The organism is Streptomyces sp. 4N509B, assembly GCF_052245655.1.
GTDB lineage: Bacteria > Actinomycetota > Actinomycetes > Streptomycetales > Streptomycetaceae > Streptomyces.
In genome coordinates, this window is the sequence record NZ_JBQQBZ010000009.1 from 56,486 (window position 1) to 112,960 (window position 56,475).

Annotated in this window: 47 protein-coding genes, 1 tRNA gene and 1 pseudogene (1 of these 49 running past the window's edge); 24 read left to right on the forward strand and 25 right to left on the reverse strand. The window is 73.1% G+C overall.

Annotated elements, in window-relative coordinates:
* The 4 genes from ACTWP5_RS11795 to ACTWP5_RS11810 all read left to right on the forward strand — a co-directional run.
* A protein-coding gene (locus tag ACTWP5_RS11795; protein ID WP_443220809.1) for an ABC transporter permease crosses the window boundary here: on the forward strand, positions 1-689 show its 3' portion. The gene continues 268 nt to the left of window position 1, outside the view; 689 of the gene's 957 nt are visible here — the last part of the coding sequence; its start codon lies off the left edge, out of view; the stop codon is at positions 687-689.
* The gene (locus ACTWP5_RS11800) at positions 686-1,687 is read left to right on the forward strand and encodes an ABC transporter ATP-binding protein (protein WP_443220810.1); all 1,002 of its coding nucleotides are present in this window, start codon (positions 686-688) and stop codon (positions 1,685-1,687) included. The genes ACTWP5_RS11795 and ACTWP5_RS11800 overlap by 4 nt, the downstream gene beginning before the upstream one ends.
* Entirely contained in the window at positions 1,680-2,675 is a 996-nt protein-coding gene (locus tag ACTWP5_RS11805) for an ABC transporter ATP-binding protein (protein ID WP_443220811.1), read from the forward strand. The genes ACTWP5_RS11800 and ACTWP5_RS11805 overlap by 8 nt, the downstream gene beginning before the upstream one ends.
* A 247-nt stretch (positions 2,676-2,922) precedes the next feature.
* Positions 2,923-4,938: a glycoside hydrolase family 9 protein gene (locus ACTWP5_RS11810; protein WP_443220812.1), complete on the forward strand. Its 2,016-nt coding sequence runs from the start codon at positions 2,923-2,925 to the stop codon at positions 4,936-4,938.
* 128 nt (positions 4,939-5,066) lie between these two features.
* Here ACTWP5_RS11810 and ACTWP5_RS11815 read toward each other — a convergent pair whose 3' ends face one another.
* The gene (locus ACTWP5_RS11815) at positions 5,067-6,050 is read right to left on the reverse strand and encodes an EamA family transporter (protein ID WP_443220813.1); all 984 of its coding nucleotides are present in this window, start codon (positions 6,048-6,050) and stop codon (positions 5,067-5,069) included.
* Between the two features lie 135 nt (positions 6,051-6,185).
* On the opposite strand from ACTWP5_RS11815, the gene ACTWP5_RS11820 reads away from it, so the two are divergent.
* Positions 6,186-7,088 (forward strand): LysR family transcriptional regulator, encoded by a 903-nt coding sequence (locus ACTWP5_RS11820; RefSeq protein WP_443220814.1) that lies wholly within the window; start codon positions 6,186-6,188, stop codon positions 7,086-7,088.
* A 52-nt stretch (positions 7,089-7,140) separates the two neighbouring features.
* Here the strand turns inward: ACTWP5_RS11820 and ACTWP5_RS11825 are convergent, their stop codons facing one another.
* Together ACTWP5_RS11825 and ACTWP5_RS11830 are read right to left on the reverse strand one after the other, a co-directional pair.
* Entirely contained in the window at positions 7,141-8,157 is a 1,017-nt protein-coding gene (locus ACTWP5_RS11825; RefSeq protein ID WP_443220815.1) for a zinc-binding dehydrogenase, read from the reverse strand.
* Between the two features lie 36 nt (positions 8,158-8,193).
* Positions 8,194-8,571 carry a MerR family transcriptional regulator gene (locus tag ACTWP5_RS11830; protein ID WP_443220816.1) on the reverse strand — a complete coding sequence of 126 codons (378 nt, stop codon included), beginning with the start codon at positions 8,569-8,571 and terminating at the stop codon, positions 8,194-8,196.
* A gap of 180 nt (positions 8,572-8,751) precedes the next feature.
* On the opposite strand from ACTWP5_RS11830, the gene ACTWP5_RS11835 reads away from it, so the two are divergent.
* The 4 genes from ACTWP5_RS11835 (at position 8,752) to ACTWP5_RS11850 (ending at position 13,043) form a co-directional block, all read left to right on the forward strand.
* Positions 8,752-9,042, forward strand: coding sequence for a hypothetical protein (locus ACTWP5_RS11835; protein ID WP_443220817.1), 291 nt, complete (start codon positions 8,752-8,754; stop codon positions 9,040-9,042).
* A 302-nt stretch (positions 9,043-9,344) separates the two neighbouring features.
* Positions 9,345-11,021, forward strand: coding sequence for an extracellular solute-binding protein (locus ACTWP5_RS11840; RefSeq protein ID WP_443220818.1), 1,677 nt, complete (start codon positions 9,345-9,347; stop codon positions 11,019-11,021).
* Between the two features lie 127 nt (positions 11,022-11,148).
* Positions 11,149-12,015: a helix-turn-helix transcriptional regulator gene (locus ACTWP5_RS11845; protein WP_443220819.1), complete on the forward strand. Its 867-nt coding sequence runs from the start codon at positions 11,149-11,151 to the stop codon at positions 12,013-12,015.
* Positions 12,016-12,059: 44 nt separating this feature from the next.
* Entirely contained in the window at positions 12,060-13,043 is a 984-nt protein-coding gene (locus ACTWP5_RS11850; RefSeq protein ID WP_443220820.1) for a quinone oxidoreductase family protein, read from the forward strand.
* An 84-nt stretch (positions 13,044-13,127) separates the two neighbouring features.
* Here the strand turns inward: ACTWP5_RS11850 and ACTWP5_RS11855 are convergent, their stop codons facing one another.
* The gene (locus ACTWP5_RS11855) at positions 13,128-14,525 is read right to left on the reverse strand and encodes an SGNH/GDSL hydrolase family protein (RefSeq protein WP_443220821.1); all 1,398 of its coding nucleotides are present in this window, start codon (positions 14,523-14,525) and stop codon (positions 13,128-13,130) included.
* Between the two features lie 69 nt (positions 14,526-14,594).
* Here ACTWP5_RS11855 and ACTWP5_RS11860 point away from each other — a divergent pair, with 69 nt between their 5' ends.
* A complete protein-coding gene (locus tag ACTWP5_RS11860; protein WP_443220822.1) occupies positions 14,595-17,501 on the forward strand; it encodes a BTAD domain-containing putative transcriptional regulator in 2,907 nt (968 codons plus the stop codon).
* A 91-nt stretch (positions 17,502-17,592) separates the two neighbouring features.
* Here ACTWP5_RS11860 and ACTWP5_RS11865 read toward each other — a convergent pair whose 3' ends face one another.
* Positions 17,593-18,171 (reverse strand): M23 family metallopeptidase, encoded by a 579-nt coding sequence (locus ACTWP5_RS11865; RefSeq protein WP_443220823.1) that lies wholly within the window; start codon positions 18,169-18,171, stop codon positions 17,593-17,595.
* A 572-nt stretch (positions 18,172-18,743) separates the two neighbouring features.
* Here ACTWP5_RS11865 and ACTWP5_RS11870 point away from each other — a divergent pair.
* Complete coding sequence (locus ACTWP5_RS11870) at positions 18,744-19,856, forward strand: hypothetical protein (protein ID WP_443220912.1); 1,113 nt, start codon at positions 18,744-18,746, stop codon at positions 19,854-19,856.
* Positions 19,857-19,887: 31 nt separating this feature from the next.
* Entirely contained in the window at positions 19,888-20,352 is a 465-nt protein-coding gene (locus ACTWP5_RS11875) for a PPC domain-containing DNA-binding protein (RefSeq protein ID WP_443220824.1), read from the forward strand.
* 185 nt (positions 20,353-20,537) lie between these two features.
* On the opposite strand, the gene ACTWP5_RS11880 is transcribed toward ACTWP5_RS11875, so the two are convergent.
* Positions 20,538-21,416 (reverse strand): alpha/beta fold hydrolase, encoded by an 879-nt coding sequence (locus ACTWP5_RS11880; protein ID WP_443220825.1) that lies wholly within the window; start codon positions 21,414-21,416, stop codon positions 20,538-20,540.
* Between the two features lie 92 nt (positions 21,417-21,508).
* On the opposite strand from ACTWP5_RS11880, the gene ACTWP5_RS11885 reads away from it, so the two are divergent.
* The 3 genes and pseudogenes from ACTWP5_RS11885 to ACTWP5_RS11895 form a co-directional block, all read left to right on the forward strand.
* Positions 21,509-23,506, forward strand: a complete 1,998-nt coding sequence (locus tag ACTWP5_RS11885; protein WP_443220826.1) for a BTAD domain-containing putative transcriptional regulator — start codon at positions 21,509-21,511, stop codon at positions 23,504-23,506.
* Positions 23,507-24,354: 848 nt separating this feature from the next.
* Positions 24,355-24,960: a lytic polysaccharide monooxygenase auxiliary activity family 9 protein gene (locus ACTWP5_RS11890; RefSeq protein WP_443220827.1), complete on the forward strand. Its 606-nt coding sequence runs from the start codon at positions 24,355-24,357 to the stop codon at positions 24,958-24,960.
* Between the two features lie 253 nt (positions 24,961-25,213).
* Positions 25,214-25,849, forward strand: a pseudogene (locus ACTWP5_RS11895) (Tn3 family transposase); the annotation flags it as partial.
* A gap of 78 nt (positions 25,850-25,927) precedes the next feature.
* Here ACTWP5_RS11895 and ACTWP5_RS11900 read toward each other — a convergent pair.
* Genes ACTWP5_RS11900 through ACTWP5_RS11910 form a run of 3 tightly spaced genes read right to left on the reverse strand, consistent with a single transcriptional unit; the run spans position 25,928 to position 28,841 of the window.
* Entirely contained in the window at positions 25,928-26,665 is a 738-nt protein-coding gene (locus tag ACTWP5_RS11900; RefSeq protein WP_443220913.1) for an SDR family NAD(P)-dependent oxidoreductase, read from the reverse strand.
* 44 nt (positions 26,666-26,709) lie between these two features.
* On the reverse strand, positions 26,710-27,351 hold the full coding sequence (locus ACTWP5_RS11905) for a class I SAM-dependent methyltransferase (protein WP_443220828.1): 642 nt from the start codon (positions 27,349-27,351) through the stop codon (positions 26,710-26,712).
* Between the two features lie 38 nt (positions 27,352-27,389).
* On the reverse strand, positions 27,390-28,841 hold the full coding sequence (locus ACTWP5_RS11910) for an MFS transporter (protein WP_443220829.1): 1,452 nt from the start codon (positions 28,839-28,841) through the stop codon (positions 27,390-27,392).
* A gap of 104 nt (positions 28,842-28,945) precedes the next feature.
* Here ACTWP5_RS11910 and ACTWP5_RS11915 point away from each other — a divergent pair, with 104 nt between their 5' ends.
* Positions 28,946-29,530, forward strand: coding sequence for a helix-turn-helix domain-containing protein (locus ACTWP5_RS11915; RefSeq protein ID WP_443220830.1), 585 nt, complete (start codon positions 28,946-28,948; stop codon positions 29,528-29,530).
* Between the two features lie 198 nt (positions 29,531-29,728).
* Here the strand turns inward: ACTWP5_RS11915 and ACTWP5_RS11920 are convergent, their stop codons facing one another.
* Together ACTWP5_RS11920 and ACTWP5_RS11925 are read right to left on the reverse strand one after the other, a co-directional pair.
* A complete protein-coding gene (locus ACTWP5_RS11920; RefSeq protein ID WP_443220831.1) occupies positions 29,729-29,863 on the reverse strand; it encodes a hypothetical protein in 135 nt (44 codons plus the stop codon).
* Between the two features lie 145 nt (positions 29,864-30,008).
* Positions 30,009-30,084: transfer RNA gene (locus ACTWP5_RS11925), tRNA-Arg, on the reverse strand.
* Positions 30,085-30,373: 289 nt separating this feature from the next.
* Between ACTWP5_RS11925 and ACTWP5_RS11930 the strand changes: the two genes are divergently transcribed.
* The 7 genes from ACTWP5_RS11930 to solA all read left to right on the forward strand — a co-directional run bounded on the left by ACTWP5_RS11930 (position 30,374) and on the right by solA (position 40,130).
* Positions 30,374-32,281 (forward strand): dynamin family protein, encoded by a 1,908-nt coding sequence (locus tag ACTWP5_RS11930; RefSeq protein ID WP_443220832.1) that lies wholly within the window; start codon positions 30,374-30,376, stop codon positions 32,279-32,281.
* Positions 32,278-34,065, forward strand: a complete 1,788-nt coding sequence (locus ACTWP5_RS11935; protein WP_443220833.1) for a GTPase — start codon at positions 32,278-32,280, stop codon at positions 34,063-34,065. The genes ACTWP5_RS11930 and ACTWP5_RS11935 overlap by 4 nt, the downstream gene beginning before the upstream one ends.
* Positions 34,066-34,319: 254 nt before the next feature.
* Complete coding sequence (locus ACTWP5_RS11940; protein WP_443220834.1) at positions 34,320-35,720, forward strand: Cys-Gln thioester bond-forming surface protein; 1,401 nt, start codon at positions 34,320-34,322, stop codon at positions 35,718-35,720.
* A gap of 271 nt (positions 35,721-35,991) precedes the next feature.
* Complete coding sequence (ettA, locus tag ACTWP5_RS11945; RefSeq protein WP_443220835.1) at positions 35,992-37,656, forward strand: energy-dependent translational throttle protein EttA; 1,665 nt, start codon at positions 35,992-35,994, stop codon at positions 37,654-37,656.
* A 30-nt stretch (positions 37,657-37,686) separates the two neighbouring features.
* On the forward strand, positions 37,687-38,175 hold the full coding sequence (locus ACTWP5_RS11950) for an acyl-CoA thioesterase (protein WP_443220836.1): 489 nt from the start codon (positions 37,687-37,689) through the stop codon (positions 38,173-38,175).
* Positions 38,176-38,185: 10 nt separating this feature from the next.
* A complete protein-coding gene (locus ACTWP5_RS11955; RefSeq protein ID WP_443220837.1) occupies positions 38,186-38,893 on the forward strand; it encodes a hypothetical protein in 708 nt (235 codons plus the stop codon).
* A 79-nt stretch (positions 38,894-38,972) separates the two neighbouring features.
* The gene (gene solA / locus ACTWP5_RS11960; protein WP_443220838.1) at positions 38,973-40,130 is read left to right on the forward strand and encodes an N-methyl-L-tryptophan oxidase; all 1,158 of its coding nucleotides are present in this window, start codon (positions 38,973-38,975) and stop codon (positions 40,128-40,130) included.
* Positions 40,131-40,177: 47 nt separating this feature from the next.
* Here the strand turns inward: solA and ACTWP5_RS11965 are convergent, their stop codons facing one another.
* The 3 genes from ACTWP5_RS11965 to ACTWP5_RS11975 form a co-directional block, all read right to left on the reverse strand.
* Complete coding sequence (locus tag ACTWP5_RS11965; protein ID WP_443220839.1) at positions 40,178-40,312, reverse strand: hypothetical protein; 135 nt, start codon at positions 40,310-40,312, stop codon at positions 40,178-40,180.
* A 269-nt stretch (positions 40,313-40,581) separates the two neighbouring features.
* A complete protein-coding gene (locus tag ACTWP5_RS11970) occupies positions 40,582-40,788 on the reverse strand; it encodes a DUF397 domain-containing protein (protein WP_443220840.1) in 207 nt (68 codons plus the stop codon).
* A gap of 7 nt (positions 40,789-40,795) precedes the next feature.
* Positions 40,796-41,713: a Scr1 family TA system antitoxin-like transcriptional regulator gene (locus tag ACTWP5_RS11975; protein WP_443220841.1), complete on the reverse strand. Its 918-nt coding sequence runs from the start codon at positions 41,711-41,713 to the stop codon at positions 40,796-40,798.
* Between the two features lie 132 nt (positions 41,714-41,845).
* Here ACTWP5_RS11975 and ACTWP5_RS11980 point away from each other — a divergent pair, with 132 nt between their 5' ends.
* Complete coding sequence (locus ACTWP5_RS11980) at positions 41,846-42,232, forward strand: globin (protein WP_443220914.1); 387 nt, start codon at positions 41,846-41,848, stop codon at positions 42,230-42,232.
* Between the two features lie 35 nt (positions 42,233-42,267).
* Here the strand turns inward: ACTWP5_RS11980 and ACTWP5_RS11985 are convergent, their stop codons facing one another.
* From ACTWP5_RS11985 to ACTWP5_RS12035, 11 genes are all read right to left on the reverse strand, one after another.
* A complete protein-coding gene (locus ACTWP5_RS11985; protein WP_443220842.1) occupies positions 42,268-43,527 on the reverse strand; it encodes an acyltransferase family protein in 1,260 nt (419 codons plus the stop codon).
* A 243-nt stretch (positions 43,528-43,770) separates the two neighbouring features.
* A complete protein-coding gene (locus ACTWP5_RS11990) occupies positions 43,771-44,766 on the reverse strand; it encodes an FHA domain-containing protein (protein ID WP_443220843.1) in 996 nt (331 codons plus the stop codon).
* A 74-nt stretch (positions 44,767-44,840) separates the two neighbouring features.
* Positions 44,841-46,214 carry a vWA domain-containing protein gene (locus ACTWP5_RS11995; protein WP_443220844.1) on the reverse strand — a complete coding sequence of 458 codons (1,374 nt, stop codon included), beginning with the start codon at positions 46,212-46,214 and terminating at the stop codon, positions 44,841-44,843.
* A 71-nt stretch (positions 46,215-46,285) separates the two neighbouring features.
* Positions 46,286-47,785: a PP2C family serine/threonine-protein phosphatase gene (locus tag ACTWP5_RS12000; protein ID WP_443220845.1), complete on the reverse strand. Its 1,500-nt coding sequence runs from the start codon at positions 47,783-47,785 to the stop codon at positions 46,286-46,288.
* Between the two features lie 2 nt (positions 47,786-47,787).
* Positions 47,788-50,475: a tetratricopeptide repeat protein gene (locus ACTWP5_RS12005; protein WP_443220846.1), complete on the reverse strand. Its 2,688-nt coding sequence runs from the start codon at positions 50,473-50,475 to the stop codon at positions 47,788-47,790.
* Positions 50,472-51,761, reverse strand: coding sequence for a hypothetical protein (locus ACTWP5_RS12010; protein ID WP_443220847.1), 1,290 nt, complete (start codon positions 51,759-51,761; stop codon positions 50,472-50,474). Before ACTWP5_RS12010 ends, ACTWP5_RS12005 begins: the two co-directional genes overlap by 4 nt.
* 66 nt (positions 51,762-51,827) lie before the next feature.
* Entirely contained in the window at positions 51,828-52,937 is a 1,110-nt protein-coding gene (locus ACTWP5_RS12015; protein ID WP_443220848.1) for a glutamate ABC transporter substrate-binding protein, read from the reverse strand.
* Positions 52,938-53,037: 100 nt separating this feature from the next.
* On the reverse strand, positions 53,038-54,510 hold the full coding sequence (locus tag ACTWP5_RS12020) for a hypothetical protein (protein WP_443220849.1): 1,473 nt from the start codon (positions 54,508-54,510) through the stop codon (positions 53,038-53,040).
* Between the two features lie 205 nt (positions 54,511-54,715).
* Positions 54,716-55,333 carry a GNAT family N-acetyltransferase gene (locus ACTWP5_RS12025; protein ID WP_443220850.1) on the reverse strand — a complete coding sequence of 206 codons (618 nt, stop codon included), beginning with the start codon at positions 55,331-55,333 and terminating at the stop codon, positions 54,716-54,718.
* Positions 55,334-55,420: 87 nt separating this feature from the next.
* Entirely contained in the window at positions 55,421-55,795 is a 375-nt protein-coding gene (locus tag ACTWP5_RS12030; protein ID WP_443220851.1) for a hypothetical protein, read from the reverse strand.
* Positions 55,796-55,814: 19 nt separating this feature from the next.
* Positions 55,815-56,351, reverse strand: coding sequence for an HNH endonuclease (locus ACTWP5_RS12035; protein ID WP_443220852.1), 537 nt, complete (start codon positions 56,349-56,351; stop codon positions 55,815-55,817).
* Positions 56,352-56,475: the final 124 nt, after the last annotated feature.

Below are 56,475 nucleotides of genomic sequence, written 5' to 3' on the forward strand. Positions count from 1 at the left end.
TCGCCGCCGGCACCACCCTGTCGGTCGCCGTCCCCGCCGTCCTCGTCTCCCTGGTCGTCGGCTCCGTCTGGGGCATGTGGGCCGGGTTCCACCGGGGCTGGCGGGAGAACGTCTCGATGCGCGTCGCCGACGTCATCCTGAGCTTCCCCTCCCTGCTGCTGGCCGTGGTGGTGCTCTACGTCTTCGACCCCAGCGCCGCCAACATCGTGGCCGTCCTCGCCATCGCCCGCATCCCCGTCTACCTGCGCACCGCGCGGGCGGAGTCGGCCGAGCTGCGCAGCCGGCTCTTCGTCGACGCGGCCCGCACGTTCGGCACCGGGCACTGGGCCACCATCCGCCGGCACGTCGCGCCGATCGTGCTGCCCACCCTGCTCACCGTCGCCGCCACCGACTTCTGCTTCGTCATGCTCACCGAGTCCTCGCTGAGCTTCCTCGGCATCGGCATCCAGCCGCCGGACATGTCCTGGGGCCTGATGGTGGCGCAGGGCCGGCAGGAGTTGCAGACCGCCTGGTGGACGGCTGTCTTCCCCGGCCTCGCGATCATCGCCACCACCGTCTCCGCCACCATCCTCGCCGGCTGGGTCAGGCTCGCCGGGGACCCCGCCCAGCGCTGGCGGCTCACCGTTCCCCGGCGCCGCCGCGAGCGGGCGCGCACCAGCGGCACGGTCGCCGCGAAGGAGCTGTCATGAGCAACGAGCAAGCGCCCAAGCCCCCGCAGGCCCTGCGGGTCGACGGCCTGTCGGTGGCGATCCACACGCCCACCGGGACCGTGCCCGTCGTCCGCGAGGTCGGCTTCTCCGTCCGCTCCGGCCAGACGCTCGCCCTTCTCGGCGAGTCCGGCTGCGGCAAGTCCATGACGGCCCAGGCCGTCGCGGGCCTGCTCGACCCCGTCGCCGAGGTCACCGGTGGCGAGGTGCTCCTCGAAGGCCGCGACCTGCTGCGGTTGCCGCCGCGCGAGCGCCGCAGGCTCGCGGGTCCCGGCCTCGGCGTCGTCTTCCAGGACGCGCTGACCGCCCTCAACCCCGTCCACTCCGTGGGAGCCCAGCTCGCGGAGCCGTTCCGCATCCACGAACGACTCTCCCGGCGGGCCGCCCGCGAGAAGGCCGTCGAGCTGATGGAACGCGTCGGCATACCCGAGCCCCGCGCCCGAGCCCGCGCCTATCCCCACCAGTTCTCCGGTGGCCTGCGGCAGCGCCTGCTCATCGCCATGGCCGTCGCCCTGCGCCCCACCGTGCTCCTCGCCGACGAGCCGACCACCGCCCTCGACGTCACCGTGCAGGCCCAGATCATGGAACTGCTCGCCGAACTGCGGCGCGAGACCCGCATGGCCGTCGTCCTCATCACCCACGACCTCGCCGTCGTCGCCGAACACGCCGACGAGGTCGCGGTGATGTACGCGGGCTCGATCGTCGAGTCCGGCACCGTCGAGGAGGTCTTCGCCGCGCCCCGCCACCCCTACACCCGCGGCCTGCTGCGCTCCGTGCCCGCCGACCGGCCCCGCGGCACCCGCCTCACCTCCATCGAGGGCAGCCCTCCCCGCCCCGCGGACCTGGGCTCCGGCTGCGCCTTCCTGCCCCGCTGCCCGCTCGCCGGCGACCGCTGCGCCACCGAGGCGCCGCCGCTCAACCCCACAGGCCCGGGACGCGCCTCGGCCTGCCACCACTGGAAGGAGCTGACCCGTGCCTGAGGAAGCCGAGCAGCCGCTGCTCCGGGCGAGCGGCCTCACCAAGACCTTCCGGGTCCCCCGCACCGCCTCGGGCAGCACGCGGCTGCGCGCGCTCGCCGGGGTCGACCTCACCCTCCGGCGGGGCGAGACCCTCGGCCTGGTGGGGGAGTCCGGCTGTGGCAAGTCCACCCTCGCCCGGGTGCTGCTCGCACTGGAACGCCCCGACGCGGGCAGCGTCCGCTTCGACGGCCTGGACCCGTTCGCCCTGCGCGGCAGGGAACTCCTCGCCTGGCGGCGCCGCATCCAGATGGTCTTCCAGGACCCGTTCGCCTCCCTCAACCCGAGGCTGAACGCGGCGCGGATCGTCGGGGAACCATGGCTCTCCCACCCCGACCTGGTGCCCAGGTCCAAGCGGCGCGAGCGGATCCACGAACTGCTGGAGATGGTGGGGCTGCGGGCGAGCGACGCCGGGCGCCACCCGCAGGAGTTCTCGGGCGGGCAGCGCCAACGCCTCGGCATCGCCCGCGCCCTGGCCCTCAACCCCGACGTCATCGTGTGCGACGAGCCCGTCTCTGCGCTCGACCTCTCCGTCCAGGCGCAGGTCCTGAACGTCCTCACCGACCTCCAGGCCGAGCTGGGCGTGGCGTACGTGTTCATCTCGCACGACCTGTCGGTGGTCCGTCACGTCGCCGACCGGGTCGCGGTGATGTACCTGGGGCGCGTGGTGGAGTCGGGCACGGCCGAGGAGGTCTTCACCGCCCCCCGCCACCCCTACACCTCCTCGCTGCTGTCCGCCGCACCGAGCCTCGGCGGGGAGCGCCGGGAGCGGATCGTGCTCTCCGGCGAGGTGCCCTCGCCGGCCGACCCGCCCTCGGGGTGTGGCTTCCGGACCCGGTGCTGGAAGGCGGAGGCGGTCTGCGCCGAGATCGTCCCGCCCGCCGAGCCCGACCCACGGGCGGCGACCCACCTGGCGGCCTGCCACCTGCCGCTCGGGATGGCGACGGCCTGAGCACCGGCCGGGCCGGGCGGGCGGCGGTGGTCGCCCGGCCCGGCCGGCCTGCCCGTTCGTGCCCTCCTCGCCGTCTCGGGGGCGCCGGGTGGGGGCGCGCCTTCGGTCTCCTCGGTGCGGTTTCCCGGTCGTACGCATTGACGGCGCCGGAAAACTTTCGGAGCATGGCCATGCCAACAATGGGAGCGCTCCCACCCGTTCTCCGCCACCCACCAGCCCACGCCCGCCCCCTCCGGAAGGTGTGACCATGCCCCCGTCCTCCACCCCCCGACGCCGCAGACGCCGGCTCGGTCTGCTCGCCGCCGGCCTCGCCGCGCTGCTCGGCGCCGGGCTGCTCGCGCCGGGCCTGCCCGGCAGCGCCCACGCCGAGCCCGGTGCAGGCGCCCCCGCCGGGCCCGACGTCGAGCCCGCGCAGGCCCCGTTCAACTACGCCGAGGCGCTCCAGAAGTCGATGTTCTTCTACGAGGCGCAGCGCTCCGGCGAGCTGCCCGATGACAACCGCGTCTCCTGGCGCGGCGACTCCGGCCTCGACGACGGCTCGGACGTCGGCCTGGACCTGACGGGCGGCTGGTACGACGCCGGGGACCACGTCAAGTTCGGCTTCCCGATGGCCTTCACCGCCACGATGCTCGCCTGGGGCGGCCTGGCGGCCGGGGAGGGCTACGAGGACTCCGGCCAGATGCCGTACCTGAAGGACAACCTCCGCTGGGTCAACGACTACTTCATCAGGGCCCACCCCGAGCCGAACGTGCTCTACGCCCAGGTCGGCGACGGCGACGCCGACCACAAGTGGTGGGGGCCGGCCGAGGTGATGCACATGGCGCGGCCCGCGTACCGGGTCGACGCGAGCTGCCCCGGCTCGGACGTCGCCGCCGAGACCGCCGCCGCGATGGCGGCCTCCTCGATGCTGTTCGCCGAGGACGACCCGACGTACGCGGCGACGTTGGTGCGGCACGCCGAGGAGCTCTACGACTTCGCCGACACCCACCGTGGCGCCTACTCCGACTGCGTCCCTGCGGGCAACTTCTACCGCTCCTGGTCGGGGTACCAGGACGAGCTGGTCTGGGGCGCGTACTGGCTGTACAAGGCGACGGGCGACGCGTCGTACCTCGCCAAGGCCGAGACCGAGTACGACGAGCTCGGCACCGAGCAGCAGACCAACACCCGCAGCTACCGCTGGACGATCGCCTGGGACAACAAGCAGTTCGGCACCTACGCGCTGCTGGCGATGGAGACCGGCGACGCGCGGTACGTGGAGGACGCCAACCGCTGGCTGGACTTCTGGACGACCGGCCTGCCCAACGGCGAGCGCGTCCGGTACTCGCCCGGCGGCCAGGCCGTCCTCGACACGTGGGGCTCGCTGCGCTACGCCGCGAACACCGCGTTCGTCGGCCTGATCTACGCCGACTGGCTGGAGTCCACCGGCACGGACGAGGGCCGCGCCGCGACGTACCGGGCCTTCGGCGAGCGGCAGATCAACTATGCCCTCGGCGACAACCCGCGCGACTCCAGCTACGTCGTCGGCTTCGGCGAGAACCCGCCGCAGAACCCGCACCACCGCACGGCGCACGGCTCGTGGACCGACCAGCTCACCGCGCCCGCCGAGACCCGGCACGTGCTCTACGGCGCGCTCGTCGGCGGCCCGGACGGACCCGACGACGCCTACACCGACAGCCGCCAGGACTACGTCTCCAACGAGGTGGCCACGGACTACAACGCCGGCTTCTCCAGCGCGCTCGCCTATCTGACGGCCCGCTACGGCGGCGAGCCGCTGGCGGACTTCCCGCAGCCGGAGGAGCCCGACGGCCCGCAGATGTACGTCGAGGCCGCCGTCAACGCCAGCGGCACCGGCTTCACCGAGGTCAAGGCGATCATCCGCAACCGCTCCGGCTTCCCCGCCGAGACGCTGTCCGACGCCGCGTTCCGGTACTGGTTCACGCTCGACGAGGGCGTGGACCCGGCCGGCGTCACGGTGACGTCCAACTACAGCGAGTGCGCCACGCCGCCCGGCGGAGCGGTGCACGCCGGAGGCGACGTGTACTACGTGGAGCTGAGCTGCGCCGACCGGGACATCTATCCGGGCGGGCAGTCGCAGCACCGCGCGGAGGTCCAGTTCCGGGTGACCGGGGGCGCCGGCTGGGACGCGAGCAACGACTGGTCGTTCGAGGGCCTGTCGCCGAACACGCAGGCGCCGGCCACGACGGAGCGCATCACGCTGTACGAGGGCGACGCGCTGCGGTGGGGCGAGGAACCGACCCTCTGAGGGCGGGGCCCGCGCCGACGACACGGTGGAACGCCGCGCCGTCCCGGCTCCTGGGCGCGTAGCGCCCTGGGCCGGGACGGCCGTGTCGCGTCGCGGGTCGGCGGCCGGCGTGCGGCGGCGGGGCGTGGTCAGCGCCGCCCGCGCGCGGCGGCCACCCGGTCCTCGGCCGGCGGGGCCCCCGAACGTCCGCCCGACGCCGGGCCCGCGTCGCGCGCCGGGAGCGCGTCGCGTTCCGGTCGCGCGCCGCGCCGCGCGGCCGGCCGTGGCTGGGCGAGCAGCGCCGCGCCGACGATCAGCACGATCCCGAGCACCTGCGGAAGCGACAGCGTCTCGTCCGCGAGGAGGAGCCCGAGGAGGGTCGCCACGACCGGGCTGCCGAGCGCGAGGAAGGAGACCGCCAGCGCCGGCAGCCGCTCCACCCCACGGAACCAGAGCGCGTAGCTCACGGCGGCGCCCAGCGAGGTGAGGTAGGCGAAGCCGAGGAGGTTCTCCCCCGTGACGGTGGCCGGCAGCCCTTCGAGCACCAGCGTGAAGGGCAGCGACACGAGCCCGCCCGCCAGGAGCTGCCAGCCGGTGAAGGGCAGCAGCCCCACGCCGTCGGGGCGCCCCCACCGCTTCGTCAGCGTGATGCCGACCGCCATGCAGCCCGCCGCGCCCAGCGCCGCCGCCACCCCGACGCCGTCCAGGGCCGCCGTCCCCTGGAGCACGAGCAGCCCGACCCCCGTCGCGCCGAGGACGCAGGCCACCACGTGTCCGGCCCGCACCCGGTCCCCGATGAGGAGGGCCGCGAGGACCAGGACGACCATCGGCTGCACGGCCATGACCATCGCCGCGACACCGCCCGGCAGGCGGTAGGCGGCGACGAACAGCAGGAAGTTGAACACGCCGATGTTGAGCGTGCCGAGCACCGGGACGCGCCACCACCAGCGGCCGCTCGGCAGCACGCGGGCGACGGCCAGCAGCGCCAGGCCGGCGGGCAGCGCCCGCGCGGTGCCGGCCAGCAGCGGCCGGTCGGGCGGCAGCCAGGCGGTCGTCACCAGGTAGGTGCTTCCCCAGATCGCGGGGGCCAGGGCCGTCACGCCCGTGGTGAGCAGGGGCGAACCGTTCCTCATGGCGTGTCGCCTCCGTGGGGCCTTCTCCGCGCTCCGCGCGCCGTCGAACTCGTCACCCTCGCAGTCTCACCCCGCGCCCATCCATGAGTCCAACACATGCTTGTCAGGCCATCGATCTGGATTCACGATGGATACATGGAGCTCCAGCAGATGCGGTACGTCCTCGCCGTCGCCGAGACGAACAGCTTCACCCGGGCCGCCGAGCGGTGCCTGGTCGTCCAGTCCGCCCTCAGCCACCAGGTGGCGCGCCTCGAGCGGGAGCTGGGCGCGAGGCTTTTTGAGCGCACCAGCCGCCGGGTGCGGCTGACGCCGGCCGGCGCCGCGTTCCTGCCCGCCGCCCGGCAGTGTCTGGACGCCGCCGAGCGCGCCGTCGCGGAGGTCGCGGCGGCGGTCGGCGAGGTGCGCGGGCGGCTGGCGGTGGGCCTGATCCCCTCGGTCGCGGCCGTCGACATCCCGCGTGCCCTGCGGGACTTCCGCGAGCGGTACCCGCACGTGCGCGTCAGCCTGCGCGTCGGCGCGAGCGAGGAGCTCGTCCAGCAGGTCAGGCAGGGCTCCATCGAGGTGGCCTTCCTCGGGCTGCCGACCACGGCGCGGCTGACGGGCGTCGCCTTCCGCGAGCTCGCCCACGACCGGCTCGTCGCCGTGGTGGCGCCGGACCACGCCCTCGCCGGCGAGCCCTCGGTCGACCTCCGCCGGCTGTCCTCGGAGGTCTTCGTCGACCTGCCGGCCGGGACGGCCGGGCGCGCCCAGTCCGACCTGGCCTTCACCGCCGCCGGTCTCGACCGGGACGTCGCCTTCGAGGTGACCAACGCCGACTTCCTGGCCCGGCTCGTCGGCCAGGGCCTCGGGATCGCGCTGCTCCCCTCCGCCTACGTGCCGCAGCTGACCGGCGTCGCCACCATCGAGGTCACGGACGCGCCCACCCGCGTCGAGACGGTCGTCTGGAGCCGCGAGGGCCGCACGCCGGCGGCGACCGCGTTCCTCGACGTGCTCGACCTCCCGGCGCTCGACCTCCCCGGCGGTGGCCGCGCCCCGTGACCCCCGTCCCCGCCGACGGACTCCCGAGGGACTCCCGAGGGACCCCTGGCGGCTAGCGCCAGGGATCGAGGGCGTGCTTGCCGTGGGTCCGGCCCGCCTGGAGCCTCCGCAGCACGACCGGCCCCTCGGCCAGGGGGTGGAGGCGCGGGGTGCCCGGCGGGTACACGCCCTGGGCGATGAGCGCCTCGAGCTCGGTGAGCAGGGACCGGTAGACGGCCGGGGCCGCGACCGCCAGCGCGCCGATGTGCAGGCCCCTGACCTGGACCTGGTGGGTGAAGATCAGGTCGTGCGTCGTCACGCCGGCGTCGCCGGACGCGGCGCCGAACACCACGACCCGTCCGGTGAAGGGCCTGGCGACGGACAGGCTGACCTCGAAGGTGGCGCGCCCCACGGATTCGAGGACCAGGTCGACGCCCCCGGTCAGGCGGACGATCTCCGCCGCGAGGTCGGGGCGCGCGCGGTCCAGGACGTCGTCGACGCCGAGCGCCCTGACGATGTCGTGCTTGGCCGGCGACGCCGTGGCGACGACGTGCGCGCCGTGGTGACGGGCGAGGCGGACGGCGGCCTGCCCCACGCCTCCGGCCGCGGCGTGGACGAGCACCACCTCGCCTCGCGCGAGCTGGCCCAACGGCCTCAGCGCCGCGAGCGCGGTGGCCCAGTTCAGCACCAGGCCGAGGGCCTCGGCGTCGCTCCAGCCGGACGGCACGGGCAGCGCCCCCGCCGCTGGCATCGTCATGTACTGCGCGAAGGCGCCGGGGCCGGTGCCGACGACGCGGGTGCCGAGGGGGAGGGGGTCCTCGACGTCCGGGCCGAGGGCCTCGATCGTGCCGGCGGCCTCGAAGCCCGCGACGTAGGGCGGCTGTGGGCCTCCGCCGTAGGTACCGAGGGTCTGCATGACGTCCGCGAAGTTGACGCCGGCGGCGCCGACGCGGACCAGGTACTCGCCCGGTCCCGGCGTGGGGCGGCGGTGGTCGCTCGTGAGGACCAGGTCCCGCGGGCCCCGGTGCGACCGCTGGACGAGGGCGCGGACCGTCGGTTCCGCGGCGGGGTCCTGCTCGGTTCTCTCCATGCGCCGGACCGTAGGAGCCTCACACAGGTGTCAGGGTCAAGCGGCGTTCACCGGTCCGTCGGGGGAGTGCGCGAGCAGGTAGGCGTCCAGCGCCGCCCTCCGCTCGCTGAGGACGGCGATGTGTGCGGCGAGGCGGTCGCGATAGCTCCGCACCTCGTGCAGGAACTCCGCGCACACCGCGCCGCCGGTGGCCCCGGGCGCGGCCGTGAGGTGGGGCAGGACGTCCCTGATCAGCCGCACGGGCAGGCCGGCCTCCAGCAGTGAGCGGATCACGAGCACCCGGTCGACGGTGGCGGGGCAGTAGTCGCGGTACCCGTTGCCGCGACGACCCGGGACGATCAGGCCCTCCGCCTCGTAGTGCCGCAACGACCTCGCGCTCACGCCGCTGATCCGGGACGCCTCACCGATCCTCATGCTGCGAGGCAACGCCCCGGCCCTCCGCGTTCTTCCGGCGGTCTCCCCGCGCGCCCGGGCGTGTGCTGTTCGATTCTCGTACGGGTGAACTCCGTCGCGTTCCGTGATCGTCCGGGCGCTCGTCGGCGTTGAGAGAGCGAACCCTCCCGTTCCCGTTCGAGCTCCAGAAAGGCGCCTCTCATGCGACGTTCCGCGACGACCTGCGCGACCCTGACCGCGGCGGCCGCGCTGGCCCTGTCCCTGCCCGGCTCCGCGTCCGCCGCCGACGGCAAGCTGATCATCAACGGTCAGTCACACAAGAACCCGCGCGGCTGCTACGCCTCGGACGCCTCGCCCCTGACGGTCGAGAACGGCACGAACGAGCGCGTCCTCGTCTTCGCCGGAGAGAAGTGCGACGGCGGCTTCGTCGAGGCGGTCTATCCGGACGAGAGCACGGTGTCGGTGTACGGGAAGAGCCTCTACGTGGGCTGACGGCCGGGCTCGCGGGCGCGGGCCCGGGGGTGGCGGGAGGCCGGTCGGCCGCGTCCCGCGCCAGGCCGCTCCCGGGCCGCGCACCAGCGAGCAAGAACGATCACAAAGCCAAGAGTTGGCTCTGATGCCAAGCGAAGTCGCGGCAAAAAGTCCTCGAACAAACCTGCTGTCAGGGCCTATGTGCCAGCTCCTCGCCCGTATAGGCTCTGAGCCAAAGCCAAGTCGCAGGGTCTGCCAGCCTCTCATGCTCGGTCACCGATCTGACGTTCCTGCGTCCGCATGCACGAAGGGTGGAGGATGCCATGTTGAACTCACGTCCCGGGCCGAGCCGGAGAAGGTTCCTCGCCGCGACGGGGGCGGCCGCCGCCGCCGCCGTCGGGGGAGTGCCGCTGCTGTCCGCCTGCGGCGGCGAGGGCAGCGGCCAGGGGGAGGGGCGGGTCTCCGAGCGGGAGCTCAGGTCCATACTGCCCACGTACCAGGCCTCGGAGAGCGCCGTGGAGCCGGACATCCCGGCGCCTGACGGCGCCAGCCCCGGCTTCACCCGGTGGATCCCCGACGAGGAGCTGGGCGTCACGGTGCCGGAGCCGCGCAGCAGCGGCGAGTTCACCGCGATGACCCCGCTGTGGGGCACCGCCCCCCGGCCGGGCAACGCGTTCTGGACGGTGATGGACGAGGCCATCGGTGCCCGGATGGAGTGGCGCACCCAGGACGGCGAGACCTACGGCGAGAAGCTCGGCGCCACGCTGGCGAGCAGCGACATCCCCGACCTGGTGTGCATCCCCGCCTGGGAGATGCACGGCCAGATACCCCAGGCCATCGCCAACCGCTTCGCCGACCTCGGCCCCTACCTCTCCGGTGACCGGGTCCTCGACTACCCCAACCTCGCCGCCATCCCCACGGTGGCCTGGCAGTCGTCGGTCTTCGGCGGGGCGCTCCGCGGCCTGCCGATGCCGCAGCCCACCCCCGGCGACATCGTCCCCTACTACCGGCAGGACATCTTCGACGCCAACGGCTGGACGCCGCCCACCAGCGCCCAGGAGTTCTACGACTTCTGTGTGGACGTCACCTCCCCCCGCAACCGCGTCTGGGCCAGCGAGAACATGAAGTGGCTCGCCACGAAGATGTTCGGGGTGCTGCCCGACAAGCCCTCCTACTGGAAGCAGGAGAACGGCCGGCTGGTCCACAAGCTGGAGACCGAGGAGTACGTGGAGGCCATGGAGTGGGCCCGCACCCTCTACGCGGCCGGCGTGATCCACCCCGACGCGGTCGCCGGCGCCGGCGACGCCGGGACGCGCTTCGCCGCCGGTGAGTCGCTGATGTACTTCACCGGAGACGGGTCGTGGTACGACGACAGCGCCGCGCAGCGGGCCACCAACCCCGACTTCCACATGAACGGCTTCGACTACTTCGCCCACGACGGCGGCGAGCCGACGCTGTGGGCCCGCATGGGCGCCAGCATCTGGACGTTCGTGAACAAGAACCTCTCCGAGGACCGCATCCGCGCGGCGCTCCACCTCGCCGACTTCACCGCCGCCCCGTACGGCACCGTCGAGCAGCGGCTGCACCAGTACGGCGTCAGGGGCACGCACTACACCCTGGAGGACGGGCTGCCCCTCCGCACCGAGCAGGGCACCAGGGAGGTCGTCCCGGGGACCTACACCTTCATCTGCTCGGCCGCGGACGTCATCGCCTATCCCGACATGCCGCAGGTCGTCGAGGACTACACCTCCTGGCAGCAGCGGAACCTGCCCTTCTTCCAGGAGCCGATGTTCTTCGGCCTCCAGATCCAGGAGCCGGCCCGCCTCGCCAACCTCAACGACCCGTTCGAGGACATGGAGGACGACATCATCCGCGGTCGCCAGTCGCTCCGCGACTTCCGCAACGCCGTCGACGAGTGGCGGCGCAACGGGGGCGACGAGCTGCGCGACTTCTACCAGCAGCTGCTCGACGAGGGCAGGGCGGGAGGCGGGAACGCCTGAGCCGCCGCCGGTCCCCGGCCCCGGCCCGCGCCGGCGCCCGCGTCGACGTCGGCGCCCGCGTCGGCGTCGGCGTCGGCGTCGCGATGACGCCACCCGGAGAGGGCAGCGACCACCTTAGGGTGGTCCCATGGCCAGTGCCCAGTCGTCCCCAGCACGCGATCGCCGCCGGGCCGAGCTGCGGGAGTTCCTGCGCAGCCGCAGGGAGAGGGTCTCGCCGGCCGACGTCGGCATGCCGGCGGGCGGCCGACGGCGCACCCCGGGGCTGCGGCGCGAGGAGGTCGCGGTGCTCTCCGGGGTCGGCGTGTCCTGGTACACGTGGTTGGAGCAGGGGCGGGACATCACAGTGTCCGCGGACGTCGTGGACGCGATCGCCCGCGCGTTGCTGCTGAGCGCCGTCGAACGGGCGCACCTGTACCGGCTGGCCGGGCTGCACCCGCCACGGGACGCGCCCGCGTCCTCCCCGCCCGCCTCCCCGGAGCTGCGACGGCTGCTGGACTCCTGGCTGCCACGGCCCGGGTACGTCCGCGACCGCCACTGGAACTTCACCACCATCAACGACATGGCCCGGGAGGTGTTCGGGTACGGCGAGAGTGACCACAACTGCCTGGTCTCCTTCTTCACCAACGCCCGCCACCGTGCCCTGCACCGGCAGTGGGCCGCGACCGCACCCGAGGTGGCCGCCGGCTTCCGGGCCGACGCGGCGCGATACCCGGACGATCCCGAGTTCGACCGCATCGCCGGCGAGCTGGCCGCTTCCAGCCCGGAGTTCGCGCGGCTGTGGGCACGCCACGACGTGGCCGAGCACACCAGCGCGGTGAAGGCGGTCGACCACGCCGAGGTCGGGACGCTCGTCTTCGAGGCCACGCTGCTGCCGCTGCCCGAGCACCCCGGACACCACCTGGTCCTGCACAACCCCCAGCCGGGCACCGACACCGGGCGGCGGCTGGAGGAGCTGGCGCGCCGGCGCAGCCTGGTGGTGGCACACCCAGGATGAACGGGCACTGCCGGGGCCGCTGACGGGGCGACAGGATCGCTGCCATGAACAGCGACGACACGCGCATGAAGGCAGTGACCATCCCCGCGTTCGGCGACGCCGAGGTGCTCCGCGTCGACGCCGTGCCGATCCCCGCCCCGGGCCCCGGCCAGGTCGCCATCGACGTGGCCTACGCGGGGGCGAACTTCGCCGAGATCCTCTACCGGCGCGGCGTGGTCGACGTGCCGCTGCCCTTCGTGCCGGGCATCGAGGTCGCCGGGCACGTCCGTGCCGTCGGCGAGGGCGTGGAGGACCTGCGGCCCGGCCAGCCGGTGGCCGCCCTGACGATCGTCGACTCCGGCGGCTACGCCGAGGTGGCGGTCACCTCGGCCGAGCTGGTCGCCCCGTTGGACGGCCTCGACATCGGGATGGGAACGGCCGCGGCCCTGCCGTCCAACAGCACCACCGCCTTCCTGGTGCTCGACCGGGTGGCCCGCATCGCGCCCGGCGAGAGCGTCCTGGTGCACGCCGCCGCGGGCGGCGTCGGCAGCCAACTCGGCCAGGCGGCGCGCCTGCTGGGCGCGGGCCGCGTGGTCGGCACGGTCGGCAGCGCCGCCAAGGTCGACATCGCCAGGGGCTTCGGCTACGACGAGGTGATCCCGCGCGACCGGCTGGCCGAGGCCGGCGAGTTCGACATCGTGGTCGACATGGTCGGCGGCCCCACCCGCCGAGCGAGTCTGGACCGCCTCGCCCCCCTGGGCCGCCTGGTGGTCATGGGCAACGCCTCGGGCGCGGAGGACGTCGGCGTCCCGGCCAACGAGCTGTGGTTCACCAACAGGACGGTCGCCGGCTTCAACCTGGCCGCGTTCGCCGCCACCCACCCTGACGAGGCGGGCCGCGCCCTGCGCCGCGCGGTGGCGGCCGCGGCCAGGGGGGAGCTGCGGGTCCAGGTCGCCTCGCTCCCGCTGGAACGGGCCGCCGAGGCGCACCGCCGGATCGAGGCGGGAGTGACCACGGGCAAGCTGGTCCTCGACGTCGCGGCGCTGTGAGCGACGCCCACCGGGCGGGAGGGAGCCGGGACCGGACCCGAGCCCCGTCCCGGGCCCGGACCCGACGCGGTGCGCCGCCGCCGGCTACCAGCCCAGCGGGAGCGTCGCGAGGTGGTCGGTGAGGAGGCCGGCGAGGACACGGTGGTCGGCGGCGGAGGGGTGCCAGTCGCAGCCGAGGAGGTCCAGCGGCGCGTCGCCGTAGTACCAGTACCCGACCCGCTCGTCGCCCCGGGAGACACGCTCCTCGACGACGCGTTCGGCGGTGTCGGGGAACGCCGTGGTGGCGCCGGAGGCCGTGGCGACCACGAGGAGGAACGTCTCGGGTCCGTAGCGCCCGCGCAGCGTGTCGAGGAAGCCGTGGTACGCGCTCGCGTAGTCGGCGACCAGCTCCGCCTGGGTGGCCCAGCGCTCGCCCGCGGCGAGGGGGGTGGAGAAGTCGTTGATGCCCAGGCCGATCACGACGAGCTGCGGTTGCCAGGTGGCCGGTTTCTCCCAGACGTCGCCGTCCGCGTGGAGCAGGGCCCGCTCGTAGTAGGTGCGGTAGGTGGTGTCGGGCGCGCCGCCGTTGTAGTTGCGGACCATGCCGAGGCCGGAGTAGGCGTTGAGCTGGAAGTCGGCGTCCAGGCCCTGGGCGGTGAGGGCGCCGAAGCTGAGGCCGGCGTGGGTGTTGCGGTGGACGCCGCCGTCGCCGGAGCAGTCGCGGCCGGCGGAGACGTTGCCGTAGCCGACCGTGTGGGAGTCGCCGACGAACTCGATCTGCCGGCTCCGGGCCGGCGGCCTGGCGAGGATCTCGCCCCCGGCGGCGGCCGTGAAGCCGCCGAACCGTCCCGCCGCCCAGGTGCTCTCGGTGCGTTTGACGAGCCGCACGCTGTGCTCGCCGGGCGCGAGGCCGTCGACGGCGTGGGTGGTCTTGCCGGGGGTCACCAGGGTGGCGACGGTGGCTCCGTCGATCTGGACGTCGTAGTCGTTGTGCGCGTCGTCGAGGACGACGCCGACGCCCGTGCCACGGAACCGGGCCTCGAAGGAGACGCCGGGCCAGGCGTACTGCCAGAAGCCGTCGGCGGCCTCCCTGACACGGCCGACGGTGTGGACCTGGCTCGGCGCGGCGGCGGACGCGCGCGGGGTGGACACGAGAGCGGTGACGGAGCCCGCGGCGGCGGTGGCGACGAACGCCCGCCGGGACAGGCGACGATCTGTCTGCATGTCGGGTGGCCTTTCCTCTTCCTCCTCGACGGAGGGGTCGCTGGGAGAAGTTCGCACGGCTCGTCGTCCCCCCGCGCGGCGCCGCTCCACCACGGGCGCCACGCCCGTGCGGACGGCCCGGCGACCGCCGACCACGACATCCTCCAGGCCGGGGAAGCCGTCGTCGAGACCGCCTCGGCGCACCAGCGGGCGCACGGGGAGGCGTTGCTCCCGTGCCGACGACCGCCCCGCGTGCGTGATCCACCCCACGTCGAGGCCCGGGTTGACAGAATGGGGCATGTCCATGACCGTCACTGGGATCAGGCAACGCCGTCGCCGAGAGACCGCCGCCGAGACGGAGGTGCACGGGTGGGGGAGCCGACGTTCGGAGTCCTGGGGCCGCTGCGCGTGCGCGCGGGCGGTGTCCCGATCCGCATCGGCGGACCGAAGCCGAGGGCGATCCTCGCCACGCTGCTGCTGCAACCCGGCCGTTTCGTCTCCGTCGACGTGTTGACGGAGGTCCTGTGGCCGGAGGGCTCACCCAGGTCCGCCGTCGCCAACGTCCGCACCTACGTGCGCACCCTGCGGCGGGCGCTGTCGGACGCCGGGATCGCCGCGGGGCTGCGGACGGAGCCGTCCGGCTACGCGCTCGACACCGCTCCGGACGACGTCGACACGCTGCTCTTCGAGCGGCGGCTGGACCGGGCCCGCGCGGAGCGCGACCGCGGCGACGACACCGACGCGCTGCGCAGCTACGAGTCCGCCCTCGGACTCTGGCGCGGCGGCGTGCTGCAGGACGTGCCGTCCAGCGTGGTGTGGGATCCGGTGATCACCAGACTGGAGGAGCTGCGAGCGGCCGCGATCGACCAGTGCCTCGCGGTCCGGCTGCGGTTACGGGACTACGCCCTGCTCCTCGCCGAGCTGCGTTCCCGCCTGACCGAGGACCCGCTGCGCGAGGACCTGTGGCGGATGCTCGTGCGGGCCCTGCACGACTCCGGCCGCACCACGGAGGCGCGGTCCGCGTACGCCGAGGCCGAGCGGATCCTGGCGGCCGAGCTCGGCATCGAGCCGAGCACGCCGCTGCGCGCCGTCGGCGAGGAGGTCAACGGGTACGCCGGCCGCCGCCGCCAGGTGGCGTTCACCCCGGTGTGCCAGCTGCCCATGGACGTCCCGGACTTCACCGGCCGCGCCGAGGAGATCGCCGCGCTGGAGACGCTGCTGTCGTCGGCCGACCGGAGGCCCGTCGTCGTGGCGATGTCGGGCCCGCCGGGCTCGGGGAAGTCCGCGTTGATGGTGCACGTGGCGCACCGGGTGCGCGCCGCCTTTCCCGACGGTCAGCTCTTCGTCGACCTGGGAGGGCTGAGGGACCAGCCGCGCACGCCGGCCGACGTCCTGGCCGAGATGTTGCGGGGCCTCGGCGTCGTCGACAGCACGGTTCCCGGCGAGGTGAGCGAGCGTGCCGCGCTCTTCCGCTCACGCCTGGCGCAACGGCGGTTGCTCATCCTCCTCGACGACGCGGCCGGCGCGGCCCAGGTGGGCCCCCTGCTGCCCGGCACCGGAGGCTCGGTGGTGCTCGTCAGCTCCCGCCAGCGGATGCCCGAGCTGCCGGCACACCACCTCACGCTGGGGGTGATGAGGCGAGAGGAGGCCCGGGCCCTGCTCGCCGCGATCGCCGGCCCTGACCGGCTGGACGCGGACGCGGCGAGCGCCGACCGGGTGCTCGCCGGCTGCGGGTCGTTGCCTCTCGCCGTCCGCATCGCCGGGTCGCGGCTCGCGCACCGGCCGGGCTGGTCCGTCGCCACGCTGGCGGACCGCCTACAGGACGAGCGCGGTCGGCTGGACCCGTTGCGGGCGGGCGAGATGGAGGTCAGGGCGCGGGCGGAGCTCAGCTATCGGCACCTGCCCGAGTCGGCGGCCGCGGCCTTCCGCGCCTTCGGCCAGCTGCCCGCCGAGCCGGTGGGGGCCTGGCTCGTCGCCGCCGGCACGGGCCGTGCCGACGTCGCCGGGGAGCTGGACACCCTGCTCGACCGGCATCTGATCGAGGTCGTGGGGACCGACGCCCTGGGGCAGCCCCGCTACCGCATGCACGACCTGCTGCGCTGGTACGCGCGGGAGGTGGCCGACGCCGACTCCTCCACGGTGCGCCGGGAGCGTCAACTCCAGGTCATCGACGTCCTGACCGCGGTCGCCCACGTCGCGAACACGGCGATGCCCACACGCTTCTTCGGGGTGCTCGGCATGCTCGGCGAGCTCGGCGATCCCGGACCGTCCGCCGAACCGGGCGCCGCCCTCACGGATGCCGTGCGGGCCCGGCCCGTGGAGTGGTTCGAGACCGAGCGACGGATCCTCATCGCCGCGGTGGAGGCCGCGCTGCGGCTCGGCCGCGTCGAACGGGCCGCCGATCTCGCACTGGAACTGGCGGGCTTCTTCGACCTGCGCGGCTACTACGGCGACTGGCTGCGCACGCACCAGCTGGTGCTCGACGCGATGCCGACCCTGTCGGACGCGCGGGCCGCGGCGCTGCTGCGCAACATCGGACAGCTGCACCTCTACCGCGACCGGTACGCCGACGCGCTCGCGTCGTTCGAGCGGTCACGCGCTCTCTTCGACGCCGTCGGCCACCTGGCCGGCGAGGCGGTGGCGGCGGCCGGCGCGGGGTCCGTGCACCGGATCCAGGGCGACCTCGACGCCGCGCTCGCGGCGTTCACCGACGCGCTGGGAGGGTTCAGGACGGTCGGAGACCCCCACGGCGAGGCGGTCGCGCACAACGCGATCGCCTCGGTGTGGCTGGAGCGGCGGGACCCACAGGCGGCCTCGTCGTGGCTGGAGGGCGCGCTGGACCTGGCCCGGCAGATCGGCGACCGCCACCGGGAGGCACAGGTGCGCCGCCGGATCGCCGTGCTGCACGAGCTGCGTGGCGAACCGGACCTGGCGCAGGCGGAGCTGGAGGGCGCGCTGGACATCCTCGCCGAGCTCGCCGACACGCACTGCGTGGCCTACGTGCAGGAGAGCATCGGCGAGCTGTGCCTGCGCCGAGGGAACGCCCGGCAGGCGTCGGCCCTGCTGGCCGACGCGCTCGCCGTGCAGCGGCACCTCGGCGACCGGCGCGCCGAGGCGAGCGTCGCGGGCCTGCTCGGCGAGCTGCACCACGCCACCGGGCGGGTGCAGACGGCGCGGCACTACTTCCAGCGCTCGCTGTCCGCCTGGCGCCGCCTGGAGGCGCCCGACCGGGCCGAGCGGGTGCACGCCAAGCTGCGGTCGCTGCGTTCCAGGTGAGGCCAACGCGCGTAGAGCGGGTGCGGCCGGGGGTGGCCGCGCCCCGCTCCGCGGCCGCATCAGTAGCTCAGTAGCTCAGTAGCTCAGCAGCTCAGCAGCCGTTCGTGCTGGTCAGTCTTCGGTCCAGGAAGTCGGACCACACGACGCCCTGCACGACCGAGACGACGACGGAGCCGTTGTGGATCTGCTCGTAGTGCAGGTGCGGGGGGAACTCGTAGATCGCCGACGAGGCGCCGACCCGCCCGATCACCTGGCCCCGCGTCACCTGCGTGCCGACCGCGACGGTGCGTTCGCTCAGGTGCGCGTACCGCGTCCGCCAGCCGTTGCCGTGGCCGATGACGATGGTGTGGCCGTAGCCGTTGCTGGTGGAGTAGTGGGAGGTGAGGACCTCTCCGCCCGCGCTGGCCAGCACCCGGCGGCCGAAGTCGTCGGGGTTGCCGGCCGCGTCGTAGTGGTTCCAGTCGATCGAGTGGGCCGGGCTGTGCCCGTTCCAGTTGTTGCCGCGCCAGACCTGGCCACAGAGGAAGGGCATCCTGAACGCGGGGCGGGTGCGCTGCGCCTCCGTCTGTGACGCGGTGGCCTGCGGAGCCGCGACCGCGACCGGTGTCGCGAGCGCGAGAGCGGCGGCGGCACTCACGGCGGCGAGCAGCCGGCGGGCAGATATGTACATGACACTCCCTTGGTCGAAGGTGACCCGGCGATTCAAGGGGGCCCGGATACAAAGCGGATACACGGTGACCGCGAGCGCGGGACATCACCTGTCCGCTGGCCGCCGCCCGCGGTATGGCGGCTCCTCCTGCGACGACCGGTCCTCCGGCCCGAACGTCGCGCGCTGGTGGTGTCGGACGTCGAGAGCGTCGACGACCGGGCGGAGGGGCCACGGGAGGCGGAGCGAGAGCGCCGCCCGGGAACGCCGACAGCGAGACCGCGGGCGTCAGGCCGCCAGCCGAACGGCTCCCGGATCACCCACGCGGCGGACAGGGCCTCCCCGCGCCCAGCACACGGAAACGGCCCGTGACCAACGAGGTCGCGAGCCGTTGTGGAGAAGCTGTCGGTGCCCCCAGCGGGACTACCAACAGAAGGTAGAAGGTATGACCAGCGGTTTGTCGCTGGTCGTCTGGTGATCGAAGGGCGATTCGAGCCCTCGGCCCGGATCGGGGGCCGGTGATGGCTGCGAGTACCTCACCGGCGTCGGCTTCGTCCGCAGGGCACGTGATGATGTTGCGTTCGGTGACCGCCATCATGGCGACGGTCGTCGGGCTGACGTTCCTGTTCGGCTTCGGGAACGTGCTGGCGCTCGGACTGCGGCTGGGCGTGCCGGCCTATGTTGCGCCATTGGTGGCACCGGCGGTGGATCTGTCCGCCCTTGGTCTGCTGCTGGGTGTGCGGTACCTGGCTCTCAACGGTGCCTCGTCGCGAGCAGATCCGCCCCGCCCGTCGGCTGCTGGTGTTGGCCAGTGTGATGACGCTGGCGTTGAACGTGACCGAGCCGCTGCTGGCGGGGAAGTACGGCAAGGCCGCGTTCGATGCTGTGGGGCCGGTGCTGCTGATCGGGTGGGCCGAGGCGGGGCCTGGCCTGCTGCGGGCCATCGGAAGCGTCGGAACGAGCACGGACGCTTGGTCAGAGCCGGCGATCGACCGCCCGGCCAGCGCCTCAAGGACTCCCGCGAAGCGCCCTCTGGCCTCTCCGGATCCGATCAAGCGAGCCACAGCGGGAAACCGAGTGCGGGTGGATGCTCCGTTGCCGCGCCGCGCTCGGCAGGAGGACATCCGGCACTGGGAGAAGCATCACCGTCCGATCTCTGCCGAGACGCTGCGAAAGCGTCTGGGTGTCGGAGCGAGCAAGTCCAGGGCCCTGGTCGCAGCCGTTCGCTCCGAAAGGGAGCACGGCCAACGGTAGGAGCCGGATGCGTGTCCGGAAAACAATCCGAGAGAGTAAACGCTTGGGGTGATCTTGTGATTGAGAACATCCGGGCTTCCGGGAACGTGGCTCCGCGGTCTCGCGCCGCCGCTTCATCGGGGCACCGCCCAGGCGCCCGGCGCGACGGCCTGGAAGAGCGCGTCGACGGAGTCGTCGTTGCCGCTTTCGGAGCCGGGCATGTACCGGCCAACTGGGTTGAGCCGCTGGAGTCCCTGGCCGCCCGACTGCCGGTCGTGCTGACCTCCCGTGTCGGCGCCGGCAGCATCCTGTCCGCCACCTACGCCTTCGACGGGTCGGAGCGTGACCTCCTGACTCGTGGGCTGATCAGTGGCGGCAGGCTGGATCCGTACAAGGCCCGTCTTCGCCTCTTGGCCCCTCTGCGGGCAGGATCCGATCGAGCGGCCATTGAGGCCGCCTTCGACCACCGCCGCTAACAAACGAACACGACGAGGGCAGGAGAATGGGATGCGCGCGACACAGTTCGTCAAAGGCAGGGAGTTCGTCGTTGCATTCGACGACGGTGAGGAATTCTTCCCAGCACTTGAGGCGTTCTGCGCCGAACACGGCGTCCGTTCGGGCTACATCCCCGTCTTTCTCGGCGGATTCCGTTCCGCGCGCCTGGTCGGTACTTGCGGCCCACTGGAGGACCCCGATGCGCCGTTGTGGGAGTCGGTGCAGGTGGAGTTTCTGGAAGCGTGCGGCAGCGGCACCCTCGCCTGGGATCCCGACGACGACTGCTTGGCCCCGCACATCCATCTCAGCGCGGGCCTGAAGGGCGACAACGCCCACGGGCGCACCAGTCACCTGTTGGAGGGCGTCGTCCAGTTCATCAACGAACTCGTCGTTGTCGAGGTGGTCCAGCCCGATCTTCTCCGCCCCAGGCGCGCGGACCTTTACAACGTGCCGCTGCTGACGTTCGCCGAGGAATGAGCGAGGGCACAGACGTGGAGCTGATCGGCGGCGGCATGGCCAATCGGGCGGGTCCGGCACCGTTCAACGAGTCTCGTCGTCCTTCCATGTTCAGTGGGGCGTTGGAGTGGATCACTGCGACCCTCTCGCACGGAGTGCGTCAGAGCCTCCGGTGAGTTCGGCCGGCACCAGCCCGTCCGCGGCGATCACCGCCTCACCAGGTTCAGGATCAGCGTGGCGATGTCCTCCGGAGCCTCCTCGGCCATGAAGTGGCCCGCCTGGGTGGTGAAGTGTTGAAGGTCGGCGACCCACGGCTGCCAGATCGCGGTGGCGTCGAATCCGAGCTGTTGGCCCCAGTCCTGCTGGACGACCGTCACCGGCATGGTGAGCCGGGTGCCGGCGTCCAGATCGGCTTGGTCATGTGCAACGTCGACGGTAGCGGTGGCGCGATAGTCGGCGACGATCGACGGAACGGCGTCCCGGCATGCGCGAAGGTACTGGGCGCGTACGTCGGCCGGTATCGCGTCGGAGCTCGTGGACCAGGTGTCGAGGAAGTGGCCGAAGAACGTATCGGCGCTGTTGGCGATCATCTGCTCGGGCAGACCGGGCGGCTGGGCCATGAGATACAGGTGGAAGGCGACCGCTGCTCCAGCCCCGTGGAGGACGTTCCAGGTGTCCAGAGTGGGAACGATGTCCAGGATTCCCAGGTGGCTGATCCGATTCGGGTGGTCCAGGCCGGCCCGGAAGGCAACGTGTGCGCCGCGGTCGTGCCCGACCAGCGCGAACCGGTCACATCCGAGTGCGTCGGCCAGACCGATGATGTCCGCGGCCATCGTCCGCTTCGAGTAGGTGTCCTCGGCGAGGGCTTCCGGCTTGCTGCTGGCGCCGTAGCCGCGAAGGTCGGGGCAGACCACGGTGTGGTGCTCGGCCAGGATGGGAGCGACACGCCGCCACATCAGGTGGGTCTGCGGAAATCCGTGGAGCAGCACGAGGGCCGGTCCATGTCCGCCGACCGCCGCGTTCAGTTCAACGCCGTCAGCCACACCGATCGACCTGGTCTCGAACCCCGGAATAACGATGCCCATCGTTGCCGGCCTCCTTCTATCGAACGCGTGAGCTCATGCCGCTCACGCGTGGATGCGTGTACGACAGGGAGGATCGGAGAGCCGGATCAGCAGTGAATCAGCAGCAGCCCGAAGCCGACGACGATGGGAACGACAATGAGGACATGGAGATCGTCGTCAAGGTGCTCGGACCGATCGAGGTCATGGACACCGAGGGCCGCCCTGTAGCGGTGGGTAGCCGACGCCGCCGCGAGCTTCTGGGACGGCTGGTCGCGGCTGACCGCCGGGCCGTCCCGCTGTCGGTGCTCGTCGATGATCTCTGGGAGGACCCCCCTCCCACAGCGGCCGGGACCGTCCGCACCTTCGTCGCCGAACTGCGCCGCGCCCTCGAACCGGATCGTCCCCCGCGAACCCGCTCACACGTCATCGAGACCGTCGGTACCGGATACGCCCTACGGATCCCACGGGCACACGTCGACGCCCACCGTTTCGAGGACGCCCTTGCGGCCGTGCGCGACGCCCCCAGCGGCCAGGTCGCCAGTGCGCTGAGCGAGGCGCTCTCGTGGTGGCAGGGCGAGCCGTACGCAGACCTCGACGCCTCTCCCTGGCTGACACCAGAGCGCACCCGCCTGACAGAACTTCACCACCAAGCCGTCGAGCTGCGCGCCCGGGCGCTACTCGACCTCGGACGCGGCGCGCCCCTCATCCCAGAGCTGGAGACGTTCGCAACCACACACCCCTGGCGGGAGCATGCCTGGGTCCTGCTGTCCCACGCTCTCTACCAAGCCGGCCGCCAGGTCGACGCGCTGGCCTCGCTACGTCACGCGCGGACCAGGCTGCTGGATCAGTTCGGACTGGAATCGGTGGACAGCCTCGACCATCTCGAACGTGACATCCTCCGGCACGCTGCGCACCTCACTCCCACGCCCCGGGAAGAGGACCGGCTGAGCCTGCTCACACGCACAGAAGCGACGGGAACCTACACCCGGCTGCGCTCCATGACCACCGTGGCCAGGGCCGCCGCCATCACAGGCGGCACCAACCTGGTACTGGCCCAAGAGCAACGCGCCGCGGCAGCCACGGAAGCCGAACGGACGGGAGACTCCGGCCTGACCGCCCGCGTGATCGCGGCGTACGACGTCCCCACCGTCTGGACGCGCGCCGACGATCCCGAACGTTCCGAGGCCCTGGTCGCAACCACTCGACGCACTCTGCACCGACTCGGGCCAGGGGCTCCACCCGCGCTTCGAGCACGTCTCCTCGCCACCATCGGGCTCGAGCATCGCGGAACCCGCGACCGCTGGGCCGCCGAGGCGGCGACCGAAGCCGAACAGCTTGCCCGGGACCTACGCGACCCCAACCTGCTGGCCCTCGCGCTCAACGCCCGATTCGTGCAGTCCTTCCAGCACCCCGGGCACACCGCCGAACGCGACGCCATTGCCGGCGAGCTCATCGACCTCTCCACGCGACATGACCTACCGCTGTTCGAGATCCTCGGCCATCTGATCAGGATCCAGGTCTACGCGGCCCGCGGCGACACGGAGGCCGCGCAACGCCACGTCCTGGCGGCCGAGCGGCTCGCCACCAGCCACGAGACCCCGCTCGTTCACGTGCTCACCTCCGCCTTCCACACCATGTGCCTGGCAGAACGATCGAACGACCCCGCCGAGGTCGCTCACGCCTACCGCTCCCTGGCCACCGACCTCGCCGGCACCGGCATGCCCGGGGTTGCAGCCGGCATCTTCCCGCTCGCGCTCCTCTCACTCCGCGTGCGCCACCAACGCCCCGCGCCCACGGACCCCGACCTCGACTGGGGCCCCTACCGTCCCTGGGTCCAGCCCCTCCTCGACCTGGCCCGCGGCAACCTCACAGCGGCCCGCCACGCCGCGGCCACCCTCCCCACACCCCCTGCAGACCACCTGTACGACTCACTCTGGGCCGTCAACGCACATACAGCGAACCTGCTCCAGGACGAATCGCTCGCCACACAAGCGCACGACGCCCTTTCCCCCCTGTGCGGCGAGATCGCGGGCGGGACAACCGCCATGATCACCTTCGGCCCGGTCAACGACATCCTGGCGACCCTCGATCAGCAACTCAACCGGCGATAACGCCCACCCCGCGCACCGGAGCCCCGCCTGCTGTCCTGCGTCAACAACGTCCGACCCCGCAACAGCCAGGGCGTTTCCTTCGGATCATCCTGCTGACCAGACGAAGATGGCGGCGAGGTGGAGTCCGGCGAGGTAGACGGTGGCGGTCAGCGTCGAGCGCTGCATCAACAAGCTCAAGCAAGGGCGCGGCCTGGCCCCCCGCAGGGCGGAGGGCTCGGCGGGGGAACCGTCATCAGTGGGGAAACTGGCGACGGCCGAGCCGCAGCCCACACGGCCCGCTCACCGGGGCAGCCCTGTCCGGAACAGCCGTGTCAGCAAACGTGGAACAGACCCGGGCGTGATCAGCCAGGCCTCTTCTTCATGGCCTGGCTGGCGGTCCACCGGCAAGTGTTCCGGCACCTGGTCCGCGAGCGTCCTGGGGCCGCGGCGGTGGCCCAGGTGAGTTGGAGCGCGCCGAGGCCGATCTGCGTTGCCGGCGGCTTCCCTCGCCACGGCATCCACGCTCCAGTGCCGTCGGTTCGGCCCTCACGCCAGAACCAGGTCGCGTTGCCGTGCTGCGAACGCCCCCCCTGGCATCGCCCCGCACGCCAGTCCAGGCCGCAGCCTCGCTTTCCGGTCCCGGGAACGGTTCTGACTCCCGGCTCACGGCAGATTCCTTGCTCGCCACCCACCCCTGTCATCAACTCTGTTTGTTTCATTGACACTTCACTCAAAAGACCTACTCTTGGGAGCTGGGAGCGCTCCATAGCAGCCTTGCGACTAGAAGGAGTTCCCCCCATATGCGCAGACAGAGACCGCTAATCGGGCGTTCGCGGTCGTCCCTCCGCCAGCCTCTCCAGGTGCTCGTCATGCTGTTCGCCCTGGTTGCCGGCGCACTGGCCTGGTCGCCCCCCGCCCAGGCTCACGGCACCATCATCAACCCCGCCTCCCGCGCGTACCAGTGCTGGAACACGTGGGGCAGCAACCACACGAACCCGGCCATGCAGACCCAAGACCCCATGTGTTGGCAGGCCTTCCAGGCCAACCCCGACACCATGTGGAACTGGATGAGCGCGCTCCGCGACGGCCTCGGTGGCCAGTTCCAGGCGAGGACCCCCGACGGGACGCTCTGCAGCAACAACCTCTCAAGGAACGCCAGCCTGGACAGGCCCGGGGCGTGGAAGACGACCAACATCAGCAACAACTTCACGGTCCAGCTGTACGACCAGGCGTCCCACGGTGCCGACTACTTCAGGGTCTACGTGAGCAAGCAGGGCTTCAACCCCGCGACCCAGACCCTGGGTTGGGGCAACCTCGATTTCATCACGCAGACCGGCCGCTTCGCCCCGGCGCAGAACATCTCGTTCCCCGTCCAGACCTCCGGCTACACCGGACACCACATCGTGTTCGTGATCTGGCAGGCCTCGCACCTCGACCAGGCCTACATGTGGTGCAGCGACGTGAACTTCGGCTGAGCCGGGGAGCACCGTACACGGCACCGGCCTCTGCCAGCCGGTAAGCCGCCGCCCGGCCGACCGAGCTCCGTCGGGGCAGGGGACCCATTGGGTCACCCTGCCCCGACGGGGCTTCCTGCGCTCCCAGGTGCTGTGACCGGAAACTGGTGCCGGGATGGCTGGAGGGCAGGGACGGGCGGCCGGAGGGCTACTGCTACCGGCAGATGATCGACGCGGTCCGCTACGTCGGCCTGGCCCCGGGCGCGCCCCGGACGACCAGCGGTTCTGGCGGGCCACCATGCCCGGCGTCGAGACCGGCAACTACGGCGCGGTGGAGGACCCGGCCCGCAACCGCGTGAGCCTGAACACGGTGATCACGCACTGGCCGGACATGCTGAAGGTCGCCGGCTCCCTGGTCACCAACCAGGTCCGCGCCTACGACCTGCTGCGCATGTTCGGCCGCGAAGGACGGCCCACCCCGCTGGGCGCGGCGTTCGCCGAGCACGGGCGAATCGCCGAGACCGAGCACCTGCTGCGGGTGGTCGACCCGGTTGACGACACCTACCGCCGGCAGACGAACCGGCAGCTCACCGTGCAGGAGTCCCGCCACAAGCTGGCGAGGGACGTGTGCCACGGCAAGCGTGACGCCATCCACCAGGCGTACCGGGACGGGATGGAGGACCAGCTCGGCGCGCTCGGCCTAGTCCTCAACGCCATCGTGCTGTGGACCACGAAGTACATCGACGCCGCCGTCGTCCAGCTGAAGGCCGAGGGCCACGAGATCCGGGACGAGGACATCGCACGGCTCTCCCCGCTCAAGCACCGCAACCTGAACCTGCTCGGCCGCTACAGCTTCACCGCCTCCACTCCCGCCGCCGGTGCCCTGCGTCCCCTACGCGACCCGGACGCGCCGGAGCCGGACGAGGACGACTGCGGCGAGGACGGGCAGTGCGGATGTGACGTGCCGTCCTCGGCGGTCGCGTGCCGATCAGCCGAGGGCGGGTTGGCCGCCCATCGCGCTGAGTGTGGCGCCGTTGACGTAGCTGGCATCGGGGGAGGCCATGAAGGTGATGGCTCCGGCGATTTCCTCGGGGTCGGCGAGGCGCTGGAGAGCGACGGCCCGTCCTGCGGATTCGAAGGCGTCGCCGTAGGCGGCGGTGCCCTCCGTGCGGGTGGGACCGGCGGCGACGGCGTTGACGCGGACTCCGGCGGGGCCGTACTCGGCGGCCCAGACGCGGGTGAGGGATTCCAGGGCGGCTTTGGTGGCTCCGTAGATGCCGCTGCCGAGGCCGGGGGTGTCGGCAGCGCCGCTGCTGACGTTGATGATGGCGCCGTGTCCGCGTTCGGTCATGCCGGGGGCGAGGGCCTGGACGAGGAGGTAGGGGGCGCGGAGGTTGACGGCGATGTGGGCGTCGAAGGTGGCGGGGGTGGTGTCGACGGTGCGGGCGAAGTGGAAGATCCCCGCGTTGTTGACCAGGATGTCGACTTCTCCGGCCCGGTCGGCCAAGGCGGTGACCTGTGCGGGATCAGTCAGGTCGGCGGGCTCGAAGCGGGCTTTGGCGCCGAGGGCTTCGACACGCTGGAGGGTGTCGGCGGCGCGCTGCTCGTTGCGGCCGTGGACGATGACGTTGGCGCCGCGGGCGGCCAGAGCCTGAGCGGTGGCCCGTCCGATGCCGGCGGTGGCGCCGGTGACCAGAGCGGTCTGCTGAGCGAGGTCGTGGTGCATGGTCGTGCTCGTTCCTGTGCGGCGTCGGCTGTTTGCAGGCGGGGCTAATGGGTGCGCTGGGCGGTCAGGACGGTGTCGTGGATGGTGACCTGTCGACCGTCGGGTGTGGTGGCGGTGCGGGGGCGGGCGGTGCGGGTGACGGGCTTCCAGGCGTGTGCGGGGAGGTCGTCGATGAGGTCGTCGGCGGTGTAGAAGATGTCGGGTTCGGGCGGGCGGGGCATGGCGGTGTCCAGGTCGCTGGGGTGGTGGCCGATGATCACCAGATGTCCGTCGCGGGCGACTCGTGAGGCGAGGGCGGCGAAGACGGCGAGGCGCAGGGGTGAGGGGAAGTGGAGGAAGGAGGCGGTGACGAGGTCGTAGCAGGGGGCGCCGTCATCGTGGGGTGTCCAGGTGCGGATGTCGGCCTTCTGCCAGGTGAGGCGGCCGGCCAGTGCGGCCGGGGTGTGGTCGGCTGCGCGGGCGAGGGCCTGGGCGGAGAAGTCGGTGCCGGTGACCTGCCAGCCTGCCTGGGCCAGCCAGAGGGCGTCGGCGCCCTCGCCGCATCCCGCCTCCAGCGCCGTACCCGGCACGAGCGCGCTTGCTGCCTCGACGAGGGCGGGGTTGGGCTGTCCGCTCCACAAGGGGTCGGGCTGGTGGTAGCGCTGGTCCCAGAACGCGGCTTCGTAGCGCGGATCGGTGTCACTCATCAGGAGTTCTCCAGGGTGTGGTCGGGGGTCTGGGGTGATCAGGCGGGGGTGGTGTCGGGGGCGGGGATGCGGCGCGCCCAGAGGCCGAACAGGAGCAGGCCGGCCAGAGGGAAGGCGGCGGTCGCGAGCAGGGTCGCTCCCAGACCGCCCTCCAGGCCGCCGGTGGCGGACAGCACGCTGGTCAGGACGGCCAGGCCCATGCCGCCGCCGAGTTGCTGCAGGCCTTGGGTGAGACTGGCGGCGGCGCCGATGTGCTCGGTGGGGGCCTGGTGCATGATCACGGCGGTGACGGGGGCGAAAGTGGCGCCAGCACCCGCGCCCAGCAGGATCGAGGGCAGCAGCACGGTGACGATCGAGGTGTGCGCGTCGGCGTCGGCCGCCACCAGCGCCATCCAGGCGATGCCCAGCACCAGCCCGGCAAGTCCCGTGCTGCCGATGACGCGCTCGCCCAGGCGCGGCAGCAGCCAGGGGGTGAGCTGGTTGGTGGCGATCAGGCCGGCGGTGAAGGGCACCAGGGCAAGGCCGGTCTGGATCGGGGTGAAGCCCAGCACCTGCTGGGTGAGCAGGGTGGTGAAGAACAGGAAGCCGACCTGCCCGGCCGGAACGACCAGCATCGCCAGCAGCGGGCCCGAGCTGCGCATGGAGGAGAAGAACGCCGGCGGCATCACCGGATACGGATGCCGGCGCTCACACACCACCAGGGCCACGAGCGCGAGAGCGGCGACAGCGAACGACCCGACCACCACCGGGCTGCTCCAGCCGCGGTCGGCGGCTGAGGTGAAGGCGAACACCAAAGCCACCATCGCCAGGATCGAGGTCGTAGCTCCGCCGATGTCCAGCGAGGTGCGCCGGCGCTCCATCTCCGGCAGGTTGCGCACCGCCCCCAGCAGCACCGCAAGCCCGATGGGGGCGTTGACGAACATCACCCATTCCCAGCCCAGCGTCTGCGTCAGGACACCGCCCGTCAGCAGCCCGACCGCGGCTCCTGCGCCCACGGCCAGGACGAACATCGCCATCGCACGCGAGCGCTGCGGGCCCGGCGCGGTGATCCCCATCAGCAGCACCATCACGCTGGGCGCCGCCATCGCCGCACCCACCCCCTGCAGGGCGCGCGCCGCCACCAGGACCCCCGCTGACGGCGCGAGCCCTCCCGCGATGGAAGCGATCACGAAGACGGAGACGCCCAGGTCCAGAGCGCGGCGCGGCCCGATCATGGAGCCGACCTTCCCGCTCAGCAGAATCAGCCCGCCGAAGGTCAGCGCGTATGCGGTGACGACCCAGGACAGACCCGCGCTGGAAAAGCCCAGCTCACCACCGATGTCGGGCAGGGCCACATTCACGATCGAGGTATCCACGACGAACATCAGCTGCGTCAGCACCAAGATCACCACAGCCAGTGCCACCGGCCCACGCCGCACTGCCACCGCCGCGCCGGGCGTAGCCGCGGCCCGCGGCGCCTCCGGCGCCTCGGTCCTGCTGTCGTTGCTCATCACGTCTCCATCACGTGCGGCGGACCCGATCGGCGCGCCTGAGCCCACAGTCACGCCGACCGTGCCGGAGCGCAAAGATCCTTGCTGCGGTGGCAAGGTGGAGGATGGATGACGAGACACAGTCGACGATGGCCGCGGTCGGCCCCCGCCTCAAAGGGCTGCGCACCCAGCGCAACCTCTCCCTGACAGCCCTCGCCGAAGCCACCGGCATCTCCCTCAGCACGCTCTCGCGTCTGGAATCAGGCCAGCGCCGCCCCACCCTCGAACTGCTCCTGCCCCTGGCCCGGGAACTGCGCGTGGACATCGGCCAGCTCATCGGCGCCCCGCAGACGGGCGACCCCCGCCTGCACCTTCAGCCCGTCACCCGCCACGGCATGACCATGCTCCCGCTCAACCGACGGGCAGGCAGCCTGCAAGCCTACAAATTGATCATCTCGCCGAAGACGCGCTCGCCCGAACCCGAGCAGGCCAGCCACGAGGGCTACGAGTGGATCTACGTCCTCGACGGCCGACTGCGCCTGGTCCTGGGCGACAACGATCTGATCATGGGCCCGGGCGAAGCCGCCGAGTTCGACACCCGCACCCCCCACTGGTTCGGCAACGCCGACGAACACCCCGTCGAAATTCTCAGCCTCCTCGGCCACCAAGGAGAACGCGCACACCTCCGCGCCCGCACCACACCACGATGAACCCACTGTGGCTAGGTACCGTCAACGGCCCACCTGATGAGCCGCTTGTGAGCGGTCTGGAACGAGCCGAGCCTGCCGGTGCGGTCAGGTCGCGAAGCTTCGGTGAGGAGGTCCTGGATGCCGCGCCAGCTCGCCGAACTTGAAGCCGAGGAGCAGGAAGCTCCCACCTATGAGCTCCTTGGGATGCTCCCCATCACCTCAACGGATCTGAACGAGATGCCGGACGACCTCTCCCGCCGTCTCGTCGAAGCCTTCAGGCTGGAGATCCGCTACGACCGGAAGACCAACCTGGCCGACCGCCGCATCACCCTCACGGCGGATACCGTCGGCCACGTCGCCACCGCAGCCAACCTGACGAGCGGAGCGACTAATAACCCTCTACCGCAAAGTAACCAAAACGGACGCCCTGCGAAGGCTGTGGGGGAGGAGGAAAGAGGAGTGATGACTCAAAGTCACGGCGCGCAGTCATCCTTCTGTATGGTGCCCCCGGCAGGACTCGAACCTGCGGCCAAGCGCTTAGAAGGCGCCTGCTCTATCCACTGAGCTACGGGGGCCGGTCTCCCTCACATGGCAGGACGGGGACGCGCCCCCCGTGGTGACCTCGCCGCGCACACAGGATAGGGCTTCGAGGGGTTCGTTCCCGTTGCTTCACGCCAACGCCGTCGTGTGGAGATCTAGTGAAGCAGCTCCTGATAATCCCAGGAGGAGGCGAGGAGCGCAGCGTCTTTGGTGCTCCGGGGGGAGGGGTGTTGCGCAGTCGTTATCCCGGACCCGTGGTAAGCGGCGGGGCGCGGCTCGCGGGAGGTGCTTGGGAAAACGCTCAAAATTGGGCATTCTGCGCTTGTGGTGACCTTGGAAGCACGGCCTGATCTGCTGGACGCCCTCACCGTACTGCGGGAGCGTCTCGCCGCCGTGCGCTTCCCGCTCGCACTGCCCGGCGCCGAGCGGGCCCGGCGCACGCGGGGCGAGCTGCTCGCCCAGCTCGACGGCTACCTGCTGCCCCGGCTGCGCGCGCCCGAGGCCCCGCTGCTGGCCGTTCTCGGCGGCTCCACCGGCGTCGGCAAGTCCACCCTGCTGAACTCCCTGGTCGGCCGGCCGGTCAGCGCTGCCGGGGTGCTGCGTCCCACCACCCGGACGCCCGTGCTGGTCTGTCACCCGGATGACCGCCGCTGGTTCACCGGGCCGCGCGTCCTGCCCTGGCTGGAGCGGGTCGGCCGCCGCCGCTACGGCGTGAGGGACACCGGGGGCGTCGAGGCGGAGGAGGTGATGGTGGTGGAGGCCGACCCGGCGGTGCCGGCGGGGGTCGCGCTGCTGGACGCCCCGGACATCGACTCCCTCGTGGCCTCCCACCGCGACCTCGCGGCCGACCTGATCTGCGCCGCCGACGTCTGGCTCCTCGTCACCAGCGCCTCCCGCTACGCCGACGCCCTCCCGTGGAACCTGCTGCGCAGCGCCCGCGAGTACGACGTCACCCTCGCCACCGTCCTGGACCGGGTGCCGCACCAGGTGGCCGCGGAGGTCTCGCTGCACTACGACACGCTGCTCCAACGCGCCGGGCTCGGCGACGTGCCGCGCTTCACCGTGCCCGAGCTGCCCGAGGCCGTCGCGGGCGGCGAGGGGGTGCTGCCGGCGTCCGCCACCGCGGAGCTGCGCGACTGGCTGGCCGGGCGGGCCCTCGACCGCGCCTCCCGGGCCCGGGTCGCCGCCCGCACCGCCGCGGGCGCGATCGCCTCGCTCCGCGGCCGGGTCGCCGGCCTGGCGAGCGCCTGCGCCGCGCAGTACGCCACGGCCGTCCGCCTCGACCAACGGCTCGCCGAGGCGTACCAGGAGGCCGCCCACCGGGTGCGGTCCTGCCTGACGGGGGGTGAGCTGCTGACCGGTCAGACCCGCGCGCTGTGGCTCGCCTTCCCCGACGACGCCAGCGGCGAGGAGCTGCTGGACCAGTTCACCGAGGCGCTGACCGGGCTGCTGGCCGAGGCGGTGGCAGCCGCCGACAGCGCCACCGACGCCGCGTGGCGGCGCGTGCCGGGCGCGCCGACCGGCGGGGAGGACACGACCGAGGCGATCGGGGAACGCGCGGGCGTGGCCGTGCGGCGGCTGCGGCGGTGTCTGGAGGAGCTCGTCGAGGAGGCCCGCGCGATCGCGGGAGGCGGGCTCGGGGTGCCGCTCGGCGCGCCGACGACGGTCGGGGCCCGGTCACGGCCCGCGGTCGGGCACCGGGCCGGGGTCGGGCGGCCGGGCTCGGGACCAGGCTCGGCTCAGCGAGCCGGAGCCGGAGCCGGAGCCGGAGCCGGGGCCGGGACCGGGGCCGGGACCGGGACGAGGGACGAGGACGGGGAGGGGGGCGGAGGCGGACGGAAGGGACGGCGGCGCCGCGAGGCGCGCGCCACGGCGGAGGAGACCGAGTGCGTCGCGCTGCTGGCCGTCGCGCTGACGGGCGGCAAGACCGCCGCGGTGGCCCAGCAGACCCTCGCGGGCACCGTCGGCACCGCGGCCTCCGCGCGACTGCGCCAGCAGGGCGCACGGCTGCTCGCGGAGTGCGTCGACCGCCTGCTCGCCAGCGAACGCTCCCGCCGTGGCGCGCCCCTCCAGGGCCTGGAGGTCGGCCAGGGGCGGCAGGCCGAACTCGTCGCCGCCCTGTCGACCGTCCATGCGCTCCACACCACGGCGGCGCGGCAGGCCCAGGGCCACGAGCGGAACGGGCACAGCGACGGGCACAGCGAGACGATGCGGAAGGAGGCCGCCCGATGAGCCACGTGCGGTACCTCGGCCAGACGAGGCGGACGAGCCCCACGGACCCCGCGAGCCACACCGACTACGGCGGGCAGGACGCCAGGACAGTCCGCGTCGACCACCACCAGCGGGTCTCCGACCTCGCCGACGCGCCACCCGCCCCCGGCCAGCCCGTCCCCGGCACCGCCCTCGGCCGTCGCCTCGACGCGCTCCGCGAACTGCTCGGCCTCTCCCACACCCGCCTCGGTGGCGACGTCCCCGCCACCGTCGCCGCCGGCCGGGTGCTGGGCGAGGCCGCCGCCCGCCGGCGGCTGCCCGACACCTACACCACCGTCGCCATCGCCGGCGCGACCGGCACCGGCAAGTCGACGCTCTTCAACGCCCTGGCCGGCGCCCAGCTGTCGGAGTCCGCCGTGCGCCGCCCCACCACGGCCGCGCCCGTCGCCTGCATCTGGGACAACGGCAGGAACGGTGCGAGCCCCGAGGGCCTGCTGGAGCGGCTCGGCATCCCGGCCCGTGCCCGCCGCCGCGCCCACCTCGTCGACCCCGCGCTGCGCGGCCTGATCCTCCTCGACCTGCCCGACCACGACTCCCTCGACGCCACCCACCGCGAGCAGACCGACCGGCTGCTGGGCCTGGTCGACGCCGTCATCTGGGTGGTGGACCCCGAGAAGTACGCCGACGCGCTGCTCCACGAGCACTACCTGCGCGCCTTCGCCGGCCACGCCGAGGTCAGCCTCATCGTCCTGAACCAGGCCGACCGGCTGCCCGTCGAGGCCGTCGACACCGTCCTGGACGACCTGCGCCGGCTGCTGGACGAGCGCGGCGTGCCGCTCGGGGAGCACGGCGAGCCGGGAGCCCGCGTGCTGGCGGTGTCGGCGCTCACGGGGGAGGGCGTGAACCAGGTGCGGCGTGAGGCCGCCGCGTTGCTCGCCGGCCGCGACGCCGCCGCCCGCCGCCTCGCGGCCGACGTCGACGGCGTGGCGCGGCGGCTGCGCCCGCTCTACGTCGCGGAGGACGGCAGCACCCCGGCGGGCCTCACGGCGCGCGCCCGGGAGGAGTTCGAGGACCGGCTCGCCGACGCCGTCGGCGCCTCGGCCGCCGGACAGGCCGCCGAGCGCGGCTGGCTGCGCCGCGCCGACCGCGCCTGCGGGACCCCCTGGTCGCAGGCCCTGCGGCGGCTGGCCTTCCACCAGGCCGAGCGGCGCGGCGAGCCCCCGGCGTTGGCCGCGAAACGGCTGCGGGCCGCCGAGCCGCCCACGGTCTCGCGGCCCGAGGTCGAGCAGGCGGTCCGCCGCCTGACGGAGGTCGCGACCGTCGGGCTGCCGCGCCCCTGGGGCCAGGCGGTCAGCGCGGCGGCCTGGCGCGGCGCGGCGCGGCTGCCGCGCGCGTTGGAGTCGGCGGTGGCGGGCGAGACCACGGGCGCGTTGCCCCGTCCCCGCTGGTGGTCGGCGGCGGCCGTCGGACAGGCGATCCTGCTCGCGGCGCAACTCCTCGGCCTGTGCTGGCTGCTGACGGCCCTCGTCGGCGAGCCGGTGGTGGGGCGCTGGCTGCCGCTGGTGCTGATGGCCGGCGGCGCGCTCGGCGGGCCGCTGCTGGCGTGGGCCTGCCGGATCGCCGCCCGCGGCCCCGCCCGCGCCTACGGGCAACAGGAGGAGTGGCGGCTACGCCGCGTCGCGGCCGACCGCGGGCACGCCTACGTGCTGGAGCCGGTCGCCGCCGAGCTGCTGCGCTACCGGGAGGTGCGGGAGAGGTACGCCCTGGTCGCCTCCCCCGCGGGCCGGACCGCCCCGCCCCTGTGACGTCGCGTCAGTCCGACGCGGTCCGGGCGGTCGGGCGGTCCGGGCAGCCCGGCCGGTCCGAACGGGCAGACGCCCCGGCCACGGGTGTAACGATTCCAGCAAGGTATGTGTAACTCGAGCGTCACCGGGGGACATTGGCCCGTCACTCTCTCTACGATCCACCGTACGCACGGGGACTACGGTGAGCGTGCGACAGCCGCACGTCAGTGCGCCTGTCTGCGCGTCCTGTGACTATCTGTGGAGGGGACACACCCATGTTCTTCGCACGCAGGCGGGCAGCCGTCCGCCTCGCGGCCACCACCTTCGCGGCCGGCCTTCTCACGGCCGGAGCCATCGCGACCGCGGGACCGGCCGCCGCCCAGACCGTCAACCCACGCGACGGCGGCGTCACCGCCTCGCTGGACGGCCTGACGGTCTTCGACCGGATCGACGTCGTCATCGACGGCGAGACCCGGACGTACGGCGGTGGCCTGTTCAACCTGACCGCCGACGACGGCGGCACGCTGCAGACGTACTGCATCGACTTCAACACCGGCGCCCAGACCGGCGCCCAGTACAAGGAGACCCCCTGGGAGTCCTCCTCGCTCCAGGGCAACCCGGACGCGGGCCGGATCAACTGGATCCTCCAGAACTCCTACCCCTCGGTTGACGACCTCGCCGCCCTCGCCTCGCAGGCCGGCGTCGACGCGCTGACCGCCGAGCAGGCCGCCGCGGGCACCCAGGCCGCGATCTGGCACCTGTCGGACGGCGTCGAGGCCACGCCGCAGAACGAGAACGCCGCCGCGCTGACCGACTGGCTGCTGGCGAACGCCGAGGAGGTCGCCGAGCCGGGTGCCTCCCTCCAGCTCTCCCCGCCGCAGGTCGCCGGCAAGCCGGGCGAGATCATCGGCCCGATCACCGTCTCCACCACGGCCGACGCCGTCCACGTCACCCCCGACCAGGCCGCGGCCGACCAGGGCGTGACCATCGTCGACGTCAACGGCGAGTACGTCACCGAGTCCGACCCGGTGACCGACGGCACCGAGCTGTACTTCTCCGTGCCCGCCGACGCCGCGGACGGCACCGCCTCGCTGACCGCCACCGCCACCTCCCAGGTGCCGGTCGGTCGCGCCTTCACCGGCATCGACACGGTGACGCAGACCATGATCCTCGCCGGTTCCTCCTCCTCCGAGGTGACCGCCGGCGCCTCCGTCACCTGGGCCGCCGAGGGCCCGGCCCCGGCCGTCACGGCGCAGGAGAACTGCGCCGAGGGCGGCGTGGACATCACGGCCACCAACGAGGGCGACCAGCCGTTCGTCTTCGTCCTGGACAACCAGGAGTACGAGGTCGCCCCCGGCGACTCGGAGACCGTGACCTTCCCTGTCGAGAACGGGCAGGGCTACGAGATCACGATCACCGGCCTGGACGGGAGCCAGGAGTGGAGCTTCGAGGGCTTCCTCGACTGCGACACCGCGGGTGACGGCGGCATGGAGCAGATCGACGAGGACGAGCTGACCCCCGCCACCACGGGCGGCAGCAGCCCGGACCTGGCCGAGACCGGCAGCGACAGCGGCAGCCCGGTGATGATCGCCGGCATCGCCGCCGCCCTGCTGGCGGTCGGTGGCGCCACGGTGATCTACCTCCGCCGCAGGCAGGGCGCGACCGCGGCGCAGTGACACCCGGTCGCGGACCACGGGCGTGACGGCGAGCCGGTGACGGCGAGCACGTCCAGCCCACCCAGTGACCGACCCCGGGGCGGGTCCGGCAACCAGCCGGGCCCGCCCCCGTCGTGCGTGCCCCGTGCGTGCCCGTACGTCTCCCACCCCCGCCCCCTCGTCCCCATCCCCCTCCTCGTCCCGCCGTGGTTTCCGTCTCGGCGGGCCCATGCGGCAGGATGGGTTGCGTTCGCTCTCCTGCCCGCTTCGTGATCTGCCCGGACGGTTTGACTTGGCTGAGTACATCTACACCCTGCGTAAGGCGCGCAAGGCCCACGGCGACAAGGTCATCCTTGACGACGTCACCCTGAGCTTCCTGCCCGGGGCGAAGATCGGCGTGGTGGGCCCGAACGGCGCCGGTAAGTCCACGGTGCTGAAGATCATGGCCGGTCTGGAGCAGCCCTCGAACGGGGACGCGTTCCTGGCGCCCGGGTACAGCGTCGGCATCCTGCTCCAGGAGCCGCCGCTGGACGAGACCAGGACGGTCCTGGAGAACGTCCAGCTCGGCGTCGCCGAGACGAAGGCGAAGCTCGACCGGTTCAACGAGATCGCCGAGCTGATGGCCACGGACTACTCCGAGGCCCTCATGGAGGAGATGGGCACCCTCCAGGAGCAGCTCGACCACCTCGGCGCCTGGGACCTCGACGCCCAGCTGGAGCAGGCCATGGACGCCCTGGGCTGCCCCCCGGGCGACTGGCGGGTGACGAACCTCTCCGGTGGTGAGAAGCGCCGCGTCGCGCTCTGCCGGCTGCTGCTGGAGCAGCCCGACCTGCTGCTGCTGGACGAGCCGACCAACCACCTCGACGCCGAGTCCGTGCTCTGGCTGGAGCAGCACCTCGCGAAGTACCCGGGCACCGTCGTCGCCATCACCCACGACCGGTACTTCCTGGACAACGTCGCCGAGTGGATCCTCGAGCTCGACCGCGGCCGCGCCTACGCCTACGAGGGCAACTACTCGAAGTACCTGGAGACCAAGCAGGCCCGCCTGAAGGTCGAGGGCCAGAAGGACGCCAAGCGGGCCAAGCGCCTGAAGGACGAGCTGGAGTGGGTCCGCACCAACGCCAAGGGCCGCCAGGCCAAGTCCCGCGCCCGCCTCGCCCGGTACGAGGAGATGGCCGCGGAGGCGGAGAAGACCAGGAAGCTGGACTTCGAGGAGATCCAGATCCCGCCGGGCCCGCGCCTGGGTAACGTCGTCGTCGAGGTCGACCAGCTGCAGAAGGCGTACGACGGCAAGGTGCTGGTGGAGAACCTCTCCTTCACCCTCCCGCGCAACGGCATCGTCGGCGTCATCGGCCCGAACGGCGCCGGCAAGACCACGCTGTTCAAGATGATCCTCGGCATGGTCGAGCCGGACGCCGGCGGCGTCCGCGTCGGCGAGACCGTGCAGATCTCCTACGTGGACCAGAGCCGCGCCAACATCGACCCGAAGAAGTCGCTGTGGCACGTCGTCTCCGACGGCCTGGACCACATCAAGGTCGGACAGGTCGAGATGCCCTCCCGCGCCTACGTCAGCGCCTTCGGCTTCAAGGGCCCCGACCAGCAGAAGCCTGCCGGCGTCCTCTCCGGCGGCGAGCGCAACCGCCTCAACCTCGCCCTCACCCTCAAGCAGGGTGGCAACCTGCTGCTGCTGGACGAGCCGACCAACGACCTCGACGTCGAGACGCTCTCCTCGCTGGAGAACGCGCTGCTGGAGTTCCCCGGCTGCGCCGTGGTCATCTCCCACGACCGCTGGTTCCTCGACCGCATCGCCACGCACATCCTCGCCTACGAGGGCGACTCGCAGTGGTTCTGGTTCGAGGGCAACTTCGAGTCGTACGAGAAGAACAAGGTCGAGCGCCTGGGCCCCGAGGCGTCCCGGCCCCACCGCACCACGTACAAGAAGCTGACCCGGGGCTGAGCCGCCGTGCGACTCACCTTCTCGTGCCCGATGCGCTGGGCCGACATGGACTCCTTCGGGCACGTCAACAACGTCGTCTTCCTGCGGTACCTGGAGGAGGCCCGCTCCGACCTCTTCTTCCGGGCGGCGCGGGAGGCGTCGGTGACGGGCTTCTCCGGCGGCGCCGTGGTGGCCCGGCACGAGATCGACTACAAGCGGCCGCTGACGTACCGGCCCGAGCCGGTCGTCGTGGAGATGTGGGTGACGCGGCTCGGCGGCGCCTCGATCTCCGTGGCGTACGAGATCAAGGACCCGCCCGAGCCCGGCGAGGACGGTCCCGGCACGGTCTACGCGCGGGCCGCCACCGTCATCGTCCCCTTCGACCTGGAGCGGGGCACGCCCCGGCGGCTGACCAGGGACGAGCGCGCCTTCCTGGAGAAGTACCTCGACGACGACGCGTCCGCGGGCGCGTCCGACGCCGCGGACGCCCCGGACGCCCCGGGGGTGTCCGGGGCCGTCGCCTCGCGCGGCGGGGAGTAGGACGCGGGGAGTGGCCGTGACCGACCAGCGCCAGCTGGCTCTCGCCGAGCCCGGGGACGCCCGCGACCTGGCGGCGTTCCTCGGCCGCCAGCTCGGCTGGGACCGCGCCGCCGCCGCCCGCGTCACGGCCGGCGGCGGGGACGAGGAGCCCGGCGAGGTCGTCGCGGTCTTCACCCGGCCCGCCCGGTTCGACGTGCTGGCGGTCTGGCCTGGCCGGCTGAGCCGGCCGGCGCGGCTGGACGTCACCGTCGCGGCGGGCGAGCTGCTGGAGGGCATCGACGAGGAGCGGGCGCGGCTGACCGTGCCCGCCGCCGTCACCGGGCCCGCCTGGGCTGGCGTGCTGCCGCCCCGCGGCGGCTGGCGGCGGCTGTCCGAGCTGCGCCACGACGCGCTGCGGGCCGCGGCGGCGGCCGTCGTCGCCGAGTTCCGCGAGCGGACGGAGCGGCTGGCCGAGACGGAGCGCACGCGCGGGGCGCTGGACGCCCTCGCCGAGGAGATCTGGTCGCGGACCCTGGGCGGCACGCCGCTGCCGCTGCGCGCGGTCCACGCCGCCCACGCCCTCGGTTTCCTCCGCGCGCCGGACGCCCCGGCGGCGACGGCCGGGGCGACGTTGCTCAGCAGCGGCTCGTGGCTGCGGCTGACCACGCCGCTGGGCTCGATCGCCGCCCGCCGCACGGGAGTTCGGGGCCTGTCCCTCACGCCCGTGCCGCCTGCCTAGCGCCCCGCCCGGCCACCGCGCCCGCGCGGCCCGGAAGGCGCCGTCGCCCGGCCGGGGGCGGTGGGGGAGCATGGAGCCCATGGACCGTGGCTTTGACGTGATCGTGCTCGGCGTCGGCGGCATGGGCAGCGCCGCCGCCCACCACCTCGCGGCGCGCGGCGCCCGTGTGCTGGGGCTGGAGCGCTTCGGCCCCGTCCACCGCCAGGGGTCCAGCCACGGCGGCTCCCGCATCATCCGCCAGTCCTACTTCGAGGGCAGCGCCTACGTGCCGCTGCTGCTGCGCAGCTACGAGCTGTTCGAGCGGCTGGAGCGCGAGACCGGCCGCGACATCACGCTGCTGTGCGGCGGGCTGATGCTCGGGCGGCCCGACAGCCAGGCCGTCGCCGGCTCGCTCCACTCGGCCACCGTCTGGGACCTGCCCCACGAGATGCTGGACGCGGCCGAGATCCGGCGCCGCTTCCCCACCCTCGCGCCGGACGACGACGAGGTCGCGCTCCACGAGCGGCGGGCCGGCCTGGTCAGGCCCGAGGAGACGGTGGCCGCGCAGCTGGAGCGCGCCACCGCCGCCGGGGCACAGCTGCGGTTCGACGAGCCGGTCACCGACTGGGAGGTGACGGCGGGCGGCGTGCGGGTGCGCACCGCCACCGGCGGCGTGTACACGGCCGGGCACCTGGTGGTCACCCCCGGCGCCTGGGCGCCGTCCGTGCTGGCGGGGCTCGGCGTGCCGTTCACCGTCGAGCGGCAGATCATTCACTGGTTCGAGCCGACCGACGGCACCGCCGCCTACGCGCCGGAGCGTCAGCCGATCTATATCTGGGAGAAGGCGGGCACGCCCTCGCAGGTCTACGGCTTCCCGGCGATCGACGGTCCCGACGGCGGCGTGAAGGTGGCCTTCTTCCGCCGCGGCCAGCCGTGCGACCCGGAGACGATCGACCGGACCGTGCATCCCGAGGAGGTGGCGGAGATGGCCGAGCACGCGGGCCGGCTGCTGCCGACCCTGCCCGGGCGGCCGCTACGGTCCGTCACCTGCATGTACACCACGACGCCTGACGAGCACTTCGTGATCGCGCCTCATCCGGCGCACCGTGAGGTGACCGTCGCGTGCGGGTTCTCGGGGCACGGCTTCAAGTTCGTGCCCGTCGTCGGGGAGATCCTCGCCGACCTGGCGCTGGACGGCGAGACCGGGCACCCCATCGAGCTCTTCGACCCGCGGCGCTTCGAGGCCGCACGGCTCTGACACGTCGGTGTCGCGGGGGTGCCCGGCTGGCTCTGTGCCCGTGAAGCCTACTTTCCGCCCTTGCTCAGCCGGTTGGCCTCACTCTGCGCGTTGGCCTCCCTGACCTTCTCGCGCAGCTGGTCCGCGGTGCTGGGGGAGTCGCTCTGGTTTCCGGTGGTTGTCGGTTGAGGTGCGGTCGACATGATCGGGATGTCCTTCACCGTGTCGTCGAGGGGACATGGAGTGGTGGGGGGACGTGGGGGAGGCACCACCTCGCGAGGGGAGCCAGCGACGTCGGGCGCCGCCGCGACGCGCTGACGTACAGCAACCGTAGCGCTACAGCTGGGTGGCGGCAACAGTATCCCGGGATACCGTTGCCAAAGACGTCGTGGATTGGTATAAGGCCCCTCCCGGCGCGGGGAGGGGCCCCTGGTCGCGATCTCTTCGCGGGGAACGGGTCGGGCGTCGCAGGTCAGCCCGTGAGGCGAGCGAAACGGCCCGCCTTCGACCCGTTGAGGAGCGCCGCGAGGCGCGCGGTGCTCGACGAGATGATGATCTCTGGCATGTCGCTCTCCCGGATCGCGATTCCGCCGGGGTGGCGCGTGATCTCCACACAGTTGTCGCCGGTGCTGGAATAGCTGGACTTCTGCCAGGTGAACTCTTGGGTCAGGTCGCTCATTCTCTGCTCACATCTCTCGCGCGATGTACCGGACGAGCTGCCGGGACTCCTCCGGGCCGAGGGCCAGGTCGCTGGATGCGCCGAACAGCCTCCGGTACTTGTGGAGTTCGGGTTCGGTGTGCAGGAAGGCCCCGCCGAACGGCGTGTCGAGCTGAACGGTGTCCAGTTGAGGAACCGGGCCTTCCGCATAGAGCATAGACTGGCCGTGACCTGGGACCTCCTCCAGCGCGAACGGGATGACGCGGAGCGTGACGGAGGGCCAGTCCGCCACGTCGAGCAGATGTTCCAGCTGGGCGCGCGCCACGCCTCGCCCGCCGTAGCGCATCCGCAGCGCCGCCTCGTGGATGATCACCTCGCACGGCGGTGGGTTCGGGCGCTGGAAGATCTGGGAGCGGGCCACGCGGTGCTCGACCCGCGCGTCCAGTTCGGCGTCGCGCGGCCGGGGAATGGCGCTGCCGAAGATCGCTCGCGCGTAGCCGGGCGTCTGGAAGAGGCCGGGCACCAACAGCATGGACACGGTGCTGAGGCGGACAGCGTGGTGCTCGAGTTCGGACACGTCCAGGGAACCCGGAGGCAGAACGCCTCGGTAGCGCTCCCACCACTGCTTCCCCCGGTGTTCGTGCGCGATGGCGCACAACGAGTCGATCAGAGGCTCGTCGTCGCACAAATAGAAGTGCGCGAGCCTTCGAATGCGCTCCTCACTGATTCCGCGCCGTCCGGACTCGATGTTCGACATCTTCGCGCGGTCGGTTCCTATGTGAGCCGCCGCCTCGTGCGCCGCTTTTCCGGCCCGCTCGCGCAACTTGCGCAACTCGGCGCCGAGGCGCGCCTCCCTGGCGGTCGGAACCTCCCTGGGCGGCATGGTCCCTCCTGTCATCAGGACGTCGACCGCCACGGGCCGATCGACGTGGGTGTGCTGGGGCAAGCCCTGAAGTCTGCCGCGCCGGCTCGCCATGGTCCACTTCCGTCGAAATGTGCCACGGGGCACCCGTACCCCTGTTTGGAACGAGGAGCGGGGCAGAACGTCACGGCTGGTGTCTGCGACCATGGGAGTGTGATGGAGAAGCAGGAGCCGTCGTTCTACGAACAGGTCGGTGGCGAGGAGACCTTCAGGAAGCTGGTGCACCGTTTCTACGAGGGGGTCGCCGACGACCCGGTGCTCCGCCCGCTCTACCCGGAGGAGGACCTCGGCCCCGCCGAGGATCGGCTGCGGCTCTTCCTCATGCAGTACTGGGGCGGCCCGCGCACGTACAGTGACAGTCGGGGCCACCCCCGGCTGCGGATGCGGCATGCTCCGTTCGTGGTGGACCGTGCCGCACACGACGCGTGGCTGGCGCACATGCGCGAGGCCGTGGACAGCCTCTCCCTCGACCCCGAGCACGAGCGCCAGCTGTGGGACTACCTGGTCTACGCCGCGGCCTCGATGATCAACACGCCGGGGTGACCAGGCCCGCCGGCACGGTCAGCGGGCGCGGGTGATCAGCAGGCCCGGGTGATGTCGTCCGTCGTGGTGGTGGTGCCCGGCGTCGGCGTCGCGGCGGCCCCGGCCGGCACGGGCGTCGCGCCCGCCACCACGCCCGGCGCCAGGCCGGCCGGGGTGACGGGGACCGTGGTGGTGACCGGCGGCGGCGGCGTCGCGCCGGGCTTGGCCGGGACGGGCCGCTCGGGCCCCGGCGGCGTGGACTCGCGTCGGAAGAGCCAGGGCAGGCGCGGCTGGATCAGCGGCCGGGTCAGCCAGCGCACGGGCGGCGAGGCCAGCACCGCGGACATGACCACCGCCGCCAGCAGGGCGACGGCGACGCCGAGCCACGAGTCGGGCACCCACGACCAGGCGTCGCGGCGGTCCAGGGGGCGCAGCACCAGCGGGTGCAGCAGGTAGATGTACATGCCCCCGACGCCCAGGTAGGTCACGAAGGGCAGCCGGCGGCGTGGCATGAGGCGGAGGAAGCTGAGCGCGACCGCCATCCCGAGCAGCAGCACCGCCCCGCGGCCCGCCCACGCCCAGGTGGTGGCCGTCACCAGGTCCTCGTAGGGCCCCTTCATCCGCAGCCAGTTCCCGTCGATGTTCCGGAGGAACCAGCCGGCGACGAAGGCGCCCGCCACCACGGCGAGCGCGAGGTTCCGCCCCCACCTCGCGGTCATGGCCCTGGCGAACAGCCCCTCCCTGATCTGCCAGCCGAGCACGAAGAACGGCAGGAAGGCGAAGGTGCGTCCCAGCGAGACCGTGGTGTCGAACGCGGCGACGTACCCGGCCCCCAGCGCGAGCACCATGGAGGCGGTCAGCGGGTACCGCAGCTGCGCGAGGTACGGCAGCGCGACCCGCCAGCACATCAGCGACAGCAGGAACCACATGCCCCAGGCGGGGTCGAGGACGTGGATGATCCACTCGCCGTTGGGCTTGGGACCCATCTGGAGGGTGTGCAGCACACCTATGACGAGGTACGGCACCGCGACGGACTCGATCAGCCGCCGCGCCTCCCGGGGCGTGAGCGTGTCCGCTCGGCTGAAGTATCCGGCCACCAGGACGAAGGCCGGCACCCGCATCGCCCAGGTCGCCACGTAGAGCCAGTTCAAACCGGCGTGGTCGGCCAGCGAGTTGCTCAGGTGCACGAAGATGACGAGGGTGCCCGCGACGTAGCGGACGTTGTCCCAGTGCGGGTCGCGGCTCTGTCTCCGAGCCGCCCGCGCGTCGCGCCGCTCGGCGAACCTGTCCCGCCACCCCCGGAATGTGTCCTGCACCCGTCATCCCCAGTCTTCCACAGCGACCGTTACACCGTGTTGGACGGCCGAACCGTCGCTGGGGATGCGCTGTCGGCGATGTACGTAGGGCAACGATCGCGTCACCACTGCGCACCAGTCTGCCACGCCGGGACAACCCTCGCGGCCCTCGTGAGTCCGGTGTGTCAGGACGTTCGTCACACCGGACCCGCTCGCCTCACGGGTTGTGACCCGCCCCACGGCGGGGGGCGGGGGCGGGGGCCGTCAGCCGCGGTAGAGGGTGAGGGTGGTCCAGGCGCCGATGTGGACGCGGTCGCCCTCGTTCAGCGGCACGGGGACGAACGGCTGGATGGGCTCGTCGCCTCCGTTCACCGTCGTGCCGTTGGTGGAGTCCTGGTCCACGACGGCCCAGCTGCCGTCCGGCTGCTGCACGAGGATCGCGTGCTGGTGCGAGACACCGGGGTCCTCGGGCGCGCGGGCGAGGTCGATGTCGGGCGTCTCGCCCGTGGACTGGCGCCGGCGGCCGATCGTGATCTGCGGCTTGTTGAGCGGCAGCTGCTGCTCGGGCGAGTACGGCGGGAGCTGGAGCTGGGACGCCTCGGGCCCCGAGCGGCGCATCATCGCCTGGAAGTACTGCGGGTCCGCGCCGATGGAGACCATCCACGTGCCGGGCGGGCCACCGGGCCCGGGATACCCACCCGGTCCGCCGGGGCCCGGCTGGGGCGGCACGCCGCCGGGCGGGGCGCCGGGCGGCGAGATGACCCAGTCCCCGCTCTGCTGGGCGGGGTGGGGCGGGTGCGGTTGGTGCGGGTACATCGGCTGGCCAGGGCCAGGGCCGGGGCCGGGGCCGCCGGGACCAGGGCCGGGGCCGCCGGGATACCCGCCGCCCGGTCCGCCCGGCCCACCCGGCCCGCCCATCGGCGGCGGGGCGTGGCCGGGGCCAGGACCGGGGCCGTGAGGGGCCGGCGGGATGTACGTCGTGGGGGAGTTCGTCAGGAAGTTGAAACGGCACTGCTCACAGAAGGGCGCGTCCCGGTCCTCCCGCGGCGTGTGGCACTGCGGGCACAGCTCCGGCGGCCCGCCCCCCGGCCCGAGGTGACCACCGGGGCCGGGCATCGGCCCGAGACCCGGCTGCTGGGGGAACCCGGGCGGTGGCGGAGGCGGGGGAACCGCCGCGGCGGCCGGCGCGAGTATGCGGTGACCGCACACCTCGCACCAGTCCTCGGCCACCGACTGGTGACCGTTCGGGCAAGTGGGCATCGCTGCCTCCCCCTTACGTCCCAACGTCGTAGCAACGTCTGTCGTCATCGGCCGACGCCTTCACGTCGGCCACCTCACTTCTTCACCCTGACGGTCTTCGTTGACCTGGTTTCCAGGGTCATCTCGTCGGCCTCGGTGACTTTGGCCTTCAGACGAACAGTACCTGCCGCCGCGTCCTCCACGTCCACCACCTTCGCCAGCAGTTTGGCCGTCTCGTCGTTTCCCGAGGAGTGCGCGAGCTGCACGGCCCGCCCCAGCTTCGCCGTGGCGCCCGCCTCGTCGCCGTCTTTCCGCAGCTGGAGACCCTCCTGGATGGCGTCGGCCAACTCCGCCTGCCCCGTGTAGTGGGCCACCTGCTGGTTGATCCGCGTCGAGGCCACCAGGTCGTCGGTCCACACCGCGCGGATCAGACCCTGGCCCAGCGTGGTCGCGGGCGGCCCGCTCGGGTTCGACGGATCGCGGATCACCAACGCGACGCGGGCGGCGAGCATCTCGTGTCCGACCTGGGCGGCCGGCACCCGGACGCACACGTGGTAGTCACGGGACTCGTCCCCCCACGAGCCCGTCGGGTAGTCACCGGAGCGCGGCGGCGACTCCACGCGGCGCCCGGTCAGGTCCTCCATGGCGGGCGCCACCTGCTTCACGTACTGGATCTCCGCGCCCTGGGGGGTCCACAGCCGCAGGCTGACGTCGCCGACCTCCTTGCCCATCGCCTTCTCCATCATCGCCGTGAAGTCCGCCGTGAGGCCCTCCGGCTCGGCGACGATGTCGGCGGTGCCCAGCAGCGCCGAGGCGATCGACGTGACCTCCTTCACCTCCCAGTCGGTGCCCACGCCCCTGGCGTCGCAGGTGAACGTGTCGGCGCAGGCGTCCAACGCCTCGCGCAGCCGCGCCGGCTCCTCGTGCTCGTTGCGCCCGTCGGTCAGCAGGATGCCGTGGCGGATGGCGGCCGGGGAGGCGGCCAGCAGCCGCTGGGCCAGCCGCAGCCACGTGCCGATCGCCGTGCCGCCCGAGGCCGTCAGGCGCCGCAGCGCCTCGCGGGCCTCCGCGCGCGTCGAGGGGGAGGCGACCGCGAGCCCGCCCTCGCCCGGGTAGACCTCGACGGCCTTGTGGGTGCCGGCGACGACGGCGAACGCGACGCCGTCGCGCAGGGTGTCGATCGCCGCCTCGGTGGCCTGCCGGGCGCCGCGCATCTTCGTCGGCGGGTAGTCCATCGAGCCCGAGCAGTCCACCATGATCACGACGGCGGCGTGGGGGGCTCCCTCGCCGTCGCCGCCCGTGGCTGCCGTGCCGTCCGTCGCGGGCAGCGGCCGGCCGCCCGTCGTGCCACCACCCGTGGAGGTCACCGTGACGATCGCGTTGACCTCGACGGCCGCCTCCGGAAGGTACTCGTTCTGGTAGACGTCGATGGTGAACTTCGGCACGTTCGACTTGGCGAAGTTGGCCATGAGCGGACCCTCCAGTGGAGCGGGCGGTACGCGGGTGTCGGTACGCGGCTGGGTGGATATGTGCCCGCGGGTCAAGCCCTTCCTGCCCGGTCGGCGGCGACGGGGAACGGGATGAGGGCCACCGTTACGTTGTCGTGGCCCCCGGAGTCGAGGGCGTACTGCACGAGCCGGCGGGCGGCGGAGAGCGGGGCGACGCGGGCCTCGGCGGAGACGAGGCTCGCCATCTGGTCGGCCGTCTCCGCGTAGTTCCACAGGCCGTCGGTGCAGACGATCACGACGCCGGGGCGGTCGGGCTTGAACGAGGCGGTGTGCGGGTCGATCTCCTGCGCGTCGGCGCCGAGCCAGGCCGTGATGGCGTGCGCCCGGTGGTCGGCCATCGCCTCCGCCTCGCTCAGGAGGCCGGCCGCCACCATCTGGGCCGCCCAGGAGTCGTCCTCGGTGAGCCGGGCCGGCGCGCCGGTGCCGCCGGAGCCCGCCTCGTCCTCCAGCGGCAGCCAGTACGCGCGGCTGTCGCCGATCCAGCCGACGGTCAGGGTGCCGGAGGCGGTGACGGCGCTCACGATCGTGCAGGCCGGGGCGTTGCGGCCGGGCTCGCGCTCCTGGTCGTCGGCCAGCTCGGCGACGGCGTGGGCGGCGGTGACCAGCGCGTCGTGCATCGCCTGCTGGCCGGAGACCCCGTGCGGCAGCGCGTGCAGCAGGAACTCCTGCGCCGCCTCGGCGGCGGCGGCCGAGGCCTCGTCGGGCCGGGAAGAGGACGAGACGCCGTCGCAGACCACGGCGATGACGGCGGGGGAGCCGTCGGGCAGCGCCGTCGCGGAGACGGCGAACGCGTCCTCGTTGCGGTGGTGGCGCAGCCCCAGGTCGCTGACGGCGGCGACGCCGCCGAGCGCCCGCTCGACGTGGTCGCGCTCGCCGGGCTGGGCCCGGCCGCACTCCTCGCAGTACCCGTCGGGGTCGACGTAGCCGTTGCGGCAGACCGAACAGGTCACGGGGTGGGACTCGCGGGCGGGCGGACTCGCGTCCCGGGTGCGCGGGTCGGGCACGGCGGGGGCCGGCGGGCCGGCGGGCTGCGGATGCTCCTGCGCGGCCCGCGGGTCCTGCGGCTGGTGCGGCGCGGGCGCAGCGGGCGCAGCGGGCGGCGCGGGCGGCTGGTGGGCCGCGGGCGGGGCGGCGGCCGGGGGAGCGGCGGAGGCCGCCGGCTGTCCGAAGCCGCCCGGCGGCACCAGCGGCGGGACGGCCGGGGGCGGGGGCGGCGGAGACGGCGGGGACGGCGGTGGCCCCTGGGACGCGGCCGGTGCGGCGGGCGGCCCCGGGTGCGGGGGGTGGGCGTGTGCGTGCGGCGGCTGGGGCGGCGGGAGGGTGAAGTCCGGCTCGGTGGGCGTGCGCACCGCCATCGTCGGGTCCTCGACGACGGGTCCGCCGGAGGCGGAGCCCCCGCCCGGCCCGTCATGACCGCCGCTCCCACGGGCACCGGCATGCAGCCTGGTGCCACAGACGCCGCAGAAGCGGTCGTCCTCCTCCAGCGGCTCACCGCAGCCGGGGCAGGCGGAGACTTGGTCAAGCTGCGGCATCGTCACACCCATGTCCTTGGCCGGAAGCGGTTGGCCGCCTCCACGAGTCCGATCCGTTCCGTGGTGGTGGGCGCCAGGCGGGCCAACCGCCGATAGCAGTTCTCCAGGCCGCGTCTGACACCCGTCTCGTCCAGCGGCACACCGAGCAGTCGCTGCGCCGCGTGGGCCTGGTGCCGTGACGCGCCCGCCGGGTCGGACGGGTCGGTCGCCCCGGAGAGCAGCCAGTCCAGCGCGGCACCCAGCACCTCACAGGACAGCTGTTCACCCAGTGACGGTTCCAGCCCCGCCTCACGGAGGTACGCCACCTGCTGTCCGGCGGCCATCAGCTCGGGCAGCAGCTCGGGGGAGGCCGTGCGCTGCCGCAGCCGGGCCCGGACCGTCGCCACCCTGGCCGCCGTGTGGTGCGCCGAGGTCTCCGGCACCGACTCCAGCGCCGCCACCGCGCGCCGCCGGTCCCCGGCGGCCAGCCGCACCCGGGCCAGGCCGAAGCCCGCGCTGACGTGACTGGGGTCGGTACGCCACACCAGCTCGTAGTAGTCGGCCGCGTTGTCCAGCTGGCCGAGGACCTCGGCGCACACGCCGAGCGCCAGCTTGGGCGCGACCTCGCCGGGGAAGGCGTCGTAGACCGCGTCGAAGGCGAGGGCCGCCGTCTCCCAGTCCTCCGTCACCAGGGCGTGCAGCCCCCGGTACCAGACCACCCGCCAGTCGTCGGGGTGGTCCTCCTCCAGCGCGGCCAGCGTCTCGCGGGCCGAGGCCGCGGCGGAGGTGGCGGCGCCGGGAGCGGCGGAGGCCGTCAGCTCCAGCCAGGCGCGCAGCTCCCGCAGCCGGCGCTCGACGGAGTCGGTGGGGGCGCCGCGCAGCGCCGTGACCAGGTCGCCCGGCTGGCTGGCCATCAGGCCCGCGAGGAAGCCGGCGTTCGGGTCGCGCGGATCGACGCGGGGCACCGGCAGCGCGAGCGCGGTCTGGCGCACGTCCGGCTGGATCGTCCTCGGCGCCAGGCTCGGCGGGGGAGCGGCGGGCGGCGGCGGCGCGCCGCCGGCCAGCGCGGCGGCGGGTGCCCCGTGGGGCAGCGGCGCGGGCGCCGCGCCCCGGCGGCCCCGGCGTCCCCGCGCGGTCGGCCGCGCGCCCAGCGCCGACGCCTCGTCGTACGGCAGGCGCGGCATCAGCTCGGTGTCGACCACCCGCAGCTCGGGCCCGAAGAGCGGGGAGAGCGCCGGCTGCGGCTGCCCGGTGTCGATCGCGACGACCTCCCGCAGCACGCCGATCAGCTGCTCGGCCATCTCCTGGGCCGAGGCGAACCGGCGCCCCGGGTCGGGGTCGGTGGCACGGACCAGGAAGCGGTAGAACGACTCGTACCGCTGGAAGACCTCGACGTGGTCGGGCTCGGGGAGGCTGTCGACGTAGATCGAGGTGTATCCCTGGAAGTCGAACGTCAGCACCGCCAGGGTCCGCGCGACCGTGTACAGGTCGGAGGCGACGGTCGGGCCGGTCTCGGCGACCTCGGGAGCCTGGTACCCGATGGTGCCGTATATGGCGGACTCCTCGTCGTCCACGCGCCGCACCGCGCCCATGTCGATCAGCTTCAGCTGGTCCTCCTGCTGGATCGCGTTGTCGACCTTGAAGTCGCAGTACAGCAGGTTGCGGGCGTGGAGGTAGTCCAGGGCGTTCAGCGCCTCGATGCCGTAGGCGCACGCCTGCTCCACCGGCAGCGGGTCGCGGCGGCCGTCGGGGGTGCGCCGGGCGTTGGCTATGTCCTTCAGCGACCGGCCGCCGACGTACTCCATGACGATGTACCCGTCAAGGCTGCCGGTGCGCCGGTCGAGGTGCTCGACGAAGTTGTAGATCCGCACGATGCTCGGGTGCTCGATCTCGGCGAGGAACTGCCGCTCCGAGATGGCCGCCGCCCGCGCGTCCTCGTCACCCGTGTCGAGCAGGCCCTTGAGCACCACCCACCGGTCGGAGACCCTCCGGTCCCTGGCCAGGTAGATCCAGCCCAGGCCGCCGTGGGCGAGGCAGCCCACGATCTCGTACTGCCCGTGGTGCACGGTCTCGCCGGTCCGCAGCTTCGGGACGAACGAGTACGGGTGGCCGCACTTGGTGCAGAAGCCCTCGGTGCGGCCCGCCCGGCCGTGGCGCGCCCGGCCCACCGGCGCGGCGCACTCGCTGTTGCCGCAGAACCGCTTGCGCTCGGGCACCTCGGGGTTCTCCAGTACCGCGTCCCGCGGGTCGGGGCGCGGCACCCCGGCCATCGTGATGACGCCGGCGCCGAGCCGGGACCGCGCGCCGGAACCGGTGGAGGACCGGGAGCTGCGCACGGACACCGAGCGGCTGGACATCCGCCCCGACACGGTGCGCGACAGCCGACCCGACACCGAGCGGCGGGAGAACTGCGAGCGGGAGGAACGCGAGGTGCTGGCGGAGGAGCGCGCGCTGCCCGAGCTGCTCGAACCGCCCGAGCCCGAGCCCGACCCCCGCGTCGAGGAGCTCCCGGAGGAGCGGCCGCCGGCCGCCCCGCCCCGCCCTTCGACGGTCACGCCCGTCGGGGTGCCGCCGATCATGCCCTGGCCGGAGACCACGGGCGCGAGCCCGCAGGTGTCGCAGTACAGCTCGCCGCCGCCGACGTCCTCGTAGGAGCCCTGGCAGCCGGGCCGCTGGCAGGGCCTCGCCAGCTGCGTCGAATGGTCCGTCACCGCATCCCCCCGTGGGTCCCGTCCGGCATGGCGTCCCGACTCTCGCTGAGCGTCTCCGCGGCGGCCTCCTGGTACCGCAGCACGGCGTGCTCCGCGGCCCGCAGGTCGCAGGGCGCCGTCCACAGCAGCCACCGCGCCGCGTCGTACCGCTCCACCAGCAGGGGCTCCTCGGCCCTGCCGAGCCGCGCGACCTTCGCCTTGTACGCGTCGAGCCGTCCCCGCAGCTCCGCCCGCACCGCCAGCGGCGCGGTCACGGCCGTCAGGGAGGCGCGGGCGCGCTGGAGCTCCTCCTCGGCCCGCTCCTCCAGCGAGTCCAGCAGCGGGGAGAGGCGGTGCCACTGGGCGCGGCGCCGGTACTCGGCCGCGGCGGCGAGCTGTTCGTGGAGCGCGGTGGCCGGCCCGTGGACCGCCGGCACCTCGGAGGCGGCGATCTTCGCGAGCACCTCGCCGCGGGCGGTGCGGGCCTCGGCGAGGGTGCGGTCGGCGCGGGAGAGCACGTCGCGCAGGCGCATCAGCCGCTCCTCGGCGTCCTTGCGCACGTCGATGACGGCCTCGACCTCACGCCGGATGGCGTCCAGCGCCTGGGCCGCCTCGTCGTACCGGGTGGTGTCGGGCCGCCCGCCCCCCGGCGCGCTGCTGCCCCCGTCCGGTGTCCAGAACGCCAGCGGGTCGGCGATCACCTCGGCCCGCAGCGCCGTCAGGTCCTCGGTGACGCGGCGCAGCTCGTCGCCGGCCGGGTGGGCGCCGGGGCGCACCCCCACCGAGTGGGCCAGCTCGCCCAGGCGGTGCAGCTCGGCGGAGAGCAGGTCGATCCTGGCCGGCAGCGCCGACCAGACGGAGTCGGCGGCGATGACGATGTCGAGCACCTCGGCGTACCCGGCGTTCATCCGCCGCACCAGCTCGCGCCAGCCGACGCGCTCGGCCAGCGGTTCGCCGGCCACGGCACCGCCCGCCACGACGAGGTCGTCCCCGTCGAGCAGGGCCGTCAGCCGCGTCAGCTCCTCACGGCCGAGGAAACGGCGCCCGGCGCGTGTCGCGCGGGCCTCGGTGAGCGCCTCCGTGCAGGTGTCGAAGTACGACCAGAGCAGCGACACGGTCCGCTCCGCCCGCGCCCAGCGCTCCCTGGTGGCGCCCCGAAGCTCGGCGCCCTCCAGCAGTCTGCGGCCCGCGTGGTCCTGCAACGCCAGGAGGGAGGACTCGATCGCCTCGTGTTCGGCGCCGAGCCGCGCGAGGGCACGGTCCACCTCCTCGCGGCTCAGTACCTTCCCGCCGGGTTCCGGGGCCATCGCTCTCCCCTCTTGCCTTGGCTCCCCAAAGCCTGTCGTCACGCTCTCATCGTCCCGCCATGGTGATCAGTCCCGGTAGAGCGGCTCCGGGGGGTCCTGACGCGTGGGCATGTAGTCGGCGAGCCAGTCGTCGTAGGACTCCTGCCACGCGCTGAGCGCGCCGCCGGCGGTGTAGTCCTCCAGCACGCCGTTGACCCAGCGGACGAGGTCCACGTCGTCGAGGTTCATGGCGACGCCGTAGGACTCGACGGTGACGGGATCGCCGACGAGGTGGACGGTGGGGTCCTGGGCCGCGTGGCCGGCGGCCAGCGCGCTGTCGGTCATCAGGGCGTCGGCCTCGCCGAGCTGGAGCGCGACCAGGCAGTCGAGGTGGCCGTCGCGGACGACGATCTCCATGTCCGGCAGCCGTTCCTGCCGCTGTCTGAGCTGGTCGAGGGCCGTGGTCTCGTCGCCCGCGCACACCCGCCTGCCCGCCAGCGACTCGTCGACGCCCGTGATGCCGGAGGTGATGGGCGCCAGGAGCTGCTGACCGGTCTCGAAGTACGCGGCGGAGAACGCGACGCGCTCCCAGCGGTCACAGGTGATGGACATGCTGCGCACCACCATGTCGACGTCGCCGGACTCGATCGCCGGCTCACGCTGCGCGGTGGGGATCGCCTTGAAGAGGATCGACGGGTCCTCGCCGAGCAGGCTCTCGGCGATGGCCCGCACCAGGTCGATGTCGAAGCCGACGATCTCGGAGGTGCTCGTGTCCCCGCCGTCCTCGCTCTCCAGCGAGCGGTACCCCCAGCGGTAGCTGTTCTGGTCCACGCCCACGATCAGCTGACCGCGCTCCTGGATCCGCTCGACGGCGTCGCCCGCGATGCCGTCGGGGCGGTAGCTGGTGGCCGCGTTGAGACCCGCGTTGACACCCTCCTCGCAGGTCTCGGGCTCGGCGACCGCGCCGATGTCGCCGCCCTCCTGGGCGGGTACCGCCAGGGGCGACTGCCCGACGGGCCGGCGTGGGTCCGCGTCGCCCCCGGCCGGCGGGAGGGACAGGACGAGCATCGCCCCGGCGAGCGCGAGCCCGCCGGCGGCCAGCAGCAACGCCCTGCCGCTGCGCCGCCGCCCCGCGCCGGCCTCGTCGCTCGTCGGAGTGCCGGAGCCCCCGGTCGCCGTCGTGGTCGTGCTGGCCATCGCCTCACCCTCCCTCGGTCTGTCTCCCTCGCCGTTCACCCGTCACGCCCCTCGGCCGTCCCGCCGCCCACGCCGTCGCCCCTCACCGGGCCGTCGCCCCTCACCGGTACTCCGCGAGCCGGCGGCGGACGCCCGCCAGGGCGCTCAGCGCCGCCAGCACGGCCAGCGCCGCGGCGCCCACGACGAGGCCGCGCAGCGCCGCGTGCCCGCTCGACGCCGCGTCCTCGAACTCACGCTGCTCGTGCGCGATGGCTGCCCGGAGCGAGGCGTCCACCTCCTCGAAGCTGCTGCCCGTGGACTCCTCCTGGCCGATGACCCGGTCCAGCGCCGCGTCGTAGTCGCCGTCCAGCTCCGAGCGCCTGGCCGCCTGGTGCGTCTCACGCCACTCCTCGGCGGCCCGCACGGCGTCCTCGACGGGCCGCCGGCCCTCCTCGTCGTCGGCCAGGGCCGCCGCCTCCGCCAGCAGGCCGCCGTCGCCCCCGCGGCCGACGACGACGTCCATGTGCTGCTGGTAGGCGTCCTCGAAGTCGTCTCCCGCGCCGCGCGCCACGAGCCACATGTTCTCGTCGGTGCGGGCCTTCAGGGCCTCGGTCCAGGCGGTGTTCAGCTCGCCCAGGGACCGCGCGGCGTCGGCGTCGGCCTCGTGGAGGCTGCCGCGGGCCAGGGTGTGGGCGCCGGCGAGCCACGCGAGCAGCACGACGGCGGCCGCCGTGGCGGCCAGCAGCCCGGGGTTGAAGACCCGGTTGGTGTGGTGGTAGTTGCGCCGCTGGGACCAGGCGAGCACACCGAGGGCGACCGCGCCGAGGGCCAGGGCCGGCCACGGCACGGCCTGGGCGGCGTCGATGTCCCGGGTGAGCCGGTCGTTCTCCAGCTCGTACAACTCCTCGGCGAGCGGCAGCATCTCGGCCTGCATCAGGTCGTCGGCGTACCGCAGGTACGCGCCGCCGATGGGGTAGCCCTGCCGGTTGTTGGCGCGGGCGGACTCGACGAGCCCGGCGTAGCGGCCGAGGGTCGAGCTGAGCAGCTCGATGATCTCCTGGGAACGGCCCGTGCCCTGGCCGTGCGCGGCGGCCTCGGCGAGCAGCTCGCCCGCGAGGCTCACGTCCTGCTCGTAGGTGTCGCGCACCTGCGGGTCCTCGTCGGTGCCGGCCAGGAAGCCGGTGGCGGCCATGGCGTTGGCGTTGGCCAGGCTGCGGTAGATCTCGGCGGCGTCGGCGCTCAACGGCTGGCTCGAGTGGACCACGGTGTGGGCGGCGTCGGACCGGTCGGAGACCTGCCAGGCGGTGACGGCGCCCAGGAGCAGCAGCAGGGCCGCGACCGCCGCGCCGAGCAGCCGCAGCCTGCCGGGCTCCGTGCGGGTGGCCGCCCGCAGCCGGCGAACGCCGTCGCGCACGGCGGAGCGGAGCGAGGCGTCGGGTGCCGCGCCGGGCTGGGGGGAGGGGTGGGTCGCGGGCGGTGCGCTCGGCGGTGCGCCGGGCGGTGTGCGAGGGCCCGCGGGCGCGGGGATCGCCGGGCCCTGCCCCGCCGTCGCGCCCGGCGGTGACGGCGGCGGTGCGGTCGGCGGATGTGTCACGTTCCGGGCCCTCCCCCTCACGTTGGTGCTGCGGCCAGCAGTATCGCCGTTCGGCAGGCCGCGCCACAGCCCTTCCCGAGATCGTGTCACGATCGCGATCCGCGGCGTGGTCGCCACGCCCCTCCCCGTGACCACGCGGCAACGGCCCCGCCGGTTCCCGTCCGCCCCGCCGGATTCGTCGAATTCGGCAGGCGGGCAACGGCGTTCAGGACAGCCTGATGCCCAGGAAGATGACGTCGGTGACGCCCTCCGGCTGCGGCAGCAACGTGAATCCCACGCGCTCGTAGAACGCACGTGCGTTGGTGTTCGCGGGGTCCATCGCCAGGTGGACGGCCGGGACGTCGCGCTCGCGCAGCGCGTCGAGGAAGGCGGTCATCAGGCGGCGACCCAGGCCGCGTCGCTGGGCGTGGGGGAGCAGGTCGATGTGAAGGTGCGCGGGGTACTCCTCGGTGATCCCGGGCGTGAGGAAGCGCATCGGGTCGTGCAGCAGCCCCCGCATGACGTCGTCGAGGTCCTTGGCGGGGCCCTCGGGCGCGGGGAAACGCGCGGCGCGGGAGGGCAGCCACCGGTCGCGGAGGGCCTCGGCGTGCGCCACGGAGTCGTCGGTGCCCACGATGTACCCGACGGCGCGCTCGCCGTCGTCGGCGACGAAGACCAGGTCGGGGTCGAACACCGCGTAGGGCTCGGCGAAGAGCGTCGGCAGGATCTCGGGATCCCGGTAGTGGCCGCGGGCGTCGCCGCCGCGCAGGCCGGTGCGGACGCATATCTCACGCAGTGCGTCGAGATCGCGGGGTTCGTACGTCCGGATGGTGAAGGCGGTCATTGACGGCTCCGTTTCGCCAACTGGTCGTCAACCGTGCTGGGTGGCGTACCACACGGTTGGATCAGCTGATCGTAGATCACGGCGGGCTCACCCGGGGGGTGGAGTCTGCCAGGCGTCCAACTCGACGGACAGTTCGACGGAGAGTTCGACAGAGGGGTCGACGGAGGGCTCGTCGGGGGGCACGGGGCCCGTCGCGTCGGGTGGTCCGGGCTCGGCGGTCAGGGGCCGTGCCTGGGCCAGGGGCGGCTCGCTCGTGAGGGGGGCGGCGTCGGCCAGCGGCGGCTCGCTGACGAGCGGCACCCGCTCCGGTATCGGCGAGGCCGGTGAGAGCGAGGCTTCCGGCGGGACGTCCTCCGCGGGGACGGACGACTCGGGGGCCGGCGGCTCGGGCGGTGCGGCTCCCGCTGGTGGTGCGGTTGCTCTGGGTGCTGCGGGTGGGACGGGCGGGGGTGCGTCGGGCACGGAGGTCCTTCCGTTCGACTCAGGCGGGTCGGCCCTCGATCCTGGCGAGCGCGTCGTCGGCTCCGTACGGCCGCAGGTAGGGCAGCCACCGCGGGTCGCGGTGACCGGTGCCAATGATGCGCCAGGCCAGTCCCGAGGGCGGACCCGGCTTATGTCGGAGCCGCCAGCCGAGCTCGGCCACGTGCCGGTCGGCCTTGATGTGGTTGCAGCTGCGGCAGGCGGCGACGACGTTGTCCCAGGCGTGCTGGCCGCCGCGGCTACGGGGGATGACGTGGTCCACGCTGGTGGCGACGCCGCCGCAGTACGCGCAGCGCCCGCCGTCGCGGGCGAAGAGCGCCCTGCGGGTGAGCGGGACGGCGGTGCGGTAGGGGACCCGCACGAAGCGTTTCAGCCGCACGACGCTGGGGGCCGGTATGGCGTGGGTCGCGCTGTGCATCAGGTGGTCAGAGTTCTCCAGGCTGACGGCCTTGTCGTTCAGCAGCAGGATGAGAGCTCGGCGGACCGGTACGACACCGAGGGGTTCGTACGACGCGTTGAGGACCAGGACCTGTGGCACTATCACGCCCTCCGTTTCCGTCGACGGCACGTGGCTCGCGCCGAGACGATCTCCCACAGTGTGTCCCGGGCATGGCCGTCAGCGCCACCACGATAGGGAAATGCGTCGATTGTGTCGTTCGCCA

Excerpts from the sequence above, each read along its gene's own strand:
- ACTWP5_RS11800 (WP_443220810.1), top strand. The coding sequence starts at position 686 with ATGAGCAACGAGCAAGCGCCCAAGCCCCCGCAGGCCCTGCGGGTCGAC.
- ACTWP5_RS11810 (WP_443220812.1), top strand. The coding sequence starts at position 2,923 with ATGCCCCCGTCCTCCACCCCCCGACGCCGCAGACGCCGGCTCGGTCTG.
- ACTWP5_RS11815 (WP_443220813.1), bottom strand. The coding sequence starts at position 6,050 with ATGAGGAACGGTTCGCCCCTGCTCACCACGGGCGTGACGGCCCTGGCC.
- ACTWP5_RS11820 (WP_443220814.1), top strand. The coding sequence starts at position 6,186 with ATGGAGCTCCAGCAGATGCGGTACGTCCTCGCCGTCGCCGAGACGAAC.
- ACTWP5_RS11825 (WP_443220815.1), bottom strand. The coding sequence starts at position 8,157 with ATGGAGAGAACCGAGCAGGACCCCGCCGCGGAACCGACGGTCCGCGCC.
- ACTWP5_RS11830 (WP_443220816.1), bottom strand. The coding sequence starts at position 8,571 with ATGAGGATCGGTGAGGCGTCCCGGATCAGCGGCGTGAGCGCGAGGTCG.
- ACTWP5_RS11835 (WP_443220817.1), top strand. The coding sequence starts at position 8,752 with ATGCGACGTTCCGCGACGACCTGCGCGACCCTGACCGCGGCGGCCGCG.
- ACTWP5_RS11840 (WP_443220818.1), top strand. The coding sequence starts at position 9,345 with ATGTTGAACTCACGTCCCGGGCCGAGCCGGAGAAGGTTCCTCGCCGCG.
- ACTWP5_RS11845 (WP_443220819.1), top strand. The coding sequence starts at position 11,149 with ATGGCCAGTGCCCAGTCGTCCCCAGCACGCGATCGCCGCCGGGCCGAG.
- ACTWP5_RS11850 (WP_443220820.1), top strand. The coding sequence starts at position 12,060 with ATGAACAGCGACGACACGCGCATGAAGGCAGTGACCATCCCCGCGTTC.
- ACTWP5_RS11855 (WP_443220821.1), bottom strand. The coding sequence starts at position 14,525 with ATGCCCCATTCTGTCAACCCGGGCCTCGACGTGGGGTGGATCACGCAC.
- ACTWP5_RS11865 (WP_443220823.1), bottom strand. The coding sequence starts at position 18,171 with ATGTACATATCTGCCCGCCGGCTGCTCGCCGCCGTGAGTGCCGCCGCC.
- ACTWP5_RS11870 (WP_443220912.1), top strand. The coding sequence starts at position 18,744 with ATGGCGACGGTCGTCGGGCTGACGTTCCTGTTCGGCTTCGGGAACGTG.
- ACTWP5_RS11875 (WP_443220824.1), top strand. The coding sequence starts at position 19,888 with ATGCGCGCGACACAGTTCGTCAAAGGCAGGGAGTTCGTCGTTGCATTC.
- ACTWP5_RS11880 (WP_443220825.1), bottom strand. The coding sequence starts at position 21,416 with ATGGGCATCGTTATTCCGGGGTTCGAGACCAGGTCGATCGGTGTGGCT.
- ACTWP5_RS11890 (WP_443220827.1), top strand. The coding sequence starts at position 24,355 with ATGCTGTTCGCCCTGGTTGCCGGCGCACTGGCCTGGTCGCCCCCCGCC.
- ACTWP5_RS11900 (WP_443220913.1), bottom strand. The coding sequence starts at position 26,665 with ATGCACCACGACCTCGCTCAGCAGACCGCTCTGGTCACCGGCGCCACC.
- ACTWP5_RS11905 (WP_443220828.1), bottom strand. The coding sequence starts at position 27,351 with ATGAGTGACACCGATCCGCGCTACGAAGCCGCGTTCTGGGACCAGCGC.
- ACTWP5_RS11910 (WP_443220829.1), bottom strand. The coding sequence starts at position 28,841 with ATGAGCAACGACAGCAGGACCGAGGCGCCGGAGGCGCCGCGGGCCGCG.
- ACTWP5_RS11915 (WP_443220830.1), top strand. The coding sequence starts at position 28,946 with ATGGATGACGAGACACAGTCGACGATGGCCGCGGTCGGCCCCCGCCTC.
- ACTWP5_RS11935 (WP_443220833.1), top strand. The coding sequence starts at position 32,278 with ATGAGCCACGTGCGGTACCTCGGCCAGACGAGGCGGACGAGCCCCACG.
- ACTWP5_RS11940 (WP_443220834.1), top strand. The coding sequence starts at position 34,320 with ATGTTCTTCGCACGCAGGCGGGCAGCCGTCCGCCTCGCGGCCACCACC.
- ACTWP5_RS11950 (WP_443220836.1), top strand. The coding sequence starts at position 37,687 with ATGCGCTGGGCCGACATGGACTCCTTCGGGCACGTCAACAACGTCGTC.
- solA (WP_443220838.1), top strand. The coding sequence starts at position 38,973 with ATGGACCGTGGCTTTGACGTGATCGTGCTCGGCGTCGGCGGCATGGGC.
- ACTWP5_RS11965 (WP_443220839.1), bottom strand. The coding sequence starts at position 40,312 with ATGTCGACCGCACCTCAACCGACAACCACCGGAAACCAGAGCGACTCC.
- ACTWP5_RS11970 (WP_443220840.1), bottom strand. The coding sequence starts at position 40,788 with ATGAGCGACCTGACCCAAGAGTTCACCTGGCAGAAGTCCAGCTATTCC.
- ACTWP5_RS11980 (WP_443220914.1), top strand. The coding sequence starts at position 41,846 with ATGGAGAAGCAGGAGCCGTCGTTCTACGAACAGGTCGGTGGCGAGGAG.
- ACTWP5_RS11990 (WP_443220843.1), bottom strand. The coding sequence starts at position 44,766 with ATGCCCACTTGCCCGAACGGTCACCAGTCGGTGGCCGAGGACTGGTGC.
- ACTWP5_RS11995 (WP_443220844.1), bottom strand. The coding sequence starts at position 46,214 with ATGGCCAACTTCGCCAAGTCGAACGTGCCGAAGTTCACCATCGACGTC.
- ACTWP5_RS12000 (WP_443220845.1), bottom strand. The coding sequence starts at position 47,785 with ATGCCGCAGCTTGACCAAGTCTCCGCCTGCCCCGGCTGCGGTGAGCCG.
- ACTWP5_RS12010 (WP_443220847.1), bottom strand. The coding sequence starts at position 51,761 with ATGGCCCCGGAACCCGGCGGGAAGGTACTGAGCCGCGAGGAGGTGGAC.
- ACTWP5_RS12015 (WP_443220848.1), bottom strand. The coding sequence starts at position 52,937 with ATGGCCAGCACGACCACGACGGCGACCGGGGGCTCCGGCACTCCGACG.
- ACTWP5_RS12025 (WP_443220850.1), bottom strand. The coding sequence starts at position 55,333 with ATGACCGCCTTCACCATCCGGACGTACGAACCCCGCGATCTCGACGCA.